49 protein-coding genes, 2 tRNA genes, 1 other RNA gene and 1 pseudogene (2 of these 53 cut by a window edge) are annotated in these 57,671 nt (G+C 69.9%); 21 read left to right on the plus strand and 32 right to left on the minus strand.

The annotated features are described in order from the left end of the window. The 8 genes from fdh to HJ588_RS02205 form a co-directional block, all read right to left on the minus strand. Window positions 1-1,446: the 5' portion of a formate dehydrogenase gene (gene fdh / locus HJ588_RS02170; protein WP_212755521.1), read on the minus strand. The gene continues 1,881 nt to the left of window position 1, outside the view; the window shows 1,446 of its 3,327 coding nt (coding positions 1-1,446); its start codon is at window positions 1,444-1,446; its stop codon lies off the left edge, out of view. Between the two features lie 140 nt (window positions 1,447-1,586). Continuing rightward, on the minus strand, window positions 1,587-3,155 hold the full coding sequence (locus HJ588_RS02175) for a Na+/H+ antiporter (protein ID WP_171151523.1): 1,569 nt from the start codon (window positions 3,153-3,155) through the stop codon (window positions 1,587-1,589). Window positions 3,156-3,159: 4 nt separating this feature from the next. Then, a complete protein-coding gene (locus HJ588_RS02180; protein ID WP_171151525.1) occupies window positions 3,160-4,080 on the minus strand; it encodes a pyridoxal-phosphate dependent enzyme in 921 nt (306 codons plus the stop codon). A gap of 31 nt (window positions 4,081-4,111) precedes the next feature. Further along, window positions 4,112-5,170 carry an LLM class flavin-dependent oxidoreductase gene (locus HJ588_RS02185; RefSeq protein WP_171151527.1) on the minus strand — a complete coding sequence of 353 codons (1,059 nt, stop codon included), beginning with the start codon at window positions 5,168-5,170 and terminating at the stop codon, window positions 4,112-4,114. 130 nt (window positions 5,171-5,300) lie between these two features. Then, window positions 5,301-6,671 carry a hypothetical protein gene (locus HJ588_RS02190; RefSeq protein ID WP_171151529.1) on the minus strand — a complete coding sequence of 457 codons (1,371 nt, stop codon included), beginning with the start codon at window positions 6,669-6,671 and terminating at the stop codon, window positions 5,301-5,303. A 10-nt stretch (window positions 6,672-6,681) separates the two neighbouring features. After that, entirely contained in the window at window positions 6,682-8,031 is a 1,350-nt protein-coding gene (locus HJ588_RS02195) for a hypothetical protein (protein WP_171151531.1), read from the minus strand. An 8-nt stretch (window positions 8,032-8,039) separates the two neighbouring features. Then, window positions 8,040-8,864 carry an ABC transporter permease gene (locus HJ588_RS02200; RefSeq protein ID WP_171151533.1) on the minus strand — a complete coding sequence of 275 codons (825 nt, stop codon included), beginning with the start codon at window positions 8,862-8,864 and terminating at the stop codon, window positions 8,040-8,042. Further along, window positions 8,861-9,829, minus strand: coding sequence for an ATP-binding cassette domain-containing protein (locus tag HJ588_RS02205; RefSeq protein WP_212755251.1), 969 nt, complete (start codon window positions 9,827-9,829; stop codon window positions 8,861-8,863). Before HJ588_RS02205 ends, HJ588_RS02200 begins: the two co-directional genes overlap by 4 nt. Window positions 9,830-9,960: 131 nt before the next feature. Here HJ588_RS02205 and HJ588_RS02210 point away from each other — a divergent pair, with 131 nt between their 5' ends. The 3 genes from HJ588_RS02210 to HJ588_RS02220 all read left to right on the plus strand — a co-directional run bounded on the left by HJ588_RS02210 (window position 9,961) and on the right by HJ588_RS02220 (window position 14,093). Next, complete coding sequence (locus HJ588_RS02210) at window positions 9,961-11,223, plus strand: glycosyltransferase (RefSeq protein WP_171151537.1); 1,263 nt, start codon at window positions 9,961-9,963, stop codon at window positions 11,221-11,223. A 99-nt stretch (window positions 11,224-11,322) separates the two neighbouring features. Then, a complete protein-coding gene (locus HJ588_RS02215; RefSeq protein WP_171151539.1) occupies window positions 11,323-12,705 on the plus strand; it encodes a condensation domain-containing protein in 1,383 nt (460 codons plus the stop codon). Continuing rightward, window positions 12,705-14,093: a condensation domain-containing protein gene (locus HJ588_RS02220; RefSeq protein WP_171151540.1), complete on the plus strand. Its 1,389-nt coding sequence runs from the start codon at window positions 12,705-12,707 to the stop codon at window positions 14,091-14,093. The genes HJ588_RS02215 and HJ588_RS02220 overlap by 1 nt, the downstream gene beginning before the upstream one ends. 4 nt (window positions 14,094-14,097) lie before the next feature. On the opposite strand, the gene HJ588_RS02225 is transcribed toward HJ588_RS02220, so the two are convergent. The 5 genes from HJ588_RS02225 to HJ588_RS02245 form a co-directional block, all read right to left on the minus strand. Continuing rightward, window positions 14,098-15,570 (minus strand): condensation domain-containing protein, encoded by a 1,473-nt coding sequence (locus HJ588_RS02225; protein ID WP_171151542.1) that lies wholly within the window; start codon window positions 15,568-15,570, stop codon window positions 14,098-14,100. A 4-nt stretch (window positions 15,571-15,574) separates the two neighbouring features. Continuing rightward, window positions 15,575-16,309, minus strand: coding sequence for an LmeA family phospholipid-binding protein (locus tag HJ588_RS02230; RefSeq protein ID WP_171151544.1), 735 nt, complete (start codon window positions 16,307-16,309; stop codon window positions 15,575-15,577). 107 nt (window positions 16,310-16,416) lie between these two features. Further along, the gene (locus HJ588_RS02235) at window positions 16,417-17,709 is read right to left on the minus strand and encodes an alpha-hydroxy-acid oxidizing protein (RefSeq protein WP_171151546.1); all 1,293 of its coding nucleotides are present in this window, start codon (window positions 17,707-17,709) and stop codon (window positions 16,417-16,419) included. Then, window positions 17,709-19,238: an AMP-binding protein gene (locus tag HJ588_RS02240; RefSeq protein ID WP_171151548.1), complete on the minus strand. Its 1,530-nt coding sequence runs from the start codon at window positions 19,236-19,238 to the stop codon at window positions 17,709-17,711. The genes HJ588_RS02235 and HJ588_RS02240 overlap by 1 nt, the downstream gene beginning before the upstream one ends. Before the next feature lie 56 nt (window positions 19,239-19,294). After that, the gene (locus HJ588_RS02245) at window positions 19,295-20,275 is read right to left on the minus strand and encodes a DUF2332 family protein (RefSeq protein ID WP_171151550.1); all 981 of its coding nucleotides are present in this window, start codon (window positions 20,273-20,275) and stop codon (window positions 19,295-19,297) included. Window positions 20,276-20,316: 41 nt separating this feature from the next. On the opposite strand from HJ588_RS02245, the gene HJ588_RS02250 reads away from it, so the two are divergent. Beyond that, the gene (locus HJ588_RS02250; RefSeq protein WP_171151552.1) at window positions 20,317-21,516 is read left to right on the plus strand and encodes an acyl-CoA dehydrogenase family protein; all 1,200 of its coding nucleotides are present in this window, start codon (window positions 20,317-20,319) and stop codon (window positions 21,514-21,516) included. Window positions 21,517-21,535: 19 nt separating this feature from the next. Here the strand turns inward: HJ588_RS02250 and HJ588_RS02255 are convergent, their stop codons facing one another. The 5 genes from HJ588_RS02255 to HJ588_RS02275 form a co-directional block, all read right to left on the minus strand. Continuing rightward, window positions 21,536-22,339 (minus strand): amino acid ABC transporter ATP-binding protein, encoded by an 804-nt coding sequence (locus HJ588_RS02255; RefSeq protein WP_281358791.1) that lies wholly within the window; start codon window positions 22,337-22,339, stop codon window positions 21,536-21,538. 55 nt (window positions 22,340-22,394) lie between these two features. Further along, window positions 22,395-23,885, minus strand: a complete 1,491-nt coding sequence (locus HJ588_RS19885) for an ABC transporter substrate-binding protein/permease (protein WP_343036560.1) — start codon at window positions 23,883-23,885, stop codon at window positions 22,395-22,397. 319 nt (window positions 23,886-24,204) lie between these two features. Continuing rightward, a complete protein-coding gene (locus tag HJ588_RS02265; RefSeq protein WP_171151555.1) occupies window positions 24,205-25,269 on the minus strand; it encodes an aspartate-semialdehyde dehydrogenase in 1,065 nt (354 codons plus the stop codon). Between the two features lie 4 nt (window positions 25,270-25,273). Continuing rightward, window positions 25,274-26,365: an aspartate-semialdehyde dehydrogenase gene (locus HJ588_RS02270; RefSeq protein ID WP_171151557.1), complete on the minus strand. Its 1,092-nt coding sequence runs from the start codon at window positions 26,363-26,365 to the stop codon at window positions 25,274-25,276. Next, on the minus strand, window positions 26,362-27,633 hold the full coding sequence (locus HJ588_RS02275) for an aspartate kinase (RefSeq protein WP_171151560.1): 1,272 nt from the start codon (window positions 27,631-27,633) through the stop codon (window positions 26,362-26,364). Before HJ588_RS02275 ends, HJ588_RS02270 begins: the two co-directional genes overlap by 4 nt. Before the next feature lie 209 nt (window positions 27,634-27,842). On the opposite strand from HJ588_RS02275, the gene HJ588_RS02280 reads away from it, so the two are divergent. Further along, window positions 27,843-28,709 carry a phosphatase PAP2 family protein gene (locus HJ588_RS02280; protein WP_171151562.1) on the plus strand — a complete coding sequence of 289 codons (867 nt, stop codon included), beginning with the start codon at window positions 27,843-27,845 and terminating at the stop codon, window positions 28,707-28,709. Window positions 28,710-28,864: 155 nt separating this feature from the next. On the opposite strand, the gene HJ588_RS02285 is transcribed toward HJ588_RS02280, so the two are convergent. The 5 genes from HJ588_RS02285 to HJ588_RS02305 form a co-directional block, all read right to left on the minus strand. After that, a complete protein-coding gene (locus HJ588_RS02285; protein ID WP_171151564.1) occupies window positions 28,865-29,446 on the minus strand; it encodes a DUF5063 domain-containing protein in 582 nt (193 codons plus the stop codon). After that, the gene (gene recR, locus HJ588_RS02290; protein WP_171151566.1) at window positions 29,439-30,038 is read right to left on the minus strand and encodes a recombination mediator RecR; all 600 of its coding nucleotides are present in this window, start codon (window positions 30,036-30,038) and stop codon (window positions 29,439-29,441) included. The genes HJ588_RS02285 and recR overlap by 8 nt, the downstream gene beginning before the upstream one ends. A gap of 109 nt (window positions 30,039-30,147) precedes the next feature. After that, window positions 30,148-31,008 (minus strand): methyltransferase domain-containing protein, encoded by an 861-nt coding sequence (locus HJ588_RS02295; protein ID WP_171151568.1) that lies wholly within the window; start codon window positions 31,006-31,008, stop codon window positions 30,148-30,150. Between the two features lie 24 nt (window positions 31,009-31,032). Further along, window positions 31,033-31,707, minus strand: coding sequence for a lysophospholipid acyltransferase family protein (locus HJ588_RS02300; protein ID WP_171151569.1), 675 nt, complete (start codon window positions 31,705-31,707; stop codon window positions 31,033-31,035). 85 nt (window positions 31,708-31,792) lie between these two features. Next, complete coding sequence (locus HJ588_RS02305) at window positions 31,793-34,030, minus strand: DNA polymerase III subunit gamma and tau (protein ID WP_343036561.1); 2,238 nt, start codon at window positions 34,028-34,030, stop codon at window positions 31,793-31,795. Between the two features lie 109 nt (window positions 34,031-34,139). Between HJ588_RS02305 and HJ588_RS02310 the strand changes: the two genes are divergently transcribed. Beyond that, window positions 34,140-35,759 carry a hypothetical protein gene (locus HJ588_RS02310; RefSeq protein WP_171151573.1) on the plus strand — a complete coding sequence of 540 codons (1,620 nt, stop codon included), beginning with the start codon at window positions 34,140-34,142 and terminating at the stop codon, window positions 35,757-35,759. Window positions 35,760-35,764: 5 nt separating this feature from the next. Here the strand turns inward: HJ588_RS02310 and ffs are convergent. After that, an RNA gene (gene ffs, locus HJ588_RS02315) (signal recognition particle sRNA small type) lies at window positions 35,765-35,863 on the minus strand. Window positions 35,864-35,969: 106 nt separating this feature from the next. Here ffs and HJ588_RS02320 point away from each other — a divergent pair. Both HJ588_RS02320 and HJ588_RS02325 read left to right on the plus strand, forming a co-directional pair. After that, window positions 35,970-36,057 (plus strand) — tRNA-Ser (locus HJ588_RS02320). 133 nt (window positions 36,058-36,190) lie between these two features. Continuing rightward, entirely contained in the window at window positions 36,191-37,000 is an 810-nt protein-coding gene (locus tag HJ588_RS02325) for a LytR C-terminal domain-containing protein (protein ID WP_171151575.1), read from the plus strand. Window positions 37,001-37,036: 36 nt separating this feature from the next. Here the strand turns inward: HJ588_RS02325 and HJ588_RS02330 are convergent, their stop codons facing one another. Then, window positions 37,037-38,611 (minus strand): helicase HerA-like domain-containing protein, encoded by a 1,575-nt coding sequence (locus HJ588_RS02330; RefSeq protein ID WP_171151577.1) that lies wholly within the window; start codon window positions 38,609-38,611, stop codon window positions 37,037-37,039. Window positions 38,612-38,683: 72 nt separating this feature from the next. Between HJ588_RS02330 and HJ588_RS02335 the strand changes: the two genes are divergently transcribed. The 5 genes from HJ588_RS02335 (at window position 38,684) to HJ588_RS02355 (ending at window position 44,473) form a co-directional block, all read left to right on the plus strand. Further along, window positions 38,684-38,977, plus strand: a complete 294-nt coding sequence (locus HJ588_RS02335) for a type II toxin-antitoxin system VapB family antitoxin (RefSeq protein WP_171151579.1) — start codon at window positions 38,684-38,686, stop codon at window positions 38,975-38,977. A gap of 23 nt (window positions 38,978-39,000) precedes the next feature. Then, complete coding sequence (locus HJ588_RS02340; RefSeq protein WP_171151581.1) at window positions 39,001-39,519, plus strand: LytR C-terminal domain-containing protein; 519 nt, start codon at window positions 39,001-39,003, stop codon at window positions 39,517-39,519. Further along, complete coding sequence (locus tag HJ588_RS02345) at window positions 39,519-40,424, plus strand: cobalamin-binding protein (protein WP_171151583.1); 906 nt, start codon at window positions 39,519-39,521, stop codon at window positions 40,422-40,424. The genes HJ588_RS02340 and HJ588_RS02345 overlap by 1 nt, the downstream gene beginning before the upstream one ends. 160 nt (window positions 40,425-40,584) lie before the next feature. Next, a tRNA-Ser gene (locus tag HJ588_RS02350) sits at window positions 40,585-40,671 on the plus strand. Between the two features lie 487 nt (window positions 40,672-41,158). Continuing rightward, on the plus strand, window positions 41,159-44,473 hold the full coding sequence (locus tag HJ588_RS02355) for an ATP-binding protein (RefSeq protein ID WP_171151585.1): 3,315 nt from the start codon (window positions 41,159-41,161) through the stop codon (window positions 44,471-44,473). A 247-nt stretch (window positions 44,474-44,720) separates the two neighbouring features. Here the strand turns inward: HJ588_RS02355 and HJ588_RS02360 are convergent, their stop codons facing one another. The 4 genes from HJ588_RS02360 to HJ588_RS02375 form a co-directional block, all read right to left on the minus strand. Next, window positions 44,721-44,969: a hypothetical protein gene (locus HJ588_RS02360; RefSeq protein WP_171151587.1), complete on the minus strand. Its 249-nt coding sequence runs from the start codon at window positions 44,967-44,969 to the stop codon at window positions 44,721-44,723. 19 nt (window positions 44,970-44,988) lie between these two features. After that, a complete protein-coding gene (locus HJ588_RS02365; RefSeq protein ID WP_171151589.1) occupies window positions 44,989-45,519 on the minus strand; it encodes a mycothiol transferase in 531 nt (176 codons plus the stop codon). Window positions 45,520-45,561: 42 nt separating this feature from the next. Further along, window positions 45,562-46,590 (minus strand): SAM-dependent methyltransferase, encoded by a 1,029-nt coding sequence (locus tag HJ588_RS02370; protein WP_212755253.1) that lies wholly within the window; start codon window positions 46,588-46,590, stop codon window positions 45,562-45,564. A 153-nt stretch (window positions 46,591-46,743) separates the two neighbouring features. Further along, on the minus strand, window positions 46,744-48,012 hold the full coding sequence (locus HJ588_RS02375; RefSeq protein WP_343036562.1) for an MFS transporter: 1,269 nt from the start codon (window positions 48,010-48,012) through the stop codon (window positions 46,744-46,746). 130 nt (window positions 48,013-48,142) lie between these two features. On the opposite strand from HJ588_RS02375, the gene HJ588_RS02380 reads away from it, so the two are divergent. From HJ588_RS02380 to HJ588_RS02390, 3 genes are read left to right on the plus strand one after another with little or no spacing between them, the layout of a single operon-like run. Next, on the plus strand, window positions 48,143-49,708 hold the full coding sequence (locus tag HJ588_RS02380) for a protein kinase domain-containing protein (protein ID WP_171151593.1): 1,566 nt from the start codon (window positions 48,143-48,145) through the stop codon (window positions 49,706-49,708). Next, window positions 49,705-51,462 carry a hypothetical protein gene (locus tag HJ588_RS02385; protein ID WP_171151595.1) on the plus strand — a complete coding sequence of 586 codons (1,758 nt, stop codon included), beginning with the start codon at window positions 49,705-49,707 and terminating at the stop codon, window positions 51,460-51,462. Before HJ588_RS02380 ends, HJ588_RS02385 begins: the two co-directional genes overlap by 4 nt. Before the next feature lie 15 nt (window positions 51,463-51,477). Continuing rightward, window positions 51,478-51,693 carry a hypothetical protein gene (locus tag HJ588_RS02390; protein WP_171151597.1) on the plus strand — a complete coding sequence of 72 codons (216 nt, stop codon included), beginning with the start codon at window positions 51,478-51,480 and terminating at the stop codon, window positions 51,691-51,693. Window positions 51,694-51,730: 37 nt separating this feature from the next. Here the strand turns inward: HJ588_RS02390 and HJ588_RS02395 are convergent, their stop codons facing one another. Continuing rightward, entirely contained in the window at window positions 51,731-53,986 is a 2,256-nt protein-coding gene (locus tag HJ588_RS02395; RefSeq protein WP_171151599.1) for a heavy metal translocating P-type ATPase, read from the minus strand. A gap of 86 nt (window positions 53,987-54,072) precedes the next feature. On the opposite strand from HJ588_RS02395, the gene HJ588_RS02400 reads away from it, so the two are divergent. The 3 genes from HJ588_RS02400 to HJ588_RS02410 are packed head-to-tail and all read left to right on the plus strand — an operon-like array spanning window position 54,073 to window position 55,569. Next, entirely contained in the window at window positions 54,073-54,303 is a 231-nt protein-coding gene (locus HJ588_RS02400) for a PTS sugar transporter subunit IIB (protein ID WP_171151601.1), read from the plus strand. Continuing rightward, on the plus strand, window positions 54,300-54,761 hold the full coding sequence (locus tag HJ588_RS02405) for a PTS glucose transporter subunit IIA (RefSeq protein ID WP_171151603.1): 462 nt from the start codon (window positions 54,300-54,302) through the stop codon (window positions 54,759-54,761). Before HJ588_RS02400 ends, HJ588_RS02405 begins: the two co-directional genes overlap by 4 nt. A gap of 10 nt (window positions 54,762-54,771) precedes the next feature. Further along, window positions 54,772-55,569: an acyl-CoA thioesterase domain-containing protein gene (locus HJ588_RS02410; RefSeq protein WP_171151605.1), complete on the plus strand. Its 798-nt coding sequence runs from the start codon at window positions 54,772-54,774 to the stop codon at window positions 55,567-55,569. A 12-nt stretch (window positions 55,570-55,581) separates the two neighbouring features. On the opposite strand, the pseudogene HJ588_RS19890 reads toward HJ588_RS02410, so the two are convergent. Further along, window positions 55,582-56,556, minus strand: a pseudogene (locus HJ588_RS19890) (phosphatase PAP2 family protein); the annotation flags it as partial. 226 nt (window positions 56,557-56,782) lie between these two features. Between HJ588_RS19890 and HJ588_RS02415 the strand changes: the two are divergent. Beyond that, entirely contained in the window at window positions 56,783-57,094 is a 312-nt protein-coding gene (locus HJ588_RS02415) for a DUF4235 domain-containing protein (protein WP_171151607.1), read from the plus strand. A gap of 78 nt (window positions 57,095-57,172) precedes the next feature. Further along, on the plus strand, window positions 57,173-57,565 hold the full coding sequence (locus HJ588_RS02420) for an ankyrin repeat domain-containing protein (RefSeq protein ID WP_171151608.1): 393 nt from the start codon (window positions 57,173-57,175) through the stop codon (window positions 57,563-57,565). 15 nt (window positions 57,566-57,580) lie between these two features. Here HJ588_RS02420 and HJ588_RS02425 read toward each other — a convergent pair whose 3' ends face one another. Further along, window positions 57,581-57,671: the 3' portion of an Lrp/AsnC family transcriptional regulator gene (locus HJ588_RS02425; protein WP_343036563.1), read on the minus strand. 371 nt of this gene lie beyond the right edge of the window; only the last 91 of its 462 coding nucleotides appear in the window; its start codon lies beyond the right edge, outside the window; it ends in the stop codon at window positions 57,581-57,583.

A 57,671-nucleotide genomic window follows, 5' to 3' on the forward strand; every position in this document is an offset into this window, starting at 1 on the left:
CAGCGTGGGGATGTCGGTCGACCCCTGGATGCTGGCGTGTCCGCGCAGCGCCATGATGCCGCCGCCGGGACGGCCGACGTTGCCGAGCAGCAACTGCAGGATCGCCGCGGTGCGGATGAACTGCGCACCGAGCGTGTGCTGGGTCCAGCCGGTCGCGTAGCCCCAGCAGGTGGTGCGGTCGCGGCCGGAGTTCTCGGTGATCGCCTCGGCGAGGTAGGTGAAGTCGTCGGCGGGGATGCCGCAGACCTCCTGCACCATCTCCGGGGTGTAGCGGGCGTAGTGCCGCTTCAGGATCTGGAAGACCGTGCGCGGGTCCTGCAGGGTCTCGTCGCGCTGCACACCCGAGTGCTCCAGTGGCGCACCACCACTACCGGCCATCTCACCGGAGGCGGTGCCCGACTTGTTGTGCCCCTCCTCGTCACCGGTGCCACCGACGTTGGCGCCGCCGGCATCGGCATACGACCACGAGCTGGGGTCGTACTTGCCGGTGGTGGGGTCGAAGCCGGAGAACAGGCCGCCGAGGTCCTCGGTGTCGCGGAACTCGTCGCTGACGATCGTCGCCGCATTGGTGTAGGCGACGACGTACTCCTTGAACCACAGGTCGTGGGTGAGCACGTAGTTGATCAGCGCGCCGAGCAGTGCGACGTCCGAACCGACCCGGATCGGGATGTGCTTGTCAGCGACCGCCGAGGTGCGCGTGAAGCGCGGGTCGACGTGAATCACCTTGGCACCACGGGCTTTTGCCTCGGAGACCCATTGGAATCCGACCGGGTGTGCCTCGGCCATGTTGCCGCCTTGCAGCACGATGCAGTCGGCGTTGGCCATGTCCTGCAGCGATTGGGTGGCGCCGCCGCGCCCGTAAGAGGCTCCCAGACCGGGAACCGTGGCGGAGTGTCAAATGCGCGCCTGGTTCTCGATCTGTATGGCGCCGGCCGCGGTGAAGAGCTTCTTGATCAGGTAGTTCTCTTCGTTGTCCAGCGTGGCGCCGCCGAGCGAGGCGATGCCCATCGTGCGGCGCAGCAGCCGGCCCTTGTCGTCGCGCTCCTGCCAGCCGTTGCGGCGGGACTCCACGAAGCGCTGGGCGATCATCTCGATCGCGGTGTCGCGGTCGAGGTGCTGCCACTCCGTGGATTTCGGCGCACGGTAGAGCACCTGGTACTGCCGGCCGGGTGCGTTGACCAGCTGCTCGCTGGCCGACCCCTTGGGGCACAGCCGCCCGCGCGAGACCGGCGAGTCGGTGTCGCCCTCGATCTGGATGACCTTCTCGTCCTTGACGTAGACCCGCTGCCCGCAGCCGACGGCGCAGTAGGGGCAGACGCTCTGCACGACCCGGTCGGCGGTCTCGTTGCGAGAGGTCAGGTTGCGGGTGCGCGCGGACTCCACCGCCGGCCCGCGGCCGAGGTAGTCACCGGACCGGAACTGTCGCAGAACCGGCCACTCCAGCATGCTGAAACGTCCCACGGACGCGACCTTACCCCGTTGCCGTCGGTCAGAGGTACAGGGCGGCCGAAAGCCTTTGCCGACATACGCAATTGGGCTGTATGACGGCAGCCGCGACCGGGTCGCGACCGGCCCGCCGGCGGCGCTCAGCCGTGCGCGTCGTACGCCCGGAGTCGCAGCTCCTCGAGGTCCAGCGTCGACTGGATGGTGCGCAGCACGGTGTCGTCGATGGTGCGCTCGTCGCGCAGGCGCAGGATGGTGGCCCGCTTGGTGCCGATGAGCGCGAGCCGCAGCCGCAGATATTCCTGCCGGCCGGTGAGCGGTCCCTCGGTGTCGGGTTCGGTCAGGTGCAGCAGGTGCTGCTCGATCTCGAGGCGCACCTGCTCGCCGACGGCCGGGTCGATGTGCTGTTCGTCGACGAACTGCGGCAGCGCGTCGAGCGCAGCCTCCTCGGCGGCGGTCTCGGCGAGGCGGCGTTGTTTGCTCAGTCCGGTGTCCGGCGCGAAGCCGGCCCAGCGCACCACCCGCGGCAGGATCAGCCCCTGCGCGAGCGTGACCACGATGACGCCGGCGGTGACGAAGATGACGGTGTCGCGGTAGGGCAACGGCGCTCCGGCGTCGGTGAACTCGGGCACCGACAGGGCGATCGCCAGGCTGATCGCGCCCCGGAAGCCGGCGAGGCCGCTGACCAGGCGGTAGCGGCCGCTCGCGAGCTGCCCCTCGCCGTGCCGGCGCCGGTCGGCCGCGGCGATCAGCCACGACGAGGCGAAGACGAAGGCGATGCGGACGACGAGCAGCACCGCCACGACCGCGAGCACGATCAGCAGCGCGTGGCCGACCCGGTTGCTCGACAGGCCGTCGACGACCGACGGCAGCCGCACCCCGACCAGCACGAACAGCGCGGCGTTGAGCCAGAAGGTCACCAGCGTCCAGAACGTCTCCGACTGGTGTCTGGTCGCCGAGCGCCCGATCCGCGGGGCGGCCTGGCCGAGCACGATGCCGGCGGCGACGACCGCGAGCACGCCCGACCCGTGCAACTCCTCGGCGACCAGGTAGGCCACGAACGGCACGAGCACGGTCGCGGTGTTGCCGAGCAGCGGATCGGCGAGCGTGCGCCGCAGCACGAACCCGGCATAGGCCACCGCGAGGCCGACGGCGATGCCGACGACGTAGCTCGCGACGAACTGGCCGGCGATGCTCAGCGCGCCGGGCCGGGTGCTGACGGTCGCGGTGACCGCGACCGAATAGAGGACGAGTGCCGTGCCGTCGTTGACCAGGCTCTCCGCGCGCAGCGCCGTCATACGGCGGAAGGGCAGGAGGCGGCCGAGCACCGCGACGGCGGTCGCGTCGGTCGGGGCGACGGCCGCGCCGAGGATCCAGGCCGGGCCCCACGGCAGCCCGAAGGCGTGCGCCACCAGCGCGACTGCGCCTGCCGACAGCACGACGAGGACGGTGCCGGCCAGCGCGATCCCGCGGTAGTTCTGCCGCACCTGTTGCAGCGAGATCGTGAGACTCTCCCAGAAGAGCAGCGCCGGCAGGAAGATCAGCAGCACCACGTCCGGCGGCAGCTGGACGTCGCCGATCGTCGGCAGCAGCCCGATGAGCACGCCGCAGGCGAGCAGCACGACCGGTGGCGAGATGTGCAGGCGGCGGCCGATCACGGTGCCGACGAGCACGACCGCCGCCACCGCGACCAGCAGCTCGAGGCCGATCATGCCGCTACAGCCCGTGGTCGGTCAGCCAGGCCTGGTTGCGCCAGGTCTCGGCGTAGCGGTCGCCGGAGTCGGCGAGCAGCGCGCAGACCGTGGCGCCCGGGTGGTCCCGCAGGTAGGCGAGTGCCGCACCGACCGTCGTGCCCGACGAACTGCCGACGTCGATGGCGGCCGCGGCGAGGGTGCGCAGGTGCGCGGCGGCCTCGGCGTCGTCGACCTGGTAGGCCGTGTCGAGCACGCCGAAGTCGAGCAGCGGCGGCAGGAAGTCGCCGCCGATGCCTTCCACCAGGTATGGCGCAGGCTCCGTCTCCTCACCGCGCAGGTGGGGGCCGAGCGTGCTGCCCGCGGGGTCGGCGAGCACCACGTCGATGCCGGGGTTGCGCTCCTTGAGCGCCCGGCCGGCTCCGGTGAGCGTGCCGCCGGTGCCGGCACCGGCGACGAAGGCGTCGAGGTCACGGACCTGCTCGAGCAGCTCCGGCCCGGTCGTCTCGTAGTGCGCCTCGACGTTGGCCGGATTGTTGAATTGATCGACGTACCAATGCCCTTCGGCCTCGCCGAGCTGCCGGGCGACGTTGATGAAGTTGGCCGGCGAGTCCAGCCCGACCAGCGGGCAGAGGATCACCTCGGCGCCGGCCTCCTCCATCTGGCGCACCTTGCCCGGGCTCATCTTGCGGCTCATCGTGACGATGACCCGCTTGCCTAGCATGCTACCGGCGACCGCGAGCGAGATGCCGGTGTTGCCGCCGGTCGCCTCCACCAGAGTGTGCGCGCCGGCCACGCGCGGGTCGCGCAGCATGCGCTCGACCGGGCGGTCCTTCACCGAGCCGGTGTGGTTGGCGGTCTCGAGTTTGCCGAGCAGCCGTCCGGGTGCGTCGCCGCGCCCGGACAGCCCGAACAGTTCGGTCAGGTCGATGATCGGTGTGCTCACGGTGCCGCCCGGGGGTCGTTGCCTGCATCGGTCAGCGCAGACTATCGACCCGCTCCCCCTGCACCGGACCGTCGGTGTTGGGTCGCCAGCCGAGGGCCGGTGCGACGTGTTCGGCGAAGGCCTGCAGCACGTGCAGGTTGCAGTCGACCCCGAGCTGGTTGGGGATGGTGAGCATCAGCGTGTCGGCGGACATCACCGCCGGGTCCTGCCGCAGCTGCTCGATCAGCTTGTCGGGTTCGTCGGCGTAGGTCTTGCCGAAGGTCGACCGGTAGCCGTCGATGATGCCGACCTGGTCGACGTCCTCCCGGCCGCCGAAGTAGGCCGCGTCGCGCTCGTCCATGATCGGGAAGATGCTGCGCGACACCGAGACGCGCGGCGACCCGGTGTGACCGGCCGCGGCATACGCCTGCCGGAAGCGGTCGATCTGTTCGTTCTGCAGGTCGGCGAACGACGCGCCGTTGGCCTCGGTGAGCAGGGTGGACGACATCAGGTTGAGTCCGAGTTTGCCTGTCCACTCTGCGGTTTCGCGGGTCGCAGATCCCCACCAGATGCGGTCGCGCAGTCCCGGCGCCTGCGGCTGGACGACGAGCCGGGTGCCCGGGCGGGTGCGCTGCGGGTCCGCGTCGACCATCCCTTCGCCGCTGATCGCGTCGAGGAAGGTCGCAAACTTGTCGCGCGCGATGTCGGCGCCGCGGGGGTCCTTCGTGCCGGTGTAGCCGAACGCCTCGTAGCCACGCAGGGCCGTCTCGGGCGAGCCGCGGGAGATGCCGATCGCGATGCGCTGATCACTGAGCAGATCGAGCGAGGCAAGCTCCTCGGCCAGTTGCAGCGGGTTCTCGTAGCGCATGTCGATCACGCCGGTGCCGGCCTCGATGCGCTGGGTGCGGGCGGCGATCGCCGAGAGGAGCGGGACCGGCGACGACTGCTGGCGCTCGAAGTGGTGCACCCGGAAGTAGGCGCCGTTGACGCCGATCTCGTCGGCGGCGACCGACAGGTCCACCGCCTGCTTGAGGGCGCTCGCCGCGTCAGGTGTCTGCGATCCGGGGACTGCGCCGTAGTGCCCGAAACTCAAGAATCCGAAAGCCTTCACGTCCTCTACGAACATCCGGCGGGCGTCCGGTGTTCCTGACCGAGAGGCACACCAACACACCGAGAGGCCCACCAATTTCCCTGGAATTCGTGGGCCGCTCACGACGGATGTGTGCCTCTCGGTGCAGCGGCTACCAGAGGTCGAGCGGCGTCAGCCCCCACCGGTCGAGTTCGCCGGTCACCAGTGCCGCCAACGCGTCGCGGTCGGGGATCCGGTCGGGGTCGAGAGCCTCGACGGTCAGGGTCACGCGGTCGCCAAACTCCTGCAGCCACGTCGTGACACCGCCGCCGGCCGCGCGCAGGAGGTCGGGGGTGATGTTGCGGTGCACCCCGCGGCACATCATCGAGGTGGCCGTCGGGCCGCCGAGCCCGCTGCCCTCCGGGGTGATCCGGCCGACGTTGGACACCGAGACGAGCGACGCTGGCATGCGCTCGACGATCTTGCGCAGCACGGGTTTCGGCAGCAGGCGCACGACCGGCTCGAGCCGGTCCATCACCGACGCGGAGTCCGGATCGGTGGCGCGGGTCAACTCCTTCTTGGTGGCGGCCCGCACGCGGCGCAAGTCGCGATAGCGGTCGGGGCCGACCTGCACCGGCACCGACGCGCCGCCGAGCACGTTGGAGCGATAGTCACCGTCGCCGCGCAGCCGCACCGGCATGGCGACCCCGATCGTGTCGCCCTCCTGCGCCAGTCCGGCCGCCACGACCAGTCCGGCCGACAACATCAGCAGCAGGCTGTTGCCGGTGCCGCCCCGCGCGGCCGCCGCGTCGCGCCATGCGGCGGCGGACAGGTCGACCGCCACGAACGCCGGCACGTATGACGATGCGCGGTCCGCACGCAGCGGCATGCTCGCGCGTTGTTGCGGCACCGACGCGCGTGCCGGACGCTCGCCGTCGCCGTCACTCCGCGCCGCCCGGGCCGCACGGGCCGCTCGCACCGCACCGACGAGCCCGCGGCCAGCGGCCCGCAGCTGACGGCCGGCGTCGCGCGCGTCGTCCCGCAACCGCACCACCTCGTCGTGCGGGCCGGGGACGCGGGGCAGCGTCGCACCGGTGACCGCCGCGTCGATCGCCTGCAGGATCAGGCCGCCGTCACCGATCGTGTGGTGGGTGACGAAGGAGACCAGCTGCCCTCCGTCGGTGATCGGGGTCGCGGAGAGCCACCAGGCAGGCCCGTGCAGCGGGTCGATCGGCGCGGCCAATCGCTCGTCGCACCAGCGCATCAACGCATCCGGGGGCACCGCGTGCTCGTCGATCGTGAGGCGGGTGCCGGCCGGCGCGGGCACCCAGCGGTGACGCGCGGCCGGCACCCCGGCCGGGACCGCGAGCCGGCTGAGCGGACCCCGGGTCAGGTTGTCGTGGAGAGCCGCGAGCGCTCCGGCGGGCAGCGGCTGCGGCAGCCGCCAGGTGTGCTGCGACGCGACCGGGATGCCGAGCGCCGAGCCGCTGAGGAAGTAGGCCTCGTCGCCGAAGGTGAACCTGTTGTCGTGCACGTCACTCATCGATCGACACTCACCAGAACGTAGGTTGCAGAGACCATTTCGCGCTTTCCTGCGAGATCGCGCGCTGGAGGGCAGGGCGGTCCGGCCAGAGGTCTGGATCCATAGCGAGCACACTGAGTGTCGCCTTCCCGGCGGAGGCCGACAGCCAGACGGTGAGTCCACCACGCGCGCGGCGCAGCTGCTCGACCGTCGCGTTCTGCACCGCCATCCGCACGGTGACCGTGCCGACGGCATCACCGCCCAGGGAGGCGACCTCGGTCGGCACCGCACCGACGTTGGAGCACGTCAACACGGCCGCCGGCTGACGAAGTGCCATGGTGCGCAACACTTTTCGAGGGAGCAACCGAAGGACCGGGGTCACCAGGCGCAGAACGTCCTGGCGGTCGCGCTCCGGGTCCGTCGCGCGAGCGAGCGCTTCGCGGGCCGCCTTGCGCAAGGGGCGCAAGTCGTCATACCCGGTCGCGTCGACGGTCATCGGCATCGTGGCCCCTATCGTCGCGATCGCTCGCCGGTCACCGGGCCGGCGCACGGCCACCGGGATCGACACGGGGATGCGGCTGCCCGTGGCAACCCGGCCGGACGACCCCAGCAACCCGGCGCTGAAGGCGATGAGCAGCGAGTTGCTCGACCCGCCGCGACGCTCGGCGGCCGCCTGCCATTCCGCTTCATCGAAGTCCGCCACGGCGTATGCCGAGGGCTGAGCCGCAGGGTGAGCAGGCACGTCCGGACGCGGCGGTTGCGCGGGTGGCCTGTCCCCGGGCCCCGTCGGCGACTGCTTCCGCCGACGCAGCGCGAGCCGCGCCAGCCTGCCGATCCCGAAGGCCGCGGCCGCGAGCTGTCTCCCGGCGTCCCTCACGTCGTCCCAACGGGTCGGGGTGCGGGCGCCGTCGTCGGGCAACCTACCGATGTCCTGGCCGACAGCGGCCGCGGCCAATGCCGCGTACCCTCCGCTGCCGTCGGAGAGCGAGTGCGGCGCTGTTATCACAATGGCGTGCCCACCGTCGGTGAATGGCGCGACCGACATCACCCACGGGACACCGCGATCGGAGTAGAACGGCCGGTCGAGGTCGCGGTCCGCCCACCCGACGAGATCGCTGCGGTCGATCGGCGCGGCGCGCCGCACCAGCGGCACCGGCGCCGGCGCCGCCGTCCAGCTCGCCCTCGCGAAAGGTGCCCGCGCTCTGCGCAGACGGCGGGTCAGCGGCCCGCGAGCCAACTGGATCGCCAGCCGTTCGAGACGGTCCTGGTCGAGCGGTGCATCGAATCGCCAGATCATCTGGTTGACGATCGGCAGCTCGAGCACTTGCTCGGCCATCACGAACGCTTCCTCGGCCGGGCTCAGCCGATTGGCCTGCGACATGCGACGACTCACGCCTTCCGGATGTAGGCGCGCACCGCGATCGGTGCCATGACGAGCATGATCAGCGTGGCCCCGACGAGCGACCAGATGATGTCCATGCCCACCGACCCCTGGTTGGCCAGTTGCCGCACGGCGGTCACCAGGTGCGACACCGGGTTGATGTCGGCCAGCCACTTGATCCAGGACGGCATGTTGGTCGTCGGCACCAGCGCGTTCGAGATGAACGTCATCGGCATCAGCACGAACATCGAAGCGCCTTGCACCGCAGGCGCACTCGGCATTCGGACCCCGAGGAAGGCAAACACCCAGCTCAGCGCGAACGCGGTGTAGATCACCAGCAAGCAACCCAGCAGCAGCCCCGGCCAACTGTGCGGCGTGTAACCCATCAGAGTGCCGACGAGGACGACCATCGCCGCGGCGACGATGTAGCGCACGACGTCGGCGGTCAGTGCACCGATCAACGGCGCGATGCGGGCGATCGGCATCGACCGGAACCGGTCGAACACTCCCTGGTCGACGTCCTCACACAGTTGCACGCCGGTGTTGACGGCCGCGGTCACCGCAACCTGCACCAGCACGCCCGGCACCAAGTTGGGCAGGTAGTTGCTGACGCTGCCGGCGATCGCACCGCCGAAGATCCCCGCGAACATCGCGGTCGAGACGATTGGCAGAGCGACGACGTCGAACAACCGGAACGGGTTGTGCCGGATCTTCAGCAGGCCGCGCGCAGCCAACGTCAACGACGTCGCCGCGGTGCTTGCGACACTGGGCCGACGGGTCAGGTTGTCCCGCTGTCGACGTTGTGCCCGTGACTGGGCAGTCGCCGCGGTCATGTGCTCTCCTTTCGCGGGTTACCGGTGATCTGGAAGAACACCTCGTCGAGAGTCGGCTTGTGCACCCCGACCTCGGAAACCTCAATCCCCTTGTCGCGCAAGGCAATCAACACATCCGTGACCAGTGAAGCACCGGCGACCGGCACGACCAGTGTGCGGTCGGCTTCGGTGTCGACCGAGTGGCCGGCGATCTGCTCCATCACCTGGCTGGCGGTCGGGAGATCACCGTCGTCGACCAGCGACAGCCGGAGACGACTCGAGCCGACCGAGGACTTCAGCTCGTCCGCGCTACCCTCGGCGACCACCTTGCCGTGATCGATCACGACGATGTTGTCGGCGAGCTGGTCGGCCTCTTCGAGGTATTGGGTGGTGAGCACGACGGTGGACCCACCCCGCACGAGCCGTCGGATCGTCTCCCACATCTGTTGCCGGGTGCGCGGGTCGAGCCCCGTGGTCGGCTCGTCGAGGAAGATCAGCGGCGGCTCGGCGAGGAGGCTGGTCGCGAGGTCCAGCCGACGCCGCATGCCGCCGGAGAAGTGCTTGAGCGAGCGGTTCGCCGCGTCGGTGAGCGAGAACTCCTCGAGCAGTTCGGCGGTCCTGCGACGGGCGCCGGCCCGCGAGAAGCGCAACAGGCGCGCGAAGACCATCAGATTTTCGCGCGCGGTCAACTCCTCGTCGACCGATGCATACTGCCCGGTCAGCCCGACGAGCGAACGCACCCGGTGCGCGTCGTGCTGCACGTCGTGTCCGAAGATGCTCGCGCTGCCACCGGACGCAGGCAGCAGGGTCGCAAGCACCCGGACCGTCGTCGTCTTGCCCGCGCCATTGGGACCCAGCAGGCCGAGCACGCTGCCGGTCGGGACGCTGAAACTGACACCGTCGACCGCGACGAAATCGTCGAACCGCACCGTCAGATCTCGCACGTCAACCGCGAGCTCCGGTGGCGCAGCGGGGCTGGAAACCATGCCGGCCATGGTGCCCTATCAGACTACGCCGCGGTAACCCCGTCGATTGACCAGTTATGCGATACGGATCACGTTACGGCGCAACCCTTCGCGCAGCACGCCCGGCCCGATCCGTGATTCCCTTACCTGCCATGCGGATCCTCATGCCGTTCCTCGGCAGTCGCGGCGATGTGCAGCCTGGCATAGCGCTCGCTCTCGAGCTACGCGGCCGCGGCCACGACGTGCAACTCGGTGTGCCGCCCAACTTGCGCGATCTCGCGCAGCGGGCTGGGATCGAAGCGATCACGACCGGTCCAGATTCGGCGGCGCTGCTGGAGTCCGACCTGGTGCAACGCCGGATCAAGTCAGCCGACCCGCGGGTGCGCTGGCGCGGGCTGTCCGAACTGGGCACCATCGGCTGGTCGCAGCTGGCCCGTGACCTCGATGAGCAGGCAGCCAGGTCCGACGTCGTCGTCAGTTGCTTCCTCGGCCAGGAGGTGGCCCGGGCCCTCGCCGAGAAGCACGGCATCGCACAAGCCGCCCTGCACTACTACCCCATCCGTCGTTCGGAGTCCGTGCGTCTGCTGCCGGACCCGCCGGTCGCGGCGGACCTTGCGCATCGGGCGACGTGGTGGCTCGCCGACCGATCGTGGCGCCTGATGACGCGACGAGGCGAGGACGCCATGCGTGCCCAGTTGGGTCTTGCGCCCTCGCGGGTGTCCGTGGCCGAGCGTATGGCGAGCAGCGGGTCGCTCGAGATGCAGGCGATCGATCCGCTGCTGTTCCCCGAGCTCGCGGCCGAGTGGGGCGATCTGCGTCCCCTGGTCGGGTTCCTCGACCTCCCGCCGCAGGCCCGGGCAGCTCTCGACCCGGGAACCGACACCGAACTCGATGCGTGGCTGTCTGAAAAGCCAACTGTTTACTGGGGATTCGGCAGTATGCCGGTGCGCGACCCACAGGCGACGGTCGCGCTGGTGCGTGAGGTGTCGCACCGCCTTTCGTGCCGCGCCCTCGTGACCGCGGGCTGGTCCAGCTTCGACGTCGCCGTCGACGACGACGTGCGCATCGTGCCGAGCGTCGATCATCACCGGGTGCTGCCGCGCTGTGTCGCGGCCGTACACCACGGCGGCGCCGGCACCACCGCGGCAGCGCTGCGTGCCGGCATACCGGCTCTGGTCGCCTGGTTCAACGCGGACCAGCCGCTGTGGGGTCGACGGCTCGCAGCCCTCGGAGTGGGCGATCTCACACGGTTCCGCGACCTCACCGCCGCCGGGTGCGCGGCATCGCTGTCTGTGCTGGTCAGCGACCCGGTTCGTGGTCGCGCGACCGAGCTGGCGAACCGCATGATCCCCCCCTTGACGGCTGTACAACGAGCCGCGGATCTGGTGGAATTGCAAGGATTTACCCACTCTTGACCATCCCAGGTGTAGAACGGTGGCGGGTCCCTTACTCTGCCGTAGCAGTGCCGCTGCGCGCCCACTCCCCCACCCCGCACACGAGGAAGGAGCTGCGCCGTGGAATACACCGAGCTCGCCGACTACGAGGTCTACGCCGGCGCGGTCACTTTCTGGCGGGCCAGGTCATCGACACCGTGCGCCGACGCCGTCGACGGACGCCCACTCTCACCCCAGCACGAAAAGCACGTCACCCGCGCACCCGACCCGGACGAACCGTCGTGGATCGGCACCGTCTTCGAGATCCAGCACGAGTTCGACGCGGAGGCCGTACGCCGCACGCTGCTTGCCTGGCACGCCAAGCACGAGTCGTTCCGCACCCTCGTGACGCGGGACGACTCCGGCCTGCACCGCGCGACCTACCGGCCCGAGAATCTCCACCTGGCCGCTCGGGACGCCGGCAGCTACGACACCGTCGAGCGCGTCTACGACGTGGTCTCCCGCTACTTCGACCGCACCGTCCGACCCGACAGCTGGCCGCACCTGGTCGCCGCGACGGTGGTGCCCACCAACCAGGAGGACGGTCCGCGTTTCCTGCTGGCCTTCGCGGCGGATCACTCGGTGATGGACGCCTACTCGCAGGTGATCGCAGTGTCGGAACTCGACCAGCTCTACACAGCCGCGCTAGCCGGGGAGCCGCTCGTCACCGAACCCGCCGCCAGCTACGTCGATTTCAGCGTTGCCGAACGCGCCCACGCCGCAGTCGCCGACCACGGACACGAAACCACCCGTCGCTGGCTGGACTTCCTGGAGCCCGATGAGCCGCGTTTCCCGGCCGCACCGTTTCCCAATGAGGAACCCGCCGACCTGACCTTGCCGCAGCGCAGCATCTCCCGCTGGTTGGTCGGTCCCGAGGTCAGCGACCAGATCCACCAGCACGCCCGGTCGCTCGGGTTCGGGATGCAGCCGGCGGTTCTGGTTGCGCTCGCGGAGGCGATGTCGACCGCGACCGGCACTGCCGACCCGTTCAAGTTCGTCATGCCGATGCATACCCGGACCCCCGAATACACCGCATCCATGGGTTGGTTCGTCGGCATCAGCCCGTTCACCCTGCAACTCGCCGGTGCTTCCGGGCTGCCGGAGAAACTGCGACGCGCGGCCGAGGCGTCCGCGCACATCCGCAGTGATGCCCAGATCCCGTTCGCCACGATCGCCGACCTGCTCGGCATCGACTCCTCTCCCCGCTTCGTGGTCTCCTACGTCGACCTGCGGCACCTGCCCGGCGCGGCGCAGTTCGATGCGGTCCGCGCCCGCGCGCTGCGCAGCATCCGCTACTCCGACGACGAGTTCTACTTCTGGGTGGTGCGCGCACGCGGCGGCATCAACGTCTCCGTGCGGCACCCCAACAACGCCACCGCGACGGCCGGGGTGGAGCGCTACCTGCAGGCATTCACCACCGTCCTGCAGGAGTTGGCGACTCAGCCGGAGCCAGCGCTCGTCTGATGCTGCTGACGACCGCGGACCGGCTCGAGCTGCCCGCCGGCCGGCTGGTGCGGTGCATCCCCACACCGCCCGGGCCACCGGGCGGCGCCCGCGTCATCGACGTCGTGGCGGACGCACCGCCGTCCTTCAACCAGGTCAACCATGCCCTCGCCGCGGGGGCCACCGGCGGCTGGCTCTGCCTGACGCTCACCCTCCCGGAGCCACTCGACCGGCCGTCGTTCGCCGCTGCCTGCGCGGCGCTGATGGCCCGGCACGAGGTGCTGCGCACCACGACGTCCTTCCGGGACGGCGCACCCGTCACTCTCTCCTTCGGCGACGAATTCGACTGGGAGATCGTCGAATCCGACTGCGAAGGCCCACTCGCCGACCGCCGCCGCCAGCTGCGGACCCTCGTCGACGACGCCACCCACACCGTGGACGGGCCGAAGATCTGCTTCGCCGCTATCGACACCGGCGAGCGATCGACCGTCGTCATCGCCCTCGACCACGGACTCACCGACGCCGTCTCGATGGCGGTGCTCGGCCGCGACGTCGTCCAGCTGTATGCCGCAGCTCGCGATCACGACCGCGCCGTCCTGCCGCCGGTCGGCTCCTTCCTCGACGCCTGCCGCGCCGAGGCTGCGACCGGCGGACCCGACGCAGCGGCGGCGGCCGCCGCAGGCCCGGACCTCGCGGCGGAAACCGCCGGCGAGGGCTTCGCGGACTGGCACGCCTTCTTCGACCGCAATCAGGGCGGGCTGCCTCGCTTCCCGCTGCCCGATGCCGCCCGCGCGGGCAGCGGCCCGGCGGCGATCGACCTGCGGACGGTGCTCACCGCCGACCGCACCGCGACCCTCGACCGCTTCGCCCGCGACCGCGGCGCACGCCTGCCCGCCTGCCTGCTCGCGGTCTGCGCGTCCGCGGCGCACGCGCAGGGTCTGGCCGACGAGTTCGGCACGCTCCTGCCGGTCGGCACCCGCAGCCGCGACGAGTGGCGCGAGGCGGTCGGCTGGTTCGTCAGCAACGGCCCCGTCGAGCTGGCCGCCGGTGAGCCGCTCGACCGGCTCCTCGTGCGGGCCCAGCAGCAGGTGGAGCGCGCGCAACGCCTCGCGACGCTGCCGTTGAGTGACGTACTCGCGTCATACGCAAGAGGATTCGCGCACGAGGGGGACGTCGGGATGATCTCCTACGTCGACTACCGGCGGGTGCCCGGCCACGAGCTGCACGAGCGCCACGCGGTCACCCAGGCGAGCCCGGACGCACCGACGACCGACGTGCAGCTGTGGTGGGTGCGCGACGACTCCGGTCTCGCGCTGCGCGCCCGGCTGCCCGACACGGCGCAGGCGCGCAGCATCGTCGGCGGCTGGCTCGACGAGGTCGAGCGCACCCTGCGCGCGCTGACGGAGTGACGCCTCAGGCGTCGGCCGCCATCGGCAATTGCATTGCGGCCAGGGCGGTTTCGACCGTCACGTCCTCGCCCGCCGCGGCGGCGCGGATGAGCTCGGTGATCGCCCGGAAGTAGCGGTCGATGCTCACCGCGGCCTCCGGGGTGTCCGGGTAGCTCATCAGCGCGTAGGTGCGATCGCTGCCTCGGTTGATCCACATCGACACGTCACCGGTGGTGCCGGGTCCGCCGAGCGCGTGCACGTCGTCGACTCCGGGCAACTCGGCCCCCGGGATCCGACGCAGGTCGATGTAGGAGACGATCGGCGGCACCGCCGTGGCACCGACCTTCACCCCGCCGAATTTCGCCGCGTAGTCGACGATCGAGCGGGCCGGCGTATCCGTGGCGGCGCGGGATCGACGCAGCGCCTTCTGCGCCTTACCGACCAGGTCGTCGAAGGAAGCTCCCTGCGCGACCCGGAACGCGACCGGGACAAGGTTGATGAACCAGCCTTGTGCCATCAGGTATTGGGGTTCCGACCGGGTGGCAACGGCATTGAGCGCGAGGTAACTTCGCCGTCCGGTGAGCGCGGCGTCGATCAACGCCAGCACTGTGAAGAGACCGGCGCCAACGCCACCTTCGTGTGCCTTGCAGCGGGCCTCGAATGCTTTCATCGTCTCGGCGTCCGCGAGGGTCCGGTTCATCCGGGTCGAGGGCGCCGTCTGCCCGGGCTGCACGCCGATGTCCAGCGGGGTGCTGGGCAGCTTGTTGCGCACCGACAGCAGCGCGAGAGCCCAGACCCGCAGCGCCGGATCGCGCCAGGTGAGCTGCTCCGAGCGGGCCCGCTCCTGCTCGCTGAAGTCGACATAGCTGCCGACCGGCGGCACTTCCTCCTGCGACCCGTGCGCCTCGATCTGATAGAGCCGGAAGAGATCATCGACGCCGAGGGCAAGTGAGACGCCGTCGCTGAACGAGTGATCGACGCCGTAGTAGACGGTGAAGCCGTCGTCGCCGTGGTCGATCGCGCCGGCCGCGAACGAGGGCCACTCCAGCGGACTGGTGCTGCCGGCGAAGCGCTCGGTGACTGCATCGCGAGCGGTGTCGACGTCCGCCGCCAGGCCGGCGCTGCGCACCTCAAGCTCGACCTGCTCCACGGGCAACGCCCGTCGGGTGAAAGTCGTGCTCTCGTCGATGGTTTCGGCATCGGGCTCGAACCAGCTGAGCAATGCCCCGTGGCGGGTGACGAAGCGCTGCACAGCACGGCGCAGCGCCTCCCGGTCCAGCCGCTGCGGGACGTGGAAGGCGAAGGCGATCCACGGCGACCACGGCACACCCTTGGCCCGCCGGTCGGCCGCGGTGCGGATGTGCGACTCCTGCAGCAGCGACGGCCGCGCGGACGACGCCGGCGCGGCCGCCACGGCGGCCATCGTGGCGTCGGTCGGCACGATCTGCAGCACCTCACCGGCCCTCGGCGTCCACTGCTCGATCGGGGTCATCTCCATGTCATCACGCTCCGGTGCTCTTGCAGTCGAGGGGTTGCTTGTTCTTCGGCAGGGTGGTCGGCGCCCCCCGGAAGCTGGCGACCAGCCCGGCGCCGGTGACCTCCACAGACGTCGCCTTCAGCCCGAGCGGAAGCTGCGTCATACCGCTGCCTCTGGAGGAGCCGCCGAGCATCATCTGCGCCTGGTCCGCGGGCACGTCACGCCCCGCCAACGACGCCTTGGTGATCGTGAAGTCGAGCTGACCGCCTTTGACCGACGGTCGCACCCAGATCTGCGCGAGGCCACCGAAACCGCTGAGTTGGACTGTGCCCGAAGCAGGTTCGGGCGTCGCGGTGACCCCTTGAGCCTGGCCCGAGCCCGCCACCAGGTCGGCCATCGCCTGACCGCTCAGCGTCAGGGCCAGGTTGGATTCGCCGATCCGCCCGCCGGACGGGGACGTCGACACATCCCGCACGTCGGCGTTGATCGAGACGTCCCGGACCTGACAGATGGTGGCGTTCTGCGCGTTCAGGGTGACCTTGTCGATGCTGCCGCGGCCGAGGTCGAGCAGCGCCGGGGTCGAGCCGATGCCCACGTCGACCGAGGAGGTGCGCAGCCCGTTCTCCATAGCGTTCGAGACGCTGCTGCGCAGTTGGTGACGCACCAGGAACTCCGCGCCGACCACAAGCGCGAGGACGGCGAGTATGGCGACAGCGGCGATCAGGGGTGCTCGTCGGCGGCGGCGCGGCTGCTCGGTCATCGGTCGTCACTTCCGGATCATGATCGAGGTCAGGGCGGGCCCACCGTACCTACCCACGGGTAAAGATCGGCCCTCCGGCAATTATGCGTTTGCCCACACGCCTTTGGTCAGCCGACCGACAGGCGCAGGTTGTCGCGGCTGAGCTCGCCCACCGACGCGACCCCGGAGAGGGCCATCGTGAGGTCGAGTTCGGCGATGAGTCGCTCCATCACGGCCTCGGCGCCGGCCGCACCGTCGAGGGCGAGACCGTAGAGCCAGGGTCGCCCGATCATCACCGCGGACGCGCCGAGCGCGAGCGCCTTGACGATGTCGGCGCCGCTGCGGATGCCGCTGTCGAAGAGCAACGGCACCCGCCCGCCGACCGCGGCGCTGATCTCGGCGAGCGCGTCGAGGGACGCGATGGCCCCGTCGACCTGACGGCCGCCGTGGTTGGACACCTGGATGCCGTCGACCCCGCGGTCGATCGCCTCGCGGGCGTCGTCGACCGACTGGATGCCCTTGAGCACGATCGGCAACGAGGTGATGCCACGCAGGAAGTCCAGGTCGTCCCAGGTGAGCGCCGGGCAGGGGAAGACGTCGAGGAAGGTCTCGACCGCCGCACGCGGCAGCGGCGAGCGCAGGTTGTCGAGGAAGCGTCCCGGATAGTGCCGGGTGATCGACATGAGGGTGCGGACTGCGGCCAGCGTCGGCCGCTGGTTGACCGCGGCCTCCCCGGCCACACCACTCGCCGCCCGCCGGCGCACCAGGTCGGTGAAGACGGGGTCGGTGAGATATTGGGCAATGCCCTCGGCGCGCGCGAACGGCAGGTAGCCGAGGTCGAGGTCCCGGGTGCGCCAGCCGAGCAGGTGGGTGTCGAGGGTGACGACGAGCGCCTGCGCACCGGCGGTCTCCGCGCGGCGCACCAGCGACTCCGCGAGCTCGTTGTTGTTGCTCCAATACAGCTGGTACCACATGGGATTGGCGCCCAGCTCGGCCACGGTGCGCTCCATCGGGACCGAGCCCTGCGTCGACAGCACCATCGGCAGGCCAAGCGCCGACGCCGCGCGGGCGACGGCCAGCTCCGCGTCGGGGTGCGCCATCTCAAGCACGCCGATCGGCGCGAAGAGCAGCGGCGCGGGCAGCGTGTAACCGAAGAGCTGGACCGCGAGCGACCGCTCGGAGACGTCGCGCAGCATCCGCGGCACGATCGGATAGCGCTGGAATGCCTGCTGATTGGCCTCGTCGGTGCGTTGCATGCCCGCGCTGCCCGCGACGTAGGACCACGCCTGCGGGCTCATCCGGCGATGCGCGGCGGCATACAGGGCGGAGGGCTCGACCGGCACCTTCGGCCGGCGTCCGTAGGCGCCGGCGGAGTAGATCGCGCCCTGGACCGCGCGCCCGATGTTGCCGAAGTCCCTCACTAGTTGACCTGCCGGTCGGTGCCCTCCCAGAAGGGCTGCCGGAGCTTGAACTTCTGCAGCTTGCCGGTCGCCGTGCGTGCCAGCTCGTCGCGGAACTCGATGCGCTTGGGCACCTTGTAGCCGGCGAGCGACTTGCGGCTGTGCGCGATCAGTTCGTCGGCGTCGACGTCACCGTCGACCACGACCAGCGCGGTGATCAGCTCGCCCCACTTCTCGTCGGGGATGCCGATGACCGCGACCTCGCGCACCTGCGGGTGCGACATCAGCACGTCCTCGACCTCGATCGACGAGACGTTCTCGCCGCCGGAGATGATGACGTCCTTCTTGCGGTCGGAAATGGTGAGCACGCCGTCCTCGAAGGCGCCGCCGTCGCCGGTGTGGAACCAGTCGCCGGCCTGCGCGACGGCGGTGGCCTCCGGGTTGTCCCAGTAGGACGCGAGGTTGTGGTTGGACTGCGCGAGCACCTCACCGCTCTCGTCGACGCTGATGCGCACTCCGACCGCGGGATAGCCGGCCCGGCCCAGGTTGCGCGCCTGCTCGGTCGGGGACAGGTCGTCCCACTCGGCACGCATCCGGCTCATCGTGAGCAGCGGCGAGGTCTCGGTCAGGCCGTAGATCTGGATGAACTCCCAGCCGAGTTCCTCGCGCACCCGCTCGATCGTGCGGGTGGGTGGCGGGGCGCCGGCGACGACGATGCGGGTGCGGTCGCGGCCGGGGATCGGGCCGTCCCAGGTCTGCGCGGCGTCGAGCGCGGCCGCCACGACCGCCGGCGCGGCGCACATCAGCGTGACGCCGTGCTCGTCGACGCGGCGCAGGATCTCCGGGCCGTCGACCTTGCGCAGGACGACGTGCTTGCCGCCCATGCCGGTCACCGTGAACGGCATGCCCCAGCCGTTGGCGTGGAACATCGGCAGCGTGTGCAGATAGACGTCGCGGTCGGAAACGCCTGTCTGCCAACCGAAGACGCTCGCGTTGAGCCAGTTGTTGCGGTGGGTCAGCTGCACGCCCTTCGGCCGTGCCGTCGTGCCCGACGTGTAGTTGATCGTCGCGGTCGCGTGCTCGTCGCCCGCCCACGGCCGCGGTTCGTCGGTCGAGCCCCACAGCTCGTCGTCGGACTCCCCCAGCACGAACTTCCGCTCGCACGGCACGTCGTCGATCAGGTGCGTGAGCTCGGGGTCGATCATCAGCACCTCGGCGCCGGAGTGCTCGACGATGTATTGCACCTCGGGCACCGAAAGCCGGAAGTTGACCGGCACCAGCACCCGGCCCCAGCCGCTCACGCCGTAGAACGAGGTGAGCAGGCGCGCGCTGTTCTGCGAGACGACCGCGACCCGGCCACCGACCGGCACCCCCATCGCGTCCAGCCCCGCGGCCTGCGCCCGGGCGCGCTTGGCCAGCTCCCGGTAGGTCAGCTCGCCCCCGCCGAATCCCGGTGCGGGCTGGTTGGGTTCGTCCACCACGGCCACGCGGTCCGGGTAGGCCGTCTCGGCCCGATCCAGGAAGTCACGAACGATGAGCGGGTATTCCACGAGCTACCTCCAGGGGGATGTGGTGGCCTCATTGTGGCAACGGTCACACGATGCCGCTACGCATCCCCCACGTTCGTTCGTATGGCGAGAGCCTCGCCGCCGCGGTAGTGCGCGAGCCGGGTCACCCGCGTCGACGGCGGCACGTCGCGCAACTGCGGGTCGTCGACGAACCGCGCGAGCACACCGGCGGTCTCGTCGCTGATCCAGATGCCCTCGGCGTGCCGCGCCCGCATGAGCTGGTCCATCCGCTCCGGGTCGTCGACGCCGCACAGGAAAGACACGCCGAAAACCACTGGCAACCGGCCGAATCCGAAGCCTTCCTTGCTGACGGCGTCGAAGGCGTCCTGCCGGGAGACGACGATGTCCTGCTCGGCGACGAGCCGTGCCGCGCGCTGCACGCGGTCCTGCGCGGCGACGTCCTCCGGCTCGAGCAGTGCGAGCATCTCGTCGCGCACCTGCGGGTCGCGGGTGTCGAGCGGGTCGAGGTCGACACCGCGGCGGCGCACGATGTGCTGCCCGTCGAGCAGCCCCGGCTGGAAACCGTCGGCCACGAGCTCGAGACCACCGGCGGCCCCCACCGCGAGCAGCTCGAGGACGACCGGCTCGGCATACGTCTGGGTGAGGTGGCTGTGCAGCAGCCGCATGATCCGCAGGCCCGCGATCGGGTCGTTCAGCGGCACCGACGGCTCCTGCAGCCGTCTGCCGATCGGCCCGCGGCGGTCGCGCAGCAGCTCGGTCCACAGTTGATAGGAGCGGCCGTCCGGGGGCAACGTGCCGCCGAGCACCGGGAAGTAGTCGGCGAGCGGGTGGTCGCGGCCGGCGCGGCGCAGCTCCAGGCTGGTGACCCGCAACAGCCGCTGCGCGGCCCGCCAGTCGCCGAAGTCGAGGCCGTAGCTCCCGAACGCGGTGAAGGTGCGGTCGTCGCGGCCGGTCTCGGCCGCCATGGTGCGACACCAGTGCCGGTAGAGGGGCCCGTCGAACGCGTCGGCGGCCGCGGCGAACGCGGCTCGGGCCTGGGCGACGTCGACTGCAGACATGGTGCGTGTCACCTTAAAAGGTCGCCGGGCATGATGGAGGGGTGAGTGCACCGAACCCGGCCCTGACCAAGCTCCTCGCCACCGACGGCCTGCTGGAGGAGGACGAGCGCGACCTCGCTGCCGTCGTACGACGATTCGGCGACGAGAAATTGCGCCCGCACCTGGCCGAGTGGTTCGAGGCCGGCACGGTGCCGGCCCGCGAACTCGCGCCCGAGCTGGGCAAACTCGGCCTGCTCGGGATGCACCTGGACGGTTACGGCTGCGCGGGCTCGACGGCCACGCAGTACGGCCTGGCCTGCCTGGAGCTGGAGGCGGCCGACTCCGGCATCCGCTCGCTGATGTCGGTGCAGGGGTCGCTCGCGATGACCGCGATCCACAAGTTCGGCAGCGAGGAGCAGAAGCAGGAGTGGCTGCCGCGGATGGCGGCCGGCGAGGCGCTCGGCTGCTTCGGGCTGACCGAGCCCGACTTCGGCTCCGACCCGGCCGGCATGCGCACCCGCGCCCGTCGCGACGGCGACGACTGGGTGCTCAACGGCTCCAAGATGTGGATCACCAACGGCCCCGTCGCCGACGTCGCGGTCGTGTGGGCGCAGACCGACGACCCTTCGACAAGCTCAGGACGAGGCAAGATCCGCGGCTTCGTGGTGCCGACCGACACCCCCGGCTTCGAGGCGACCGAGATCGAGCACAAGCTGTCGCTGCGTGCCTCGATCACCGGCTCGCTGGCATTCACCGACCTGCGGCTGCCGGGCGACGCGGTGCTGCCCGAGGTGGCCGGTCTGCGCGGTCCGCTGTCGTGCCTGTCCGAGGCGCGCTTCGGCATCCTCTTCGGGGCGATGGGCGCTGCGCGGGAGTGCCTGGAGACCGCGCTGGCGTATGCCGAGAGCCGCAAGGTCTTCGACAAGTCGCTGTCGGGCTACCAGATCACCCAGACCAAGCTCGCGGACATGGCCGTGGAGCTGATGAAGGGGACGCTGCTCGCCATACATCTGGGACGGCTGAAGGACGCCGGCGCGATCACCAATGAGCAGGTCAGTGTCGGAAAACTGAACAACTGCCGCGAGGCGATCAAGATCGCCCGCGAGTGCCGCACGATCCTCGCCGCCAACGGCATCACCCTCGACTACCCGGTGATGCGGCACGCCAACAACCTGGAGTCGGTGATGACCTACGAGGGCACCTCCGAGGTGCACCAGCTCATCATCGGCCAGGCGCTGACCGGCGAATCTGCTTTCCGCTGAGCGGGATTCGGACGGGGCGTCACGCCTCCAGCAGGCGCTGCAGGAAGGTGCGGGTGCGTTCCTTGGTGGGGTGCTCGAGCACCTGCTCGGGCGTGCCGCGTTCGACGACCAGCCCCTCGTCGATGAAGAGCACCTGATCGGCGACCTGCCGCGCGAAGCGGATCTCGTGGGTGACGATCACCATCGTGCGGCCCTCCTGCGCGAGATCCCGTATGACGGCAAGCACCCCACCGACCAGCTCCGGGTCGAGGGCCGACGTCGGCTCGTCGAGCAGGAGCAGCTCCGGCTCGAGCGCCAGCGCCCGGGCAATGCCGACGCGCTGCTGCTGACCGCCGGACAGTTGGTAGGGGTACTTGTCGACGTGTCCGGTCAGCCCCACCTTCTCCAGGAGCTTGCGCGCCTGGTCGTCGGCTTCGGCGGCCGGGCGGTGCTGCACCAGGATCGGGCCCTCGGTGACGTTCTGCAACGCGGTGCGGTGCGGGAAGAGGTTGTGGCTCTGGAAGACCATGCCGCTCTGCGCGCGGTAGCGCCGCACCAGCTCGCGGTCGGGCTTGGCGAGCCGGCCGCCGCGGCCGGGATGGATCCGCCCGAAGTCGACGTCGATGTCGCCGATGCGCACCTCACCGCTGTCGGGCAGTTCCAGCGCGTTGAGCCCGCGCAGCAGGGTGGTCTTGCCCGACCCGGACGGCCCGATGACGACGGTCACGGTGCCCTTGCCGACCTCGAACGAGACGTCCTTGATGACCTCGTGAGCGCCGAATCGCTTTGCCACCGAAGTGACGTCGACCAGTGGGGTGAGCGGAGAACTGTGTGGGATGGTCATCGGGGCCCCCGCAAAGTATCGGAGCGACGAAGGAGCGGAGAACTTTGTGGGGTATTCATCTGACTACGTACCTGTTCAGTCGTTTCTCGAGGCGACCCTGCAGCGCGTTGAGCACGAAGCAGATCACCCAGTAGTAGGCGGCCGCGGCGGTGTAGAGACCCATGTATTCGAAGGTCGGTGCGGCCGCGTTCTGCGCCTTCTGGAAGAGGTCGGCGACCAGGATCACCGAGGTGAGCGAGGTGTCCTTCACCAGCGACACCAGGGTGTTGCCGAGCGGCGGCACCGCGATGCGCGCCGCCTGCGGCAGCACCACCCGTCGCAGGGTCGTGCGGTAGTCCATGCCGATGGTCTCGGCGGCCTCCCATTGACCCTGCGGCACGGCCGCGATCGCCGACCGGATGACCTCTGCGGCATACCCGCCGACGTTGAGACTGAGCGCGAGGATCGCCGCCCCGAACGGGCTGAATTTCAAACCCAGCTGCGGCAATCCGTAGAACACGATGAACAACTGCACCAGCAGCGGCGTGCCGCGGATGATCGAGATGTAGGCGCGGGCGAGCCAGGACACGATCGCGATCGTCGAGCGCCGCATCAGCGCGATCAGCAGGGCGATGGCCAGTCCGAGCACGAAGCTGATCGCGGTCAGCGGGATCGTCGTCCGCAGGGTCGCCAGCAGCATCGGCCACAGGTTGTCGCGCACGATCTGCCAGCTGCTGCGGCTGCCCGCCTGCTTCTCCTGTTGCTGCGCCTTGCTGCCGAAGTATTTGTCGTAGAGCTGTTGCAGCGCGCCGTCGTTGCGCATGGCGGCGATCTGCGCGTTGATCTGCGGCATATAGCCGCTGCCCTTGCGCGCGGCGAACACCGAGTCGGTCTTGTCGTCGGTCGTGGAGACGATCTTGACCTGCTTGTTGCCGGTGGTGTTGAGGTAGTTGCGCACTGCCAGCTCGTCGTTGACGACCACCTGCACGCGGTTCTGCGCCAGGGCGGTCATCGCCTTGTCCATGTCCTGGATCGGCACGATCGTCGCGCCGGCCTTCTTGGCGACCTGCGACCAGTTGCTGGTCAGACTCTGCCCGGCGCGCTTGCCCTTGATGTCGGCGAGCGACCTGATGTCCTTGTTGCCGGCGCCGACGACGACCACACCCGTCGTCGAGATGTAGGGCGCGGACAGGTCGTATTTCGCCTGGCGCTCCGGCGTCGGCGAGATCTCGTTGGCCACCAGGTCGATGCGGCCCGACTCCAGCGCCGCGAAGATCGAGTCGAACGGCGTCTGGACGAACTGCACCTGCACGCCGAGCCGCTTGCCGATCTGCTGGATGAGCTCGACGTCGTAGCCGGTGAGGCTGCCGTTGGCGGCGTGATAGCTGAACGGCGGGTAGACGCCCTCGGTGCCGACCCGCAGCACCTTCGGCACGGCCGCCGCCGGCGCGGCATGCGCCGGCTCCGGAGCGGCTGCCCGGGCGACACCCGCCGGCCCGGCGAGCGCCAACAGCACCGCGACGACCGCGAGGACTACCCGCGCGGCAAGTAAGCGAACGTTATGCACCACGTGAGGCTAGTGCATCCATCGGCCGGCTCCGCCGGCCGATGTCTTCGCCGGCGCCGGTGTCCTCGGTGGGCGGCGGTGTCCCGGTAGGCGCCAGTCCCCCACAGCGCCGCCGATGTCCGCGCGGGCGTCGTCGGAGCGGGCGTCGTCGGAGCGGGCGTCGTCGGAGTCGGATAGTCCTCGCCGCGATCCGCAACCTGGTTGCGCCGGACGCAACCAGGTTGCGCATCGCCGCGCAGACTGCATCGCTCCGACGGACCATCGCGCGAGCAGGGCCCGTGGCCGGTGGAGGTCACCGGCGGGGGCACCGGTCACGGGCTCAGCTGACCGTGAGCTCCGCGATCTGCAGCAGGTTGAGCGCCGAGCCCTTGCGCAGGTTGTCGGCGCAGATGAACAACTCGATCGCCTTCGGGAAGCCGTCGAGCCGGCGCACGCGGCCCGCGAAGACCGGATCGGCGCCGACCACGTCGACCGGCGTCGGCCACGCGTCATCCAGCGACTCCGCCGAATCATCAAGCACCACAACCGAATTGGACGACTCGGTGAGCACCCGCACTGCGTCGTCGCGGTCGACGTCGGTCGCAAACGTCGCGTGCACCGACACCGAGTGGGTGCGCACGACCGGCACCTGCACACAGGTGACGGCGACCGGCAGGTGCGGCACCCGCATCAGCGACCGCAGCTCGTCGCGGACGTGGGTCTCGGAGTCGGTCGCGCCGGCCTCGGCGGGGTCGCCGACCCACGGGATGAGGTTGAACGCGACCGGTGCCGGGAAGGGCGAGGTGCCGAGATCGGAGAGCATCCGGCGCACGTCCCCGGGGGACTGGCCGACGCCCTGGTTGCCGGCGAGCTCCATCGTCTCGTCATACAGCCGCAATGCGCCGGCGACACCCGCGTCGGTGACCGCCTGCATGGTCGTGGCGACCACCGACGTCAGCTGCCACGCACTGTGCAGCGACCACAGCGCGCCGACCATCATCAGCGTCGGCCCGCTCGGGCTGGCGACGATGCCCTGCGGGTGGTAGCGCGCGGCATCCGGGTTGATCTCCGGCACCACCAGCGGCACGTCCTCGCGGCCGGTGAACTCGCCGGAGCTGTCGATCACGACCGCACCGGCGGCGACCGCGACCGGCACCCACCGGGCGGCGACCTCCGCGGGCACCGCCATGACGACGACGTCGACCCCCTCGAAGGCGTTGTCGTCGAGCTCGCGCACGACGACGTCCTGCCCGAGGATCGTCATACGCCGGCCGACCGAGCGGCCGGACGCGATCGGGCGGATCTCACCCCAGATGTCGTCGCGGGTCGGCAACAACGAGAGCAGTGAGAGCCCGACGACGCCGGTGGCGCCCACGAGTGCGAGGGTCGGCTTGTCCCCGATCATCAAGTTACGACCGCGCTGCCGCGATGGCCTCCGCAATCTGAATCGTGTTGAGCGCGGCGCCCTTTCGCAGGTTGTCACCGGCGACGAAAAGCACCAGCCCCTTGCCGTCGGGCACCGACTGGTCCTGCCGGATCCGCCCGACGTATGACGGGTCGGTGCCGGCCGCCTCGAGCGGCGTCGGGACGTCGACGACCACGACGCCGGGGGCGTTCTCGAGCAGCTCCGTGGCCTGCGCCGGAGTGATCGCCTGGTCGAACTCGGCGTGGATCGCCAGCGAGTGTCCGGTGAAGACCGGCACGCGCACGCAGGTGCCGGCCACCGCGAGATCGGGCAGCCCGAGGATCTTGCGCGACTCGTTGCGCAGCTTCTGCTCCTCGTCGGTCTCCTCGCTGCCGTCACCGACGATCGAGCCGGCCATCGGCAGCACGTTGTAGGCGATCGGTGCGACGTACTTCTTGGCCGGCCCGAGCTCGACGGCCGAACCGTCGTGGGTCAGCGCCTCGAGGTTGCTCTCGACACCCTGGCGGATCTCACCGGCGAGCTCCTCGACCCCGGCGAGGCCGGAGCCCGAAACGGCCTGGTAGCTGGCGACCACGAGCCGGCGCAGACCGGCCGCCTCGGCGAGCGGCTTGAGCACCGGCATCGCGGCCATCGTGGTGCAGTTGGGGTTGGCGATGATGCCCTTCGTGGCCTGCGAGATCTGCTCCGGGTTGACCTCGGAGACGACCAGCGGCACCTCGTCGTCCATCCGCCAGGCCGACGAGTTGTCGATGACCGTCACGCCCGCGGCGGCGAAGCGGGGCGCCTGCTCACGGGAGGTGCTGCCACCGGCCGAGAAGATCGCGATGTCGAGACCGGTCGGGTCCGCGGTCGTGGCGTCCTCGACCACCAATCGCTTGCCCTGCCAGTCGATTTCGCGCCCGGCCGAACGCGGCGAGGCAAACAGGCGCAGCTCGCCCAGCGGGAAGTTGCGCTCTGCGAGCAGGCGCAGCACGACGCCGCCGACCTGTCCGGTGGCGCCGACGACGCCGACGTTCACGGGCTTGACGTTGTCGCGCTTGACGTTCTCGTGCTTGACGTTCTCGCTGGAGCTCATCGTCCGGTGCCTCCGTAGACCACTGCTTCGCCGTCGGAGGAGTCGAGCCCGAACGCGGTGTGCACCGCGCGGACCGCGTCGTCCAGCTGGTCGTCCTTGGTGACGACCGAGACCCGGATCTCCGAGGTCGAGATCATCTCGATGTTGATGCCGTTGTCGGCGAGTGCCTGGAAGAGAGTGGCGGAAACGCCCGGGTTGCTGCGCATGCCCGAGCCGACCAGAGAGAGTTTGCCGATCTGGTCGTCATACTGCAGTGACTCGAAGCCGAGCTGGTCCTTGATCGCCTGCAGCACCTGCACGCCGCGCTGCCCGTCGGTCTTGGGCAGCGTAAACGAGACATCGGTCTTGCCCGTGGAGACGGCCGAGACGTTCTGCACGATCATGTCGATGTTGATGCCGCCCTCGGCGATCGCCTTGAAGATCGAGGCGGCCTGGCCCGGCGAGTCGTCGACCCCGACGACGGTGATCTTGGCCTCGCTGCGGTCGTGCGCGACGCCGGCGATGATCGGTGCCTCCACGTCGTCGTCCTCTCCTTGTGGTTGGTAGACCCAGGTGCCCTCGCGGTGACTGAACGACGAGCGCACGTGGATCGGCAGGTTGAAGCGGCGGGCGTATTCGACGCAGCGCAGCATCAGCACCTTCGCGCCGGACGCCGCCATCTCCTGCATCTCCTCGTTGGCGATGCGGTCGACCTTGCGCGCGGTCGGCACGATGCGCGGGTCGGCGGTGAAGATGCCGTCGACGTCGGTGTAGATCTCGCACACGTCGGCGTTGAGCGCGGCGGCGAGCGCGACGGCGGTGGTGTCGGAGCCGCCACGGCCGAGCGTGGTGATCTCCTTGGTGTTCTGACTGACGCCCTGGAAGCCGGCGACGATCACGATGTGCCCGGCGCCGAGCGCCTCGGTGATGCGGCCCGGGGTGACATCGATGATGCGCGCCTTGCCGTGCACGTCGTCGGTGATGACGCCGGCCTGCGAGCCGGTGAACGACCGGGCGGAGTCGCCCAGGTTGGCGATCGCCATGGACACCAGCGCCATCGACATGCGCTCGCCCGCGGTCAGCAGCATGTCGAGCTCACGCTCGGGCGGCGCCGGCGAGACGGCGTCGGCGAGGTCGAGCAGCTCGTCGGTCGTGTCGCCCATCGCGGAGACCACCACGCACACCTGGTTGCCGGCCTTGCGGGTGTCGACGATGCGGCGCGCGACCCGCTTGATGCTGTCGGCGTCGGCCAGCGACGAGCCGCCGTATTTCTGGACCACGAGAGGCACGTGCGTTCAGGCCTTTCCGGACGGGTCGGTGGCGGAGCCTCGATTCTAACGAGGGGTCCACATACCGACTGCGGTGGCCGTATGCCGGACGCGCGGGCGCCCGTGCTTCGGCGTGACCTGCGTCATACATCTCGCGCGCGTACCCGAAAAAACACACCAGTATGCAGGTTGATTTCAACCTTTGGGTGAACTAATGAGAAGCTGTCAGGGTGTCGATCCGCTCGGAGGGGGTTGGCGACCTGACAGCCGCGACGCGTCGGACCGAATCTGGCCCGGCGCTCCTTCCCCTGCGCTGGCGTGCCTACCGAGCCCCCCGCTGGTGGTTCGAGCTCACCGTCCTGGTCGTGCTCGACCTGGTCTACGAGCAGTTGCGCAACCTGGTGCCGACGCACAAGCAGGAGGCGATCAACCGCGGCTGGCGGCTGCTGGAGTTCACCCAGGACCTGCACCTCGACATCGAGCTGACGCTCAACCAGTTCCTGGTGCGGCACGAGTGGCTGGCCCAGATCGCCAACTACGACTACTCGTTCCTGCACCTGCCGGTGACCGGCGGCACCCTGATCTGGCTGTTCTGGAAGCACCGCCGCGTCTACAAGACCGCCCGCACCGTGCTGGTCTTCACCACCATCCTCGGGCTGATCGGCTTCTGGATCGTGCCGATGGCGCCGCCGCGGCTGCTGCCGGGCGCCGGCTTCGTCGACACGGTCGTCTACTTCAAGACGTTCGGGTCATGGGCCACGCCGACGGTCGCGGACAACTCCAACCTGTATGCCGCGATGCCGAGCCTGCACTGCGCCTGGGCGCTCTGGGTGGGGCTGTGCGTGTTCTTTGTCGCCCGCAACCGGGTGGTCCGCACGATCGCGGTGCTCTACCCGGTCTGGACGGTGTTCGTGGTGATGGCGACCGCCAACCACTTCGTCTTCGACGCGGTCGCCGGCTGGGCGTGCATCGCGATCTCGACCGCGGCCGTGTGGGCGCTGTTCGGACACAACCCGTGGCACCCGGCGATGACCAAGGAAGAGCTCACGCTCACCCGTGAGCCGGCCGATCAGCGGCCGTCCGAGCTGGTCGAGTAGCCGAGCCTCCCTCTGTGCTGGTCGAGTAGCCGAGCCGCTAGGCGAGGCGTATCGAGACCAGCCCCCCGTCGCTGGTCGAGTAGCCGAGCCGGCCCCCTCGCTGGTCGAGTAGCCGAGCCGTATCGAGACCAGCGCTCTCCCGACACCAGCACCCCTCACGGGTGCAGCGCCTCGAACTCCGCGTCCGCCACCGTCTCGTCGTCGGCGTCCAATCGCAGGTGCGCGAGGATCGTCTGCACGACGCGCAGCGCCGCCGAACCCCGCACGCCCCACTGCGACAGGTAGCTGAACTGCCACCACCACAGCGCCTCGACGATGCGGCCCCGGTCGTAGTGGGCGAGGCCGTGCTCGAGCGCGCCGACGATGTCGGTGAGGTCGTCCGACAGCGCGCCGCGGGCCGGCTCGACCGAGGTCAGCGGGTCGACCACGTCGGCGTAGTCGTCGATGCCGTCGAGCAGATTGGCCAGGCCCATGCGCAGCGCGTCGAGGTTGCTCTCCGGGCCGGGGTCGGCCTCGAAGCGTTCCTCGGGCACGACGTCCTGGATCGCGCCCAGCCGGGCACCGGACACCTGCAGTTGCGCGAGCATGAGCAACAGGAGCGGGATCGCCTGGTCCGGGGCGGAGCCGGCGGCGAGTTCGCGGATCGCCATACAGAACGAGCGGGCGTCGGTGGCCGTCTCGTGGGCGAGGGCGCCCACCTCGAGCGGGTCGTTGGCGGGCGGCTGACTCTCAGGCATCGACGACTCTCCGTCCCTCGAAGGCCCGACCGAGGGTGACCTCGTCGGCGTACTCCAAGTCTCCACCGACCGGGAGGCCGGACGCCAGCCTCGTCACCCGCAGGCCCATCGTGCGCAGCAACCGGGACAGGTAGGTGGCGGTCGCTTCGCCGTTGAGGTTGGGGTTGGTCGCGAGGATGACCTCCTGGATCGGCTCGTCGCCGAGCCGTCGCACCAGTTCGGTGATCTTCAGGTCGTCGGGGCCGATGCCGTCGATCGGGCTGATCGCGCCGCCAAGCACGTGATAGCGGCCGCGGAACTCCCGGGTGCGCTCGATCGCGACGACGTCCTTCGGCTCCTCGACCACGCAGAGGAAGCTCTGGTCCCGCTTCACGTCGAGGCAGATGCGGCACTCGGTGTCCTCGGCGACGTTGAAGCAGCGCTCGCAGAAGCGCACCTTCTCGCGCACGACCGTGAGCACCTCGGTCAGCCGGCGCACGTCCGCCGGGTCGGCCTGCAACAGGTGGAACGCGATGCGCTGGGCCGACTTCGGACCCACGCCCGGCAGCCGGCCGAGCTCGTCGATCAGGTCCTGGACCACGCCTTCGTACACGAGAGTCGAGCCTAGACTCCGGGCCTGACATGCGGGCCACCGCCGCCGAGGTAGCAGTGGCGGTCATTATGGCGCGCCCATAACGACCGCCACTGCTACCTCGACGCTCCTAAGGGGAGGAGGGCAGCTCAGGGGTGGAGGGTCGCCGGTAGACCACGAGCGCCAGCTGAGCGAGCTGCCGGTAGGGGTCCATCGAGCCCAGGCGCTCCTCGACGTCCAGCAGGGCCGCGAGTTCGGCCGGGTCCGATGGTGGCGCGGCGTCGAGTTCGGCGGAGTCGACGGCGAGGCGCACGCCATACCACTGCTCGAGCCGCAGGCCTGCCCGTTCGGCGGTCGCCGCCAACCGGTCGAGGTTGTCCGCACGAGCCGGCGCGCCGATCTCGTTGGTGTAGCGCACATCTCGACCTTCCGCTCGTGCCGCGTCCCACTCGGCGAGCGCGTCCAGCGTGGCCTTCCAGTCCTGACGCGCGGCCGGTCGCCAGGCGACCGAACTCTCCGAGCGCACCGCTATCGCGAGGACCCCGCCCGGTGCGACGTATGACGCGAGCGCCGCGAGCGGCGCCTGGCCTTCCGGGAGATACATGAACACCCCGAGCGCGAGCACCGCGTCATACGACGCGTCACCGAGGACTGCGTCGAGTCGCCCGATCTGCCCGTCCCGCAAGGTGATGCGCGCACGAACCTCATCCGGCAGCGCGCTCTCCGCGTCCGCGAACGCTGTGCGCATCGCGGGATCCGGTTCGACGGCAGTGACCCGGTGACCGAGCCCGGCCAGCCGCAATGCCTGCGTCCCCTGCCCGGCGCCGACGTCGAGCACCGTGCTCGGCGGGGCGCTCAGGTGGTGGGCCAGGTAGCGCGCCACCATCTCCTGCCGGACCACGTTGCGCACCGCGCCGAGTCGCCGCATCCACAGCGCCCGCCCGGAGTCGAAGGTGCCGAACGAATCACCAGCAGGGTCAGTCGAATTCACATTTTCTCCACGGTCCTGCCGATCTCAGGTCGCGGGCGGGCGCTCGTTGTAGCCGGGTGCGCGCTCCTGGCCGGAAAGCGCGGCGATCGCGTCCATGATCTCGTCGGTCGCCTGACGCCGTGCCTTGCCCGCCGGCATCGCTTTGTATGACGACCCGAACGTCAGCGGCTCGCCGAACTTCACGCTCACCTTCGCCAGCCGCGGCAGGTTGGACCCGATCGGCTGCACGTCCGGCGTGCCGGACAGCCCGACCGGCACCACCGGCACGCCCGCCTGCATCGCCAGGTGCGCCGCGCCGACGTGGCCGCGGTAGAGCCGGCCGTCACGCGACCGGGTGCCTTCGGGGTAGATGCCGAACGCCTCGCCGGCCTCCAGCACCTCGAGCGCCTGCTCCAGCGAGTGCGCGGCGGCCTTGGGGTCGTCCCGCTCCACCGGCAGCATTCCCATCGCGTTGAACCACACTCGTGAGGCGAAGCCCTTCGGGCCGGTGCCGGTGAAGTATTCGGCCTTGGCCAGGAAGAACACCTTGCGTGGCGAGCACAGCGGGATGACGACGCTGTCGACGAATGACAGGTGATTGCTCGCGATCAGCACCCCGCCACGGCGCGGCACGTTGCGGGCGCCCTCGACGTGCGGGCGCCAGATGGCACGCAGCAGCGGTGCGACGGTGAGTCGTGAGCCGAGGTAGAGGCCACTCATTGCCGAACCTCCTCATGGTGCGTCCGCCGGGCTGCCCCGCAGTATTCGGGGCAGCGCAGCCGCGGGGCAACCTCAAGCGGCGACATCAGTCGACCTGCTCGTCGATCACCGTGGCACCGAGGACCGCCTGCATCACCGGCAGGCCGACCTCACCCGGGTCCTCGACGTCCTCGTCGTCCATCGACTCGTTGGAGCCGTCGTCCTCGACCTCCTTGACCGGCTCGTCGACCGGCTTCGGCGGGGCCGCCGGGTTTTCGGCCGTCGCCCACTCGGGCGGCGGTGCGTTGACCGACCCCCAGCCGCCTCCGCCGTCCGTCGCGCCGGACCCGGCCGACAGGCCGGCCTGCGCCAGGGCCTCGGCGGCGCGATTGCGCCGGGGTGCCGGCTCGGCCGCGGGCTGCGGGGACGGTGCCACGGGCGTCGGCGGCTCGGGTGGGGCCTGGCCCGTCGCCGCAGCAGACGGGCCCTGCTCAGGGTTTGCGGATGCCGCTCCCCCGCCATCGGGCGACGCATCGCCGTGCGAACCATCGCCATGAACAACCTCGTTGTTCGGCTGCGGCGGCGCCTCGGGCGGCAGGTTGGGCGCCGGTGCGCTGGCATCGGCCCGCGCCCGCACCTGCACCCCGATGCCGAGGGAGTCGCGCAGCGCGGCAGCGACCACGTCGGGATGGGGCGGCCGCTCCACCGCAGCCGCCAGGCCGGGGCTGCTGGTGCCGAGCACCAGTGTGCTGCCGTCGAACTCGGCGACGTGTGCGTGCTGGCTGAGCAGCGTCCAGGTGACCCGCTTGGCGCGGGCGATGCGGTCGAGCACGAACGGCCAGGCACGGCGTACGTCGTCGATGCCGATCGCGCCGGCCGGCTGAGCGGGGGCAGCGGGGGCAACGGGGGCTGGGTCTCGATACGCTCCCCCGCTGCGCTCCTCCGCTACTCGACCAGCATCGGGTGCCTCCGCTACTCGACCAGCATCGGGCGCGGGGGCGCCGTCGCGCGCTTCCTCGCTGCGCTCCTCCGCTACTCGACCAGCATCGGGCGCGGGGGGTTGGTCGCGCACTTCCTCGCTGCGCTGATCTCGATACGGCGGCTCGTTCCTCGCCGCCACTCGATCAGCGTCGGGTGCCTCCGCTACTCGATCAGCGCCGGGGGTCTCTGCTACTCGACCAGCGGCGATCTCCATCCGGCGCTCGATGCGGTCGAGACGCGCGGCATACCCCTGCTCGCCGGAGACGGCGGGCAGCAGCACCCGGGCGCAGATGAGCTCCAGCTGCAGCCGCGGGCCGGTCGCGCCGGTCATCTCGGTGAGCCCGGTGTTGACGATGTCGGCCGCGCGGGACAACTCGCCCGGACCGAACGACGCCGCCTGCTGCCGCATCCGCTCCAACTGGTCGTCCGGCACCCCACGCAGCACCTGCGCCGCACCGTCGGGGACCGCCGCGATCACGATCAGGTCGCGCAGCCGCTCCAGCAGGTCCTCGACGAATCGCCTTGGATCGTGGCCGGATTCGACGACGCGGTCGATCTGCCGGAAGACCGCGCCACTGTCGCGAGCGCCCAGCGCGTCGATCGTGGCGTCGAGCAGCTCGCCGTCGGTGAAACCGAGGAGAGCAGCGGCCCCGGCATAGGTCAGGCCGTCGTCGCCGGACCCGGCGATCAGCTGGTCGAGCACCGACAGCGAGTCACGCACCGACCCGCCACCGGCGCGCGTCACGAAGGACAGCACGCCCGGCTCGACCGCGACCCCCTCGGCGTCGCACAGCTGCTGCAGGTAATCGGTGAGCCGCTGCGGCGGCACCAGCCGGAACGGGTAGTGGTGGGTGCGCGACCGGATCGTGCCGATGACCTTCTCCGGCTCGGTGGTCGCGAAGACGAACTTCACGTGCTCCGGCGGCTCCTCGACGATCTTCAGCAACGCGTTGAAGCCCTGCGGCGTCACCATGTGCGCCTCGTCGATGATGTAGATCTTGTAGCGCCCCTGCGCCGGACCGTATGACGCCCGCTCGCGCAGGTCGCGCGCGTCGTCGACACCGCCGTGACTGGCCGCGTCGATCTCGATCACGTCGACCGTGCCGGCGCCTCCGCGGGCGAGCGCGACGCACGACTCGCACTCCCCGCACGGGGTCGGGGTGGGGCCCTGCTCGCAGTTGAGGCACCGCGCGAGGATGCGCGCCGACGTCGTCTTGCCGCAGCCACGCGGTCCGCTGAAGAGATAGGCGTGGTTGACCCGGCCGGTGCGCAGTGCCTGCATCAACGGCTCGGTGACGTGCTCCTGGCCGATCACGTCGGCGAACGTCTCGGGCCGGTAGCGGCGGTACAGCGCGGTGCTCACGAGGACGACTCTATGCGTCCGGGCGGACAGCGCGACGGCCGATCCGGCCGCCTGGGGAGGAAGATATTCGAAAAGCAAGTAGTCGGGATCGGCAGGTACCGTGGAAGTCATGCTCACGTCCCGCCGGCTTCGCTCACCGGCGACGTTGGCGACGATCTGTGCGGTTGCCTTCGCGCTCCTCTACATCTTCTGGACGCCGCAGGCACCCGACCTGGCCGCGCAGGTCGCGCGCGCCAACGTCGCGCGGGTCGGCGGTGCCCCAGTGTGGTGGGGCGGCTGGTTCGGCGGCATCACCCTGCCCAACTACAGCGCGATCGTGCCGTTCTCGATGGCAACCTTCGGCATCCGGGTCACCGGCGTCGTGGCCGTCGTCGCCAGTGCGTATGGCGGGGCGTTGCTCGTGCGCGGCGCCATCCGCCCACGGGCGGGCGCGATCGCGATCGCGGTCGCCCAGGCCGCCGACCTGCTCAACGGCCGGGTCACCTTCACGGTGGGCGCGGCGATCGGCATCTGGGCGCTGGTCGCGTTGCGCGCGCGGCGCGAGAAGACTGCCGCGCTCCTCGCCGTGCTGGCCTTCCTCGGGTCCCCGCTCGCTGGCTTCTTCGTCGGCATGGTCGCGGCCGTGGTAGCGGTGCTGCGGCCCGACTACCGCCGACCGGCGGCGATCAGCGCGGTGGTGCTGTTCCTCTCGGGGATCGCGATGGCGTTCCTCTTTCCAGGCACCGGCAAGATGCCCTTCCCGATCAGCGACGCGGCCCCGGCGATGCTGTCCTGCATGGCGGTGATCGGCGTCGTCCGCAACCGGCTGATCCGGGCGACCGCCGCCCTGCTCGCGCTGTCGTTCATCCCGCTGCTCATCGTGCCGCTGGCCATCGGCAGCAACGCCACCCGGCTCGCCTGGCTGGCGGCGGTGCCGGTGGTGATCGCCTACGCCGACGTGCGCAAGGCGGTCGTGTGGTTCACCGCGGCCGTGGTCGCGGTGTGGCCGCTCAGCGATCTGGCCAACCAGCTGCAGCTCGCGCACCAGCCGTCGAGCAACTACACGTTCTACGAGCCGCTCGCGGACGCACTGAAGAAGGACCAGAAGGCCCTCGGCGCGGCCGCGGTCGGCCGACGCGTCGAGGTCGTCGACACCAAGAACCACTGGGGTTCGGTCTATCTCGCGTCGTTCTCGCTCGCCCGCGGCTGGGACCGGCAGGCCGACCAGGCCGACAACTCGCTGTTCTACCGGCGCGACCAGCTCAACCCGGTGAGCTACCGGCAGTGGCTGGACTCGCTCGCGGTGGGCTGGGTCGCGGTGCCACGGGCGCCGATCGACTACGCGTCCAAGGACGAGTCCGACCTGGTGCTCGGCGGCCTGCCCTACCTGCGACTGACCTGGACCAACGACGACTGGCGACTCTACCGGGTGCTGTCGCCGGCGCCGCTCGCGGACGGGGCACCGGTCACCAAGATCGACTCGCACGGGGTGACGCTTGCCGCGACGGCCGGCAAGCCGATCAACCTGAAGGTGCGCTATTCGTCATACATCGGCGCCGCCGACCCGGTGACCAAGGCGCCGGTCGCCGCCTGCATCGTCAACGACAACGGCTGGCTGCGGGTGACGATGCCGGTGGACGGCCCGGTGCGGCTGAGCAGCGACTTCGCGCCGGTGCGCGGCAAGCCGCCGGGGTGCATCTCGCCGGACGAGGAGCGCAGTCAGTCACCGCAGCCGGTCTCCGGCCGGTAGCGGGCACAAGTGAACCCCTCGCACACCTGGAAGAGCTCTCCTACCCTTGCTGCATTCCTGCCCTGGGGGAGTTCGGAGAGGTACCACCGCACGAGGGGTCCGGCGACAACTGTAGGTCATCGCACCCGCGTCAACCCAATCGCCCGGCCCTGATCGACGCCGGGTGACGCCGATTCGTCGTGGCGGTGACGAACAGGTATTCTCCTCCGCGGAGGATTCGCATAGTGGCCTAGTGCGCACGCTTGGAAAGCGTGTTGAGTGAAAGCTCTCAGGGGTTCGAATCCCCTATCCTCCGCCATACGCCACCGGCCCACGGGCTCGCGGGCGCCCGGTACCGATGCCGTAACGACCCGGCCGGGTCGATGCGGGCGATCGGCCCGACTCGGGGCAAACTAGGATGCCAGTTGAGGTCATCGGGCATTTGGGGAGCCATGGGACATAGCACACGGCGCGCGGCAGTGGCCGCCACCGCGATTGCGATCGCCCTCCCGACGTTCGCCGCGTGCGGGGGCAGCGGCGGCAACGACAAGAAGGCCGAGGCGCCGTCGACCTGCGTGCCCTCGCCGACCCCGACGATGAAGATCGGGCTGGGCACCATCTACGTCAACGTCTGGAACGCCGGCGGCAAGGACGGCCTCGCCGCCACCGTCGCCCAGCAGCTGGGTTGGCGCGGCCTGCACGTCATCGACACCGGCAACGACCCGGAGGCCGGCAGCGCCAAACCCCCGACCACCGCGCAGATCCGCTTCGGGCCCGGCGGCCGGCAGATCGCGCTCACCCTGGCCACCCAGGTCAAGGACGCCCAGCTCGTGCAGGACAACCGCACCAACCCGACCGTCGACCTGGTGCTGGGCAACAAGTTCGCGCTGATCCCGATGCCGCCGACCGCGGCGAGCGCGGTCACCGTCAACGTCTACAACGCCTACGTGCTGCCCGGCACGGCCGGCACGCTCGCGGCGGAGATGCGCAAGCGCGGCTTCAAGGTCGGCCAGGTCGGCAACGACCCCAAGAGCGGGTTCTACCCCGACAACGCGACCGCGATCCGTTACGGCTCCCAGGGCGAGCCGGACGCGCGGCGGGTGAAGCTGCAGGTCAAGGACGCCAAGATGATCAACGACGGCCGCAAGGGCACCACCGTCGACCTGGTCATCGGCAGCAAGTGGAAGGACGACACGGTCGTGCCCGTCGCCCAGGCCACCGTGCCGCCCACTCCCTCGCCGACCTCGTCCCCCGGCTGTTAGCACCGGGGCACGCGGCCGCGCGCACGCGAGTCGCCGTCAGCGCCGCCGCGCGGTGCCGAAGATGCTGCGGGTGATCTCCCGGCCGAGCACGGTGCCGGCCGAGCGCACCATCGACTTGAACGCGCTCGACTTCACCACCTGCTCGACCATGCTCGGGTCGTCCTTCTTCTCCTTGGCCTGAGCGGGCGGCTGCGCCGACTGCGGCGGGGCCGGCTCGCCGTCGGCGGGCGGGGTGTCGGCGAGCTTCTTGTTCAACATCTCGTATGCCGATTCGCGGTCGACCGCCTCGGCATACTTGGGCTTCAACGGCGACGCGTCGACCACCTGGTCGATGGTCGCGTCCGGCGACGGCCCCATCAGCGACTGCGGCGCGAGCATCCGGGTCCAGGCCACCGGGGTCGGTGCGCCGGTCTCGGACAGCACGGTCACCACGGCCTCACCGGTGCCGAGCGAGGTCAGCAGCTTCTCCAGGTCGTAGCCGCTGGTCGGGAAGGTCTGCACGGTCGCCTTGAGCGCCTTGGCGTCGTCCGGGGTGAACGCGCGCAGCGCGTGCTGCACCCGGTTGCCGAGCTGGGCGAGCACGTCGTTGGGGACGTCCTTCGGCGTCTGGGTGACGAAGAAGATGCCGACTCCCTTGGAGCGGATCAGCTTCACGGTCTGCTCGATCGCCTGCAGGAACGCCGGCGACGCGTCGTTGAAGAGCAGGTGCGCCTCGTCGAAGAAGAACACCAGCTTGGGCTTGTCGGCGTCGCCGACCTCGGGCAGGTCGTGGAAGAGGTCGGCGAGCAGCCACATCAAGAAGGTGGAGAAGAGCGCCGGCTTGTCCTGCACACCCGGGAGTTCGAGGCAGGTGATGACGCCCTTGCCGTCGCCGGTGGTGCGCAGCAGGTCCTTGGTGTCGAACTCCGGCTCGCCGAAGAACACGTCGGCGCCCTGGTCGGAGAAGGAGATCAGGTTGCGCAGGATGACGCCGGCGGTCGAGGCGGACAACCCGCCGAGGCCCTTGAGGTCGGCCTTGCCCTCGTCGGAGGTGAGGAACTGGATGACCGCGGTGAGGTCCTTCAGGTCGAGCAGGCTGAGGCCGCGCTGGTCGGCGTAGTGGAAGACCAGGCCGAGCGACGACTCCTGAGTGTCGTTGAGCCCCAACACTTTCGACAGCAGCGTCGGCCCGAACGAGGTGACGGTCGCGCGCACCGGCACACCCTTGCCCTGGCCGCCGAGCGACAGGAACTCCGTCGGGTATGCCGTGGGCTTCCAATCCTGCCCGACGTCCTTGGCGCGGGCCGCGACCTTGTCATTGGACTCACCCGGCGAGGCGACGCCCGAGACGTCGCCCTTGATGTCGGCCAGGAAGACCGGCACGCCGGAGGCGGACAGCTGCTCGGCCATCAGCTGCAGGGTCTTGGTCTTGCCGGTGCCGGTCGCACCGGCGACCAGGCCGTGGCGGTTCATCATCGACAGCGGCAGTCGCACCGGCACGTCCGGGCTGGCGGCGTTGTCGACGACTGCGGCGCCGAGCTCGAGCGCGCCGCCCTCGAAGGAGTAGCCGGCCTTGATCTGCTCGAGTTGGGGGTTGCCTGCGGAACCTGCGGATCCTGTGGATTCAGTCACGTTGCCTGAGAATAGCCGTCTCCCCCGCCATACCGACAAGGATCGCGCGGCAAGCCCTATTAAGCTGACGCAGTGATTTTCAAGGCGGTGGGCGACGGGCGTCCCTACCCCGATCACGGCCTGGTGAGCCCGCGCGACTGGAGCTCGGTCACACCGCGCATGGTGCGCCTCGACGAACTCGTCACGATCAAGCGCACGCTCGACCTCGACGCGCTCCTGTCGGAGGACTCGACGTTCTACGGCGACCTCTTCGCGCACGTCGTCTCGTGGCAGGGCAATCTCTACCTGGAGGACGGCCTGCACCGCGCGTTGCGGGCCGCGTTGCAGCAACGGCCGGTGCTTCATGCGAGGGTGCTGGTGTTGTGACCACGCAGAGGGGACTGCCTTAGATGAGCTACGTCCGCGATAACGGACTCGCCCGCGCCCGCAAGCGGCGCCAGCGCCGGTCGATCGCCATCGTGATCGTGGCCGCGGTGCTGGTCACCGTCGGGTTCGTCTACGCGATCGCCTACATGAACCGCTCGAAGCCGGTCGACCCGACCGCAGCGTCGTGCGTGCTGCCGACGTCGCAGGCGCCGGCTCAGGCGTCGTTCGTGCTCAACGTCTACAACGCCTCGACCGACACCGGCCGCGCGAAGACCTCCGGTGCGGCGATGAAGTCGCAGGGCTTCAACGTCGGCGTGATCAGCAACGACCCCTACAAGCTGTCGCTGAAGGGCATCGGCCAGATCCGCTTCGGCCCGAAGGGCAAGTCCAACGCCGAGGAGTTCGTCAGCAAGATGCTGCCCGGCGCCGAACTCATGCAGGACGGACGCACCGACGACTCGGTGGACCTGGTGCTCGGCAACCAGGCGCCGACGATCCCGTCCCAGGCCGCGTCGCCGGTCAGCCTGCCACCGGGCTGCTGATGTATGACGGTCGGCGCGTCGTCTCGCTGCTGCCGTCGGCGACCGAGATCCTCTTCGCGATCGGCGCCGGTGACGACGTCGTCGGGGTGACGTTCGAGTGCGACGAACCGGCACACGCGCGCACGGTGGCGCGCGTGGTGTCCAATTCGGCTCTGCCCGAAGGTCTTTCGCCCTCCCAGATCGACGCGTTCGTCGCCGCCCGCATGGCGGCCGGTGAGGACATCTACCACCTCGACCGGGCCGCGCTCGCCGGTCTCGACGCGACGCTGGTGGTGACCCAGGACCTGTGCGCGGTGTGCGCGGTGGACGTCTCCGAGGTGCACGACGCGCTCGACTTCCTGCAGTGCAAGGCGCAGGTGCTGACCACCGACCCGCACACACTGGAGGAGGTGTGGGCGTCGATCGAGGCGATCGGCGCGGCGACCGGGCGCTCCGCGGCTGCCGAGCGGTTGGCGTCGTCGCTGCGCGGGCGCGTCGGGGCCGTGCGCTCCTCCGTGGCCGGCATGGGGACGCCGCGCTGCGCCATACTCGAGTGGACCGATCCGGCGTTCAGCCCGGGTCACTGGGTGCCGGAGATGATCGAGACCGCGGGCGGCCTGAGCGTGCTCGGCGACGCCGGGGAGAAGTCGCGCCGGCTCTCCTGGGACGAGGTCGCCGGGTCGCGTCCGGACGTCGTGGTGGTCGCGCCCTGCGGCTTCGGCCTGGCCGAGTCCGCCCGCCTCGCGTCAGAGGTCGTCGCCGCCGGAGTGCTGCCGCCGGATGTGCCGGTGTGGGCGGTCGACGCCAACGCCTCCTTTGCCCGCCCCGGCCCGCGCCTCGCCGACGGGGTGGAGGCGCTCGCCCGCATCCTGCACCCGTCGCTCGGCTCCCCCGACCCGGCGATGGCCCGGCCGGCGCGCGCCTGATCGACCCGGTGTGGTCGCGCCTCTGCCGACTGACGTCCGTCACAACGAGTGACGGCGCTGCAAGGACGTCACTCGTTGCGTGGGTCGTCAGTCGGCGCCCGACTGACACGCGGGTGACTCGTTTTGGAACACCGGCAGGCCGTCAGGTAGCCTCTTCGGCGGTGGCGTGTCCGAGCGGCCGAAGGTGCAACACTCGAAATGTTGTGTGGGGGCAACTCCACCGTGGGTTCAAATCCCACCGCCACCGCTCCTGTGATGTCTCACGACATCCGCAAGGACCGAACCCTCAGGGAGGGTTCGGTCCTTGTTTATTTTTGGGGTTGGTAGTCAAGGGTGAGTTGGCGGATCACTTCCATGAAGCAGCGGTCCTTCGCGGGACGACCGATCAATCACCATAAACGCGACAGTCACCGGACGTCCGGGCCGACACCGATCACATCGACGGCCCAACTCGTCAGCAAGAGCGACGAACGTCCCAAATTCTGTTGGAAGGCTGGCATCGCATTCGTCGTGATGCCAGCCTCTCGGCGTTCTGCGCTGCCGTCGGCGCAGGATCCTGAAGTAGGGCGGACAGGTCGGGCATGGCGCGAGAAGCGCCCACCGAGGGCGCATTCCGGGTACCGTCCGTTCCAGATGTTCACATCTCGATCGCCCCCCATCGTGCAGCCCCCTCAAGGAGCTGGACATCAACGAAACCATTGCGAAGTCGGGGCAGGAAGCGAGCAGCCCCGAGGATGAACGACACGACAGGCGGCGTGGCCACCGCCGCGGGCCTGCACTTCCAATACCTCGCAACCGTCGATGCGATTCTGGACTGGCTCGAGGATACTCGCGACTTCATCATCACCACCGAGGATCCTGTCGACGACGCGATCGACTTCTCGGTTCAGGTGGATGATTCATCGATCCTGCTCGCACAAGCGAAGGCATCGGTCGATAGCGAACGCCACGCTCCCCTGACCGCGGGTGAGATTGTCGATCACGGCATTCGCCTCTGCAAGAGCCCGTCCGAGAGCTACCTACTACGCACGAATCGCGAGCTTTCGACTAGCGCGGAGTCGCTCATCCAAGTGCTCACCGCCGGCTCAGATGTGCCCGGCGAGGAATTGCGTGACCGTCTACGCGCGACTCTGACAGCACCGACATATCGGAAGATCGCCGCAATTGACGAGGTGCTGCTCCAGCGGCTGACCAGACTCAGAGTCACGTCCACAGCACAAAGCCTTGACGACTTTGCAGACAAGGTCGCTCGCCGGATACTTCGACTACGCCGACACGAGGCGCGCGGCGGCGGCCGCGCTTCGGCTGATGCGCTCCTCCACTACTGCGTTGCGGCTGTTCTGCGTCGATCAGCGCAGCGAACCGGACGAGGAATGACCCGGGACGACGTCCACGCCATGCTGGGCCTCTCCGCCCGCACTCTGGCGCATGCCATCGGCGAATACGACTGGGGTGTCACGACAGGAGCATTTCCCAGGATTCGCTCAGCCGTGGATCGTCCCAGCCTGATTGACCAGATGCTTGCCCGCCTCGGATCTGCATCTGAGACACGGAGACTGCGGACCATGGTCCTCACCGGGCCGTCAGGGGCAGGCAAGAGCGCACTCGCTGCCGCCTTCTGCGACCTCGTGGCGCAGCGCTACGACAGCCTGCATTGGATCGACGCTAGCACCGACACCACGTTGCGAAGCCAGTTCAACACGCTCGCTGCGGAAGACCTCTCTGCCCTAACTGACGCAGAAGCCGCGGCTGTCGTGCGAGCGTCTCTGGAGCGCGACCCGGCCGCTCGCCTTATCGTGTTCGACAACGCACCCAGCCAGTCGAGCGTAATGGAGTGGCTCCCTGCGCACGGCCACGTGGATGCCGTGGCAACATCTACCAACGCCAACGGTTGGAGCCACTGGAGTTCGCTCCATGTCGGCGCAATGACCGAACTCGAAGCGCTCTCCCTTGTCCGTTCCAGGCTGCAACCGGATTCGTCGTGCACTTATGACGACGCCCGGGCGGTCGCGCTCGTTCGCCGCCTCGACGGATGGCCATTGGCGATAGAACTCGCCTGCGCACATCTAGGGCGGAGTGGCCGCGGCCTGGCCTTCGCGGAGGAGTATCTAGAGCAACTCGCCAGTCGCGTCATCGATAATGAATCGCTGGTACCAAGTGACTATCACTCCCACCCCACGCTCCTACAAGCGATCCTCGTCGCACTCGACCTCCTGCAGGAGGTCGATCACGCGGCCCACGGTCTCTGGGGAACGATGCTGCTTCAGACCCTCTCTTACTTGCCTCCGCGGGCTGGCCTCCTTGAGGTCGCCGGCCCCGTCTCCATTGCGACTCAACTGGAAACACACCCCCGCAGCATTCCAAGGCCGGAAAGCCCGGCAGCCATCGCCATACTGGCCGATGAAGCTCTCACCCGCTTGGGAGAGGCATCAATTGTCGAGCGCTACCGCATCGCTGGCGAGTCTTCCGACCGCGTTCGCACCAACGCGGTTGTGCTTGAAGTCGTTAGACAACTAGACGGGGGTCATCCCCAAGAACTGCGTATCTCCTATTTGCACGTCTGGCTCGAACGTGAAATTCGGAGGGCCTACGATGACGAACAGTTTTCCCGTGTTAGCGCGCTCGAGCCAAGCGCGACTACTGCGGTGGAGCACGCCCTCTCCCTCGGATTCATTATCCCCTTCGCGATTCCGACTCTGGGCAATCTCGCTCAGTTTTGGCAGTTACGGGGCGAATACGCGCACGCACGCTCAATGCTCAGAAAAGAACTCGCGATGCTCGATGCTGCAGACCAGTACGCCCCAGCATTGCGCGCCAAGATCTATGCTGCCATGGCCTACAGCATGTTGCATCTGCCAGTAACGCAAGCCGAGATCTCGGATGCCATCGAGGGCGCGATAAATCATGCTGAATATGCCGTGCAAAGTCCCCAACATTCCGGTGACATGGCGACCGTCGGCGCGCAGGTCTTGCACATCCTACAGGTACTCGAGCGGTCAACCGAATACAACGACTCAACCCGGTTGCGGAGATGGCGACGACGCCTCGAAGAGCTGACTCCCGTCGAGGACGCTCGCGCGCGTGTGGCCAACGAGATCAACCGAAGCATGACAGACCCGGGCACTGACCTAGCGGATGTGATCCGCCTCGTCGACAAGTCGCTTGAGTCCGAGCAAAGCCCGTACTGGAAGGTCAACTTTCTGTTCTCCAAAGCCGAAGCACACGCGGCAATGTACGACTTTGGATTGGCATCCGCTGTATTCTCGGAGGCAGCGGACCAGTCTCGGCAGATCTCATTGGGACTCAGCCCGGGCTGGACATCTATCCTCAACGCATGGCAAGCGGCTGCATTTGGCCTACTATCCGCCTTTCCTCCCGACGGCGTACGGCACTTCTTTCAGGAGCTTAGTCAAATTGTCGGAGATGAGGCACCTACCACACCAGAGGACCGCGCGAGCCTCGCAGTCTGCCGCGCAGCATCCGCGGCCATCCTCGACCCGGTCCGGGAAGCTTCCCGCCTCTTGGACGCGGTGCCGAACCATAGGGCAACCACATACACGGCAGGACCGGTCGACCTCACGACCCACCTAGTAAGCGCAAGCGCAATCGTCTTGCGGATTCGGAATCAGCTGGCTCCACAGGAAATTTGCATCGCCAAGGGCTGGCGTCGCATCCAGGTCGGCGACGACATTTCGTACGTCCTTCGCGTCGATTCGACGACCTGCTCCTACATCCGCGCCGCTGCGCTGCCACCCACTCCGGCCACTCCGGCCCGTTGGATTCTGAGCGAACCTGGAATTGGCCTCATTATGAACGGACCAGTCGCGACACTCGTATGGTTCTTCACCCGAGAGACGGGCTGGGTCCGCGTTCCGGGTGCGCCGTCGATCCCTGCCACAAGAGAACTACGACAACGCCTCAAACAAGACCAATTTCCTAAGGCGCGGGTGGCGATTCATATCACGGACCTTGACCTCGACTCCGACCTGGTGGACATATATGCGAGCTCAACGCTCCTTGCAGCGCCCAGTACTCCGTTGCATCTCTGAGAGTCTCTCGACCGAGAGGCCCGCACACTGATCGTTGCGCCCGTTCAGACTCGATGACCCAGGGTCGAGATGGAGCGCGCACGCAGAATGCACGCAGACCCATTTCTGACTGGTTCGCCAGGTCAGGGCACTTGTTACGGCAGCCCACTCCGAAAGAGTGGACCGAGCGAACCACCCCCCGTTAAAAGCTAGGTCCCCGACGAGGATTCGTCGGGCACCTACCTTTTTGCTTCTGCGCCGGCGCCCCTCACCTCCGCAGCAGCCGTATGGCGCTGTGCACGAGCCCCACGACCGCGCCCAGCACCGCGCCGACGAACGCCGAGGGCAGGGCGAGCTCGATCGCGGCGGCCCAGGAGGTGGGCGCGTAAGTGCGCAGGCCGATCACCAGACCGACGACGGCACCGATGACCCCGAGGAGGACGCCGCCGACGAGGCCGTAGCGGATCGGCAGGGGCAGCTCGCGCAGCTGCTCCCTGACGTTGTCCGCCGCGCCCATCGCCGGTGCTCCGGCTCTGCTAACTCTGCGGGCCGCGGCGCTGCACCAGGCCGCGCAGGTAGCCGATCTGCCCGAGGTGCTGGGTGGTGTCGTTGATCACCGACACCAGCCGCGCGGCCGCGGTCACCGGCGGGTCCCACCGCCGGTCGACGATGCGCTCGTAGTCGGCGTCGGAGGTGAGCCCGTCGAGCACCTGCATCGTGAGCTGGTGGACGGCGTCGTGGTAGCCGAGCAGCACGGAGGTGTCGGTGACGTCGAACGCCCCGACCTCGTCGCTGGACTGGCCGTAGCCGATGGCGCCGTCGTCATACGGCAGCGCGAAGCGGGTCGACCAGCCGCCGGTCACCCAGACCTGGTCGATGCCGCCGAGGTCGGCCAGGTGGTCGTCCTGCACCCGGCTCAGGTGCCAGGTGAGCCAGCCGATCGGGTTGGCGTCCTCGTCAGCGCGCCAGAGCAGCTGCTCGCCGGTCAATCCGTCGAGCTCAGAAGGCAATTGGTCGTGGACGCGATCGAAGCCGTCGCGCAGGATCAGGGACGTGGTGTCGGCCATGACACCACTCAAGCACGTGCGCGGAGGGTTTGCGCTCCGAACTCAGCGGCGGGTGGCCACCAGGGTGACCTCGTGCCGGTTGTGCTGCAGCTGCCGCATGAAGCTCGGATCGTATGACGCAGCAAGCATTCCCAGCGCGTCGTCGATCTGCTTCACCGGGTTGTTGGTGCCCAGCTTCAGGGTGATCACCGCCTGACCACCGGGCCGCAGCAGGCGGGCCGCCTCGACCATGGTGTGCGCGGTCAGCTGCGGGACCATCCGCATGTCGTTGACGATGAGGTCGACCGGCTCGCCGTCCCAGTCCTTCACGAAGTCGCCGGCGGTCTGCTGGTGGTGCTGCACGCCGGGCAGGTCGAGCACGCGCTGGTCGAGTTCGGCAGGGTCCACCGCGTGGATGGTCGCAAAGCCGCGGTCGGCGAGGATGCGGGTCCAGCCGCCCGGGCTCGCACCCAGGTCGACCGCGGTCGACCCGACCGGCTCGCCGACGAAGCCGAAGAGCTCCTCGAGCTTGAACTCCGCCCGCGACACCTGCTCGGGCCGGGTTGCGAAGCGGATGCGGCCGCCCGCCCAGTCGACCAGCGACACGTCGGTCGGGTTGACGCCGGCGACCACTCGCTCGGCTCCGATGCACACGCTCCCCACCCGGGAAGCACCACTGGTGACCACGCGAATCCCGTTGTCCAGCAACAGTTCCAGCAGTGGCCGCCGCACCTTCCCCGGCCGGAACTCCGCCTCGCCGCTGTCCCACGTGTGCAGGCTGATCGTGTCGCCGGTCTGCAGGGATGCCATGAGCACGCTGGCGGCCCACTCGGCGAGCTCGTCGGGCCGCTCGAAACCGCCGGCGCCGCGCACCCCGTCGGCCTGCGCCAGGTGCCGGATCAGCGGCAGCTCCCCGCCGAGGCACGCGTCGGCGACCTCGGCGATGCCACCCGCGCCGAGCGAGACCACGCCGGCGTCGGGTCCGACCCGCTGCACCTTGGTGACGTCGAGGGCGTGCCGGAGTTCGGCGACCGCAAACCGGTAGTAGTCGGGCGCGACGGAGAAGAGCACGGGCGGTTCCACGGGGGCCATGTTCTCACCGCGGCTGCCGTCATACGGCGGCCGCACGGCATACCTCAGCGACACCGGCCGGGGCGTGGACGAACTCCGCGAGCGGGTCGGCGCCCCCGTCTGAGCCCGAAACGAGCAGAAGGGCCCCGCGATACGACCGGATCGCGGGGCCTTTCACCGTGTGACGCGATAGCGCACGAACACCGGTATGGCGGTGCTCGCCGCCAGCACCAGCACGATCACCAGGGCTCCACCACCCGCGGCCGCCACGGCGGTGCCGGCGACGGCTGCCGCGCCGCCGTGCACCACGTCCGCGATGCGCGGGCCGCCCGCGACCACCACGATGAAGACGCCCTGCAACCGGCCGCGCACCTCGTCGGTCGCCGACTCCTGCAGCATCGTCGAGCGAAATGCCGCCGACGCCATGTCGGCCGCGCCGCCGATGACCAGCCCGGCGAGCGCGATCACCAGGAAGACGCCCGCTCGGCCGCCGGCGGCACCGACTGCCAGCCCGAAGACGACCATCGACGCACCCCACACGACGATCGCGAAAACCACTGCCAACCCTTGGCGTTCGACCCGCGACACCCACCCGGAGAAGATGCCGCCGAGCACGGCTCCCGCCGGGATCGCCGCGAAGAGCAGCGCGAAGGCCAGGCCGCCGTCGGTCGGGCCGCCGAAGCTCTCGTGCGCGACCTGCGGGAAGAGCGCCCGCGGCATGCCGAAGACCATCGCGATGATGTCGACCAGGAACGACATCAGCAGCACCTTGTGACCGCGCAGATAGACGAATCCGTCGAGCACGGAACGCAATCCGGCGCGTGCGGCCGCCTCGGCACCCGGCGGCATGGCCGGCAGCCCGACGACCGCCCAGAGCGTCGCGAAGAGCGTGATGGTGTCGGTCAGGTAGAGCCAGGAGTAGCCGAGCACGGGGATCAGCGCGCCACCGACCATCGGTCCGGCGATCGCGCCGAACTGCATGACCGTCATGTTGAGCGAGTTCGCGGCCGGCAGTTGCTCGCGCGGGATCAGCCGCGGCAGCAGCGCACTGCGGGTCGGCTGGTTGACCGCGAAGAACGCCTGCTGCACCGCGAAGAGCACCAGGATCAGCCAGACGTTGTGCAGGCCGAGCGCCGCCTGCAGCCAGAAGAGCGCGCTGCTCGCGATGAGGCCGACCGTGGAGATCATCAGCAGCCGGCGGCGGTCCATCACGTCGGCGAGCGCCCCGCCATACAGCCCGAAGACGACGAGTGGCACCAGCCCGAAGATGCCGGTCAGACCGACGTAGGCCGAGCTGCCCGTCTCGGCGTAGATCTGCGCGGGCACCGCGACGACGGTCAGCTGCGCGCCGATCACCGTGACGATGTTGGCGGTCCAGAGCCGCCGGAAGGCGGGGGCCTGCAGGGGGCGCGTGTTGGCGAACATGCCGCGCAGGCTGCTCACCGCGTGCTCCTTCGGGTCGTGGCAAATGTCGGCCATCAATGTATGCCGGGCGCGACCGGCCCGGGAACGCGAGCCCGCCTGACGAACGTCGATAGGGTTTGCGCGGGAGCACGGGCGACGAGGGGTGAGCATGCAGCGGACGGGCGGCACGGTCGTCGGCGGCCGCTACCAGCTGACCTCCCGCATCGCCGGCGGCGGCATGGGCGAGGTATGGCGCGCCACCGACCGGGTGCTGGAGCGGCCCGTGGCGGTGAAGCTGCTGCGGGCGACGCTGACCGACGACCCGGCGTTCCTTGCGCGCTTCCGGGTCGAGGCACGCAACGCCGCCAAGCTCAGTCACGGCAACATCGCGCAGGTCCACGACTACGGGGAGGACGGCGGCACCGCGTTCCTGGTGCTGGAGCTGGTCGACGGCCGGCCGCTGTCACAGCTCATCGCGGCTGAGGCCCCACTCGCCGAGGCCGACGCGGTGCACCTGCTGGTGCAGGCGGCGACCGCGCTGCACGCGGCGCACGCCAAGGGCATCGTGCATCGCGACGTGAAGCCGGCCAACATCGTGGTGGACGACGAATCCACCGCCAAACTCACCGATTTCGGCATTGCCCGGGCACTGGACGCCTCCTCGATGACCCGCGCCGGCGAGGTGATGGGCACCCCGCAATACCTCGCACCGGAGGCGGCGACCGGCAAGGAGGCGACCGCGCAGTCGGACGTCTACTCACTCGGCGTCGTCGCCTACGAACTGCTCGTCGGACGGCTGCCCTACTCCTCCGACACCGCGGTCGGTTTCGCACTCGCGCACGTCAACGAGCCGGTGCCGGCGCTGCCGCCCACGGTGCACCCGGCGCTGCGCGAGGTCGTGCAGGCGGCGATGTCCAAGCACCCGGACGAGCGGCCGCGCGGCGGCAGTGACTTCGCCCGGCGGCTGCAGGAGTCGCTCGCCGCGACCCCGGTCTCGAACGTCGGGCCGGTGCGAGTGGCGCACCTGCCGCCGGTCGGCCGGTCCGCGGAGACGACCAGCGTTGTGGCCGGCGCACCCGGCGTGACCGGCGTGGACGAGGCAGACGAGGCGGTTGAGGCGGGCGGCGTGACCGGCGAGGGCGCCGCGGACGGCGCCCCGGACGACAGGTCCGGCGGCCTCCCGGCGTCCACCGACACCCCGCAGCCGGCCCGGACGCTCGCCCGCGGCCAGAACTCCGTGCTGTCTACCCACCGGCTGACCGTGCAGGTCGAGGCGGCCGGCGACCCCCGGGTCGACCTGATCGCCTGCGAGCTCGACGAGCGCGGGCGCGCACCCGGCGACGACGCCCTGGTCTTCTACAACCAGCCCGTCTCCGGTGACGGCGTCGTGCGCCTCGCCGCGGGCGGCCGGATCGAGTTCGACACCGCGGTGCTCCCGGAGGCGGTGCACTCGGTCGCGGTCGGCGTCGCCATCGACCCGCCGGAGACGCTCGGCGCACTCGCGGGCCTGCGGGCGACCGTCGCCGGCACGGGCCCCGAGCAGCCCGAGACCTTCCACCTAGCGGCCGAGCTCGGCGACGAGCGCCGCCCTGCTCCTGCAGGTCTACCGGCGCGGCGACGGGTGGAAGGTGCGCAACGTGGCGGCGGGCTGGCAGGCGGGTCTCGCGGCGCTGATCGGCGCCTTCGGTCTCGAGGTCGAATCCCCGAGTTCGTGACGTACTCTGTGCACCCGTGAGCACGATTTCAGGGGGTGCCGCGGTCCCGGACGGGCCCGGCAGTGCGACCGGCGGCGCAGCCGCCATGACCCGCGCACGGCCCCTGTGGTGGATCGCCGGCATCCTGCCGTTCCTCACCGCCTTCCTGGTCACCGCCCGGGTGCGGCTCAACGGAGACGTCGACTACGCACTCGGCACCATGGAGACCGCCGGCCGCGGCGGCGTCGGCGTGGGTGAGGTCTTCGCCGCCCGCCCCTACGCCTACCGGCTGTTCATGGACGTGCTCGACCGCGGACGGCGGCTGATCAGCGACGCACCCGGCTCGACACTCACCGACGACGTCATCATCCGGTGCGAGACCGTCGCCTTCGTGGTGCTCGTCGGTGTGGTGCTGTATGCCGGCCTGCGCCGTCGCCTGCCGGGCGCGCCGGCCGGGGTCATCAGCCTCGTGGTCACCGGCAGCCTCGCGATCGCGCCCCCGTGGCATTTCCTTGAACCCGACTGGGTCGGAGTGCTTTTCGCGGTGCTGGGCGTCGGCACCTGCCTGCTGCCCCGCAACGTCTGGCTCGGTGCGGTCGCCGGCGGCATACCCCTGCTCATCACGGTCGCGATGAAGACCGCCACCTTCCCCTGGGCCCTCATCGCCCTGATCGCGATCGGGGTGCTCTCGCGTCGCCGGGCGATCTACACCGCGATCGCCTGGCTGCTGCTGGTGGTGGCGTGGCTGATCGTCACCCGCTACGTCCAGCACTGGGAGTGGCGCTGGCTGCAGGATCAGGCCAAGCTCGTGCACACCTCCCCGATCCACAACGGCATCCGCCTCGAGGACCTCAAGCTGCTCCTGCAGGCCGCCGCCAACGTGGTGATCGTCAGCCCGATCCTGGTCGCCTACCCGGTCGCCGCGGCGGTGCTGGTGCAGCGCCGGACCGGCCGGGCACGCTGGGTGACGCTGGCCGTGCTCGTCGTGGTCGCCGGCCTGTGTCTCGCGTCCGGCTACGGACAAGGCGAGTTCTTCATGTACCACTTCGCCGGTATGCCGGTCGTGGGCGCCGCGGTCTGGGCGGTGGCCGTGGCCCGGCCGTCGGCCGCTCGGCTCCCGCTGGTCGTCGCCCCGGTCCTCGGCGCGATCGCGAGCGCGGTGCTCATGGCACAGCCGCTGGCCTGGCGGCGCGACCACCTCTGGTGGGCGATCGGCATCGAGCTGCTCATCGCCGCCGCGGCGACCGGCTGGGCGCTGATCGCCATGCGCCGCCGGGTGCCCTCCACGGACCGTCCGTGGTGGGTGCCGGCGATCGGGGTCGCCGCGGCCGCCGCGCTCGTGACGCCGCTGCTGCCGCGGTCGACCTATTCGTTCGACCTCTTCGACGACTCCGTCGTCGTGGGCCCGAACATCGCGTCGATACGGGCCGCCGACCGCCAGTACGACGCGCTGCGCGCCCGGATCGGCGCGGACACCCGCGTCACCTACTTCACGTATGGCGCCTACAACCGCGCCCTCGGCAACCCGACGACCTGCCGCTACCCGTCGCCGCAGTGGCTCCAGCGCTCCGTGCGGTTGTCCTCTGTGCGCAACTACCCGAGCTACATCGACAACCTGCGCTGCCTGACGTCCGACGGCGGGGCCAAATACCTGGTCTGGGAGCCGAGCTGGTTCTCGCTGAAGGGCGCGGCACCGCAGATCCGGGAGTATGCCGCGAAGTTCGACTGCAGCAAGAGCGGCCGGGTGCCGGCACCACGCGCCCTCGTCGTCTGCCCCCGCAAGCCGCTGCCCTGAGCGACAATGGGTGACATGGTCACCCCAGGTCACCACGAGTCAACGGATCCGACGGCCGATCGCAACAGGGCGGCCGCCGAGATCGACACCGATCACGACGTCGACATCCTGCCCGGTGCGGCGCAGGACGAAGGCCCGATGCCGCCACTGCACGACTCGGTCTTCCATCCGCCGAAGGTCGGCGACGGCCTGGACGAAGAACAGCTGGAAGCCGACCTGCGGGACGAGTGACCCACTCACCGAGCCAGCGGGTCAGCGGGTCACCGGGTCACCGCGTCGGCGCAAAACGCCGCAACCGCAACGAGTTGAGCACCACGAACACCGACGACAACGCCATCGCGAAGCCGGCCGCCATCGGCCCGAGCCGCCCACTCATCGCCAGCGGGATCGCGGCGACGTTGTAGCCGAACGCCCACACCAGGTTGGACTTGATCGTCCGCAAGGTGCTGCGGGACAACCGGATCGCGTCGGCCGCACCGACGAGGTCACCGCGCACGATGGTCAGGTCGCTCGCCTCGATGGCGACATCCGTGCCGGTGCCCATCGCGATGCCGAGGTCGGCCTGCGCCAGCGCGGCCGCGTCGTTGACGCCGTCACCGACCATCGCCACGACCCGGCCCTGCTCCTGCAGTCGCCGCACCACCGCCGCCTTGTCGGCGGGCAGCACGCCGGCGATCACCTCGTCGATGCCGACCCGGTCCGCGACCGCCCGGGCGACGGTCTCGTTGTCACCGGTCAGCAGCACCGGTCGCAGCCCGAGTGACCGCAGCCTGCGGACCGCCTCGGCCGAGGTCGGCTTGATGCGGTCCTCGACCGCGACCAGCCCGCGAGCGGCTCCGTCCCAGCCGACCGCGACGACCGTCGCGCCCGCACGCTCTGCGTCATACATCTGACGAAGGAGGGTGTCGGGCAGGTGAATCCCCCAGTCCTGCAACAGTTTCGGGCGACCGACGACGACCGCGTGCCCGTCGACGACCCCACTGACGCCGAGACCGGCGGCGTCCTCGAACGACTCGACCGGAGCGAGCGGGCCGGCCTCCTCGGCCGCGGTGGCGATCGCCTGCGCGATCGGGTGGGCCGACGCGTGCTCCAGCGCACCGGCGAGCGCCAGCACCTGGTCGCGACTCTCCCCGGCAGCGGGTATGACGTCGGCCACGCCCATGCGGCCGGTCGTGACGGTGCCGGTCTTGTCGAGCAGGACGGTGTCGACGGTGCGGGTGTTCTCGAGCACCTCCGGGCCCTTGATCAGCAGGCCGAGCTGCGCGCCCCGACCGCTGCCGACCAGCAAGGCCGTCGGGGTCGCGAGACCGAGCGCGCACGGGCAGGCGATCACCAGCACCGCGACCGCGGCGGTGAACGCGGTGACGGTCGACCCGCCGAGCACCAGCCAGCCGGCGAAGGTGAGCGCGGCGAGCCCGAGCACGACGGGCACGAAGACCGCCGACACCCGGTCGGCGAGCCGCTGCACCTGCGCCTTGCCGGCCTGCGCCTGCTCGACCAGCCGGCCGAGCTGGGCGAGCGCGGTGTCGGCCCCGACCCGCGTGGCCCGTATGACGAGGCGCCCGCCCGCGTTGACCGCGCCGCCGGTGACCGGCGACCCGGGCTGCACCTCCGCGGGCACCGACTCGCCGGTCATCGCGGAGTTGTCGACCGCCGAAGTGCCCTGCTCGACCTCGCCGTCGGCCGCGATCTTCTCGCCGGGCCGCACGACGAAAAGGTCGCCGACTGCCACGTCCTGCACCGGGATTCGCGTCTCACGACCGTCGCGCAGGACCGCGACGTCCTTGGCGCCGAGCTCGAGCAGCGCGCGCAGCGCGGCCCCGGCGGTGCGCTTGGACCGGGCCTCCAGGTAGCGGCCGGTCAGCAGGAAGGCGGTGACGCCGGCGGCGGCCTCGAGGTAGATCGTGCTGGAGCCCTCGCCCGGCGCGGTGGTCAGCGAGAAGTCGTGCCGCATCCCGGGCATGCCGGCGTCGCCGACGAAGAGGGCGTAGAGCGACCAGCCGAACGCGGCGAGCGTGCCGAGACTGACGAGCGTGTCCATCGTCGTCGCCCGGTGCCGCAGGTTGGTCCACGCGGCCTTGTGGAAGGGCCAGCCGCCCCAGACGACGACGGGAGCGGCGAGCACGAGCGACAGCCACTGCCAATTGCGGAACTGCCAGGCGGGCACCATCGCCAGCACGATCACCGGCGCGGCGAGCAGCCAGCTGGTCAGCACCCGCTGCCGCAGTGGCGCGGTCTCGTCCGTCGTGGCCGCACCGCCGGCGTCGTCCGCCGCCGGCGCGGTCGCGGGGCGGTGGACGCTCGCGTCATACCCGGCGGCGCGGACGGCCTGGAGCAGGTCGTCGGTCGAGACGGCGTCGGGGTGTGCGACGGTGGCGCGCTCGGTCGCGAAGTTGACGCTGGCGTCGACGCCGTCGAGCTTGCGCAGCTTCTTCTCGACGCGCGCTGCGCAGGACGCGCAGGTCATGCCCGTGACGTCCAGCAGGGTCTCGCGGCTCTCCGGGCGGGTTTCGATTGTGTCCATGGGCGGCCACCTCCGTTCGGCGCCAACTATACCCCCCATGGGTATATTCCGGCGGGGTCGCTCGTTTCTTGTCTACGCTGGAACCCATGTCCCAGGCCGAGCAGATCCTGTCCGCCCTCGGCGGAGCCGACAACATCGCCGACGTGCAGGCGTGCGTCACCCGTGTCCGCGCCGAGGTCGGGGACCCCGCCAAGGTCGACGACCTGGCGCTCACCGAGGCCGGCGCGATCAGCGTGATCACCCAGGGCCAGGTCGTGCACGTCGTCGTCGGCGCGGACGCCGATGCGCTCGCCGACGACATCGAAGACCTCATGTGACCACACCCCCGCTCCTCTGCCCGTATGACGGGAGCACCGTCCCCCTCGCCGACGTCCCGGACCCGGTGCTCGCACAGGGCATCCTCGGCGGCTCGGTCGCACTGGAGCCGGAGCGGCATCCCGGCGTCGCGCTCGCGCCGGTCGGCGGCCGGGTGCACACCCGCCACCCGCACGCGCTGATCATCCGCCCCGCCGATGCCCCTGCGACACTGCTGCACCTCGGCGTCGACACCGTGCACCTGCAGGGCGACGGCTTCCGCTCCCTGGCCGAGGTCGGCGACGTCGTCGCGGCCGGCGACCCGGTGGTCGAGTGGGACCCGGGTTTCGTGATCGAGCACGGCCTCTCGCCGGTGGTCGTGGTCGCGCTGCTCGACACCCCGCCGGGCGCCCTCGCGGTGCGCCCGGGCCGCTATCGGGCCGGCGACCCGCTGGTCGTCAGCGAGCCGGGCGCCTCATAGGCTGCGACCCGTGACCGACGCGAGCACCACCCCGGACGCCTACTACCTGCCGATCTCCCCCGGCGTCTACCAGCCCACGATCCACGTGCAGGGCGCATGGCAGGCCACCGAGCAGCACATGGCGCCGATCAGCGGGCTGATCACCCACGAGCTCGCGACCCACGAGGCGCGCGACGACATGCAGATCGGGCGGCTGACCTTCGAGATCCTCGGGATGATCCCGTTGCAGGAGAGCACGATCCGGGTCGAGACCATCCGTCCAGGGCGCACCATCGAGCTGCTCGAGGCGACGCTCGTCATCGGCGACCGGCCGATCATCCGGGCCCGCGCCTGGCGTCTCGCAAAGAGCGACATGAGCGAGCTCGCGGGCTCGGAGCTGCCCGCGATGCCGGGCCCGCAGGAGTGCGCTCCGCTCGACGGCACGCAGGAGTGGCCGGGCGGCTACATCGCGTCCCTGCGGATCGACGCGGCGCCGGGCGGCCGGGAGGGCAGGCGGCAGGCGTGGGTCGGCACGGACTGCCGCCTCATCGAGGGCGTCGAGGCGCACCCGCTGGCGTCATACGTGATGCTGGTCGACACCGCCAACGGCATCGCGACCCGGGTCCGGCCGACCGAGCTGATGTTCCCCAACGTCGACCTGTCCCTGCACCTCCTGCGCGAGCCCGACCCCACGCTCGTCGGGCTGGACACGTCCGTCAGCTTCGGCCCGGACGGCCTCGGCCTCACCTCGACCGTGCTGAACGACGTCCACGGCCCGCTCGGGCGTGCCGAGCAGTGCCTCACCGTCCGCCACTTCCCGGCGACGTGACCGCCGGCGGAGCAACCGCCAGGCGGTGAGCAGCACCGCGGCGTAGAGCACCCCGACGATCTCGTCGGTGACGTAGTGCTCGCCGGAGTAGACCAGCGTGAACGCCATCAGCGCCGGGTAGAGCAGCAGCAGCGGCCGCACCCACCGGCGCACGCCGAACCAGAAGAACCCGGCGACGAGCGTCGCGGTCGCCATGTGCAGCGACGGCATCGCGGCGACCGGATTGGAGCGGGCCTGGCCGTCGCTCAGCACCTGGCCGGCGCCGTGGAAGCCGAGCCAGGCCCAGCCCTGCCCGGAGATCCGCAGCACGTCGGCGCCCGGGATGTAGCCCTGCGCGGACGCCAGCCACGGCGGGCTCATCGGGAAGAGGAAGTAGGTGGTGATGCCGGCGACCGCGAGCGCGATCAGCAGCTTCACCCAGACCCGGAACTTGTCGCGGGCCCAGATCCAGAGGGCCGCCGCGACGACCGGTGAAACCACGAAATGGCTGACGTAGCAAAGGGTTACGAAGACCGACCACCACGGCGACGTCTGCAGGTTGGCGTGTAGGTGCTCCTGCAACCACTGACTCGGCAGCTGCCCGCCGAACAACCACTTGTCGACGTCGACCGGCAGGGTGACGTGCAGCGGCATACCGAGTTCGTTGCGGGCGCCCTCGGCGGGGAAGCCGGCCCGCTGCGGGCCGTCGAAGTGCGACGCCGCGCCGTAGCTGTAGTCGTAGGCGAGCAGGATCCCCTGGAACGGCAGCCAGTCGAGCATCATCCGGCCCCACGCGCGCCAGCCCTTGCCGATGCACAGCACGCTCAGCCCGACGACGATCCAGATGGTCAGGCCGACCCGGTCCAGCGGCACGCCGACGAGGACGACGTAGGAAAGGAGCACGAGCAGGTATGCCGTGACGGCCCCGCGCCGGACGGTCACCCAGGGCACACCGGCAACACCGGCCACTGCGACCGGTGCCGCGCGACGTTCCCCCGAGGCGACCATTCGGTTAATAGTAGGCAACGAAAGGGTGAGGCGGAGGGGCGCATCCGGATTTGCCCCAGCGACGCGCCGGCGGGACGCCCGGGCACGGGAACTGCGCCGGCCGCGCCGCACGGCACCGTCGTGGCACGCTCAGGGGCGGCTCGGGTACTACCGTGTAGTCAGCTTTGTGGTCAGCAGATCACCTGCGCCGTGCGGCGCGGGTGCGGACGGACGGAGAGATCAGCAGATGGGTTCGATCGCCTGGAAGGTGCTCGCGACGGTGACCGGCATTGCGGCCGGCCGCGTCGCGACCAAGCTCACGACGTCGGGCTGGAAGGCCGCCACCGGAGGCAAGCCGCCGACCGGCCGGCACGACCCCGACCACAGCGCCGCCCGGATCGCCGTCTTCACGCTGGTGTCGACCGCCGTCACCACCACCCTGAAGGCGTATGCCGAGCGCAAGGCCGCCGACTACTACACCCGGTCGTCGGGTCAGCTGCCGCCGCCGGTCGCCAAGCAGCAGCAGAAGGCCGCGGCCAAGGCGGCCAAGAAGGGCTGAGCGTGCACTGAGCGCTCCCGGCCGGGATTCGCCGGTCACGACTCGCCAGTATCTCCGGCCAGCAGTTAGGCTCGCCTTATGAACGAAGCGACGCCCACCGGATCCGCGGTGCGTGGCGCGTCGAAGGACGCCGAGGCCTGCACCGACAGTGCACGCGACGGCGACGTGCAGCGCCTCACGACGTATGTCGATGCCGGGGTGCCGGTCGACCAGACCGACGCGTGCGGCAACACGCTGCTGATGCTCGCGGCATACCACGGGCATGCGGGCGCGGTGAAGGCGCTGCTCGAGCGCGGCGCCGACGCCAACCGGCTCAACGACCGTGGTCAGTCGCCGCTCGCCGGGGCGGTCTTCAAGGGTGAGGACACCATCGTCTGGCTGCTGCTCGACGCGGGCGCCGACGTCGACGCCGGGTCGCCCTCGGCCGCCGCGACGGCGGAGATGTTCGGCCGCGGCGACCTTCTGCGCTGAGGGAGACGGGTCGCTTCACGTCGGCCAGGGCGTGCCCGCACCGTCGATCTCGTCGAACGCCAGCCAGGTGCGGGTGCCGATCACGCCCGGGATCGCCTGGATCCGC

Source organism: Flexivirga aerilata (assembly GCF_013002715.1).
Lineage (GTDB): Bacteria > Actinomycetota > Actinomycetes > Actinomycetales > Dermatophilaceae > Flexivirga > Flexivirga aerilata.

Coding starts and splice junctions, on each gene's coding strand:
- HJ588_RS02175 (WP_171151523.1), bottom strand. CDS start 3,155: ATGATCGGCCTCGAGCTGCTGGTCGCGGTGGCGGCGGTCGTGCTCGTC.
- HJ588_RS02190 (WP_171151529.1), bottom strand. CDS start 6,671: ATGAGTGACGTGCACGACAACAGGTTCACCTTCGGCGACGAGGCCTAC.
- HJ588_RS02195 (WP_171151531.1), bottom strand. CDS start 8,031: ATGTCGCAGGCCAATCGGCTGAGCCCGGCCGAGGAAGCGTTCGTGATG.
- HJ588_RS02200 (WP_171151533.1), bottom strand. CDS start 8,864: ATGACCGCGGCGACTGCCCAGTCACGGGCACAACGTCGACAGCGGGAC.
- HJ588_RS02205 (WP_212755251.1), bottom strand. CDS start 9,829: ATGGTTTCCAGCCCCGCTGCGCCACCGGAGCTCGCGGTTGACGTGCGA.
- HJ588_RS02210 (WP_171151537.1), top strand. CDS start 9,961: ATGCGGATCCTCATGCCGTTCCTCGGCAGTCGCGGCGATGTGCAGCCT.
- HJ588_RS02220 (WP_171151540.1), top strand. CDS start 12,705: ATGCTGCTGACGACCGCGGACCGGCTCGAGCTGCCCGCCGGCCGGCTG.
- HJ588_RS02225 (WP_171151542.1), bottom strand. CDS start 15,570: ATGGAGATGACCCCGATCGAGCAGTGGACGCCGAGGGCCGGTGAGGTG.
- HJ588_RS02230 (WP_171151544.1), bottom strand. CDS start 16,309: ATGACCGAGCAGCCGCGCCGCCGCCGACGAGCACCCCTGATCGCCGCT.
- HJ588_RS02245 (WP_171151550.1), bottom strand. CDS start 20,275: ATGTCTGCAGTCGACGTCGCCCAGGCCCGAGCCGCGTTCGCCGCGGCC.
- HJ588_RS02255 (WP_281358791.1), bottom strand. CDS start 22,339: ATGACCATCCCACACAGTTCTCCGCTCACCCCACTGGTCGACGTCACT.
- HJ588_RS02265 (WP_171151555.1), bottom strand. CDS start 25,269: ATGATCGGGGACAAGCCGACCCTCGCACTCGTGGGCGCCACCGGCGTC.
- HJ588_RS02270 (WP_171151557.1), bottom strand. CDS start 26,365: ATGAGCTCCAGCGAGAACGTCAAGCACGAGAACGTCAAGCGCGACAAC.
- HJ588_RS02285 (WP_171151564.1), bottom strand. CDS start 29,446: ATGCCTGAGAGTCAGCCGCCCGCCAACGACCCGCTCGAGGTGGGCGCC.
- HJ588_RS02300 (WP_171151569.1), bottom strand. CDS start 31,707: ATGAGTGGCCTCTACCTCGGCTCACGACTCACCGTCGCACCGCTGCTG.
- HJ588_RS02310 (WP_171151573.1), top strand. CDS start 34,140: ATGCTCACGTCCCGCCGGCTTCGCTCACCGGCGACGTTGGCGACGATC.
- HJ588_RS02325 (WP_171151575.1), top strand. CDS start 36,191: ATGGGACATAGCACACGGCGCGCGGCAGTGGCCGCCACCGCGATTGCG.
- HJ588_RS02340 (WP_171151581.1), top strand. CDS start 39,001: ATGAGCTACGTCCGCGATAACGGACTCGCCCGCGCCCGCAAGCGGCGC.
- HJ588_RS02345 (WP_171151583.1), top strand. CDS start 39,519: ATGTATGACGGTCGGCGCGTCGTCTCGCTGCTGCCGTCGGCGACCGAG.
- HJ588_RS02355 (WP_171151585.1), top strand. CDS start 41,159: ATGAACGACACGACAGGCGGCGTGGCCACCGCCGCGGGCCTGCACTTC.
- HJ588_RS02360 (WP_171151587.1), bottom strand. CDS start 44,969: ATGGGCGCGGCGGACAACGTCAGGGAGCAGCTGCGCGAGCTGCCCCTG.
- HJ588_RS02365 (WP_171151589.1), bottom strand. CDS start 45,519: ATGGCCGACACCACGTCCCTGATCCTGCGCGACGGCTTCGATCGCGTC.
- HJ588_RS02370 (WP_212755253.1), bottom strand. CDS start 46,590: ATGGCCCCCGTGGAACCGCCCGTGCTCTTCTCCGTCGCGCCCGACTAC.
- HJ588_RS02380 (WP_171151593.1), top strand. CDS start 48,143: ATGCAGCGGACGGGCGGCACGGTCGTCGGCGGCCGCTACCAGCTGACC.
- HJ588_RS02390 (WP_171151597.1), top strand. CDS start 51,478: ATGGTCACCCCAGGTCACCACGAGTCAACGGATCCGACGGCCGATCGC.
- HJ588_RS02395 (WP_171151599.1), bottom strand. CDS start 53,986: ATGGACACAATCGAAACCCGCCCGGAGAGCCGCGAGACCCTGCTGGAC.
- HJ588_RS02400 (WP_171151601.1), top strand. CDS start 54,073: ATGTCCCAGGCCGAGCAGATCCTGTCCGCCCTCGGCGGAGCCGACAAC.
- HJ588_RS02415 (WP_171151607.1), top strand. CDS start 56,783: ATGGGTTCGATCGCCTGGAAGGTGCTCGCGACGGTGACCGGCATTGCG.
- HJ588_RS02420 (WP_171151608.1), top strand. CDS start 57,173: ATGAACGAAGCGACGCCCACCGGATCCGCGGTGCGTGGCGCGTCGAAG.